The sequence below is a fragment of the Paenibacillus sp. 01T431 genome, from assembly GCF_056398625.1.
The window spans coordinates 230,685-287,137 of the sequence record NZ_JBFTPT010000013.1 but is presented as its reverse complement, the minus strand read 5'-3'; the positions used below and the strand labels follow the sequence as shown (position 1 = coordinate 287,137).

The 56,453-nt window shown below is 45.1% G+C and carries 54 protein-coding genes and 1 other annotated feature (1 of these 55 only partly in view); of the genes, 3 read left to right on the top strand and 51 right to left on the bottom strand.

Annotation, left to right across the window (positions count from 1 at the left end):
- Positions 1-379: 379 nt before the first annotated feature.
- The 21 genes from AC1DM9_RS23815 to AC1DM9_RS23715 form a co-directional block, all read right to left on the bottom strand.
- The gene (locus AC1DM9_RS23815; RefSeq protein ID WP_477511706.1) at positions 380-676 is read right to left on the bottom strand and encodes a hypothetical protein; all 297 of its coding nucleotides are present in this window, start codon (positions 674-676) and stop codon (positions 380-382) included.
- A gap of 90 nt (positions 677-766) precedes the next feature.
- Positions 767-1,204, bottom strand: a complete 438-nt coding sequence (locus AC1DM9_RS23810; protein WP_477582530.1) for a hypothetical protein — start codon at positions 1,202-1,204, stop codon at positions 767-769.
- A gap of 345 nt (positions 1,205-1,549) precedes the next feature.
- Complete coding sequence (locus tag AC1DM9_RS23805; protein ID WP_477511704.1) at positions 1,550-1,915, bottom strand: hypothetical protein; 366 nt, start codon at positions 1,913-1,915, stop codon at positions 1,550-1,552.
- A gap of 513 nt (positions 1,916-2,428) precedes the next feature.
- A complete protein-coding gene (locus AC1DM9_RS23800; RefSeq protein ID WP_477582528.1) occupies positions 2,429-4,054 on the bottom strand; it encodes a glycoside hydrolase family 32 protein in 1,626 nt (541 codons plus the stop codon).
- 83 nt (positions 4,055-4,137) lie between these two features.
- The gene (locus AC1DM9_RS23795) at positions 4,138-5,151 is read right to left on the bottom strand and encodes a S66 family peptidase (RefSeq protein ID WP_441875965.1); all 1,014 of its coding nucleotides are present in this window, start codon (positions 5,149-5,151) and stop codon (positions 4,138-4,140) included.
- Complete coding sequence (locus AC1DM9_RS23790; RefSeq protein ID WP_477582526.1) at positions 5,151-6,200, bottom strand: hypothetical protein; 1,050 nt, start codon at positions 6,198-6,200, stop codon at positions 5,151-5,153. Before AC1DM9_RS23790 ends, AC1DM9_RS23795 begins: the two co-directional genes overlap by 1 nt.
- Positions 6,201-6,241: 41 nt before the next feature.
- Complete coding sequence (locus AC1DM9_RS23785; RefSeq protein ID WP_477582524.1) at positions 6,242-7,156, bottom strand: NAD-dependent epimerase/dehydratase family protein; 915 nt, start codon at positions 7,154-7,156, stop codon at positions 6,242-6,244.
- 53 nt (positions 7,157-7,209) lie between these two features.
- Positions 7,210-8,073, bottom strand: a complete 864-nt coding sequence (locus AC1DM9_RS23780) for a MerR family transcriptional regulator (protein WP_441875957.1) — start codon at positions 8,071-8,073, stop codon at positions 7,210-7,212.
- A gap of 5 nt (positions 8,074-8,078) precedes the next feature.
- Positions 8,079-8,996, bottom strand: coding sequence for a phosphotransferase family protein (locus AC1DM9_RS23775; protein WP_477582521.1), 918 nt, complete (start codon positions 8,994-8,996; stop codon positions 8,079-8,081).
- Between the two features lie 215 nt (positions 8,997-9,211).
- Positions 9,212-9,598, bottom strand: a complete 387-nt coding sequence (locus AC1DM9_RS23770) for a VOC family protein (RefSeq protein WP_441875951.1) — start codon at positions 9,596-9,598, stop codon at positions 9,212-9,214.
- Between the two features lie 63 nt (positions 9,599-9,661).
- Positions 9,662-10,126 (bottom strand): NUDIX domain-containing protein, encoded by a 465-nt coding sequence (locus AC1DM9_RS23765; RefSeq protein ID WP_441911147.1) that lies wholly within the window; start codon positions 10,124-10,126, stop codon positions 9,662-9,664.
- A 4-nt stretch (positions 10,127-10,130) separates the two neighbouring features.
- Positions 10,131-11,777 carry a methionine--tRNA ligase gene (gene metG / locus AC1DM9_RS23760; RefSeq protein ID WP_477511707.1) on the bottom strand — a complete coding sequence of 549 codons (1,647 nt, stop codon included), beginning with the start codon at positions 11,775-11,777 and terminating at the stop codon, positions 10,131-10,133.
- Between the two features lie 42 nt (positions 11,778-11,819).
- Positions 11,820-12,081: a binding site (T-box leader), on the bottom strand.
- Positions 12,082-12,268: 187 nt separating this feature from the next.
- Positions 12,269-12,397, bottom strand: a complete 129-nt coding sequence (locus AC1DM9_RS23755; protein ID WP_477511696.1) for a hypothetical protein — start codon at positions 12,395-12,397, stop codon at positions 12,269-12,271.
- Positions 12,390-12,602 (bottom strand): sigma-70 family RNA polymerase sigma factor, encoded by a 213-nt coding sequence (locus AC1DM9_RS23750; RefSeq protein WP_441875939.1) that lies wholly within the window; start codon positions 12,600-12,602, stop codon positions 12,390-12,392. The genes AC1DM9_RS23755 and AC1DM9_RS23750 overlap by 8 nt, the downstream gene beginning before the upstream one ends.
- Before the next feature lie 27 nt (positions 12,603-12,629).
- A complete protein-coding gene (locus tag AC1DM9_RS23745) occupies positions 12,630-12,941 on the bottom strand; it encodes a sigma factor (RefSeq protein ID WP_477582518.1) in 312 nt (103 codons plus the stop codon).
- Positions 12,942-13,102: 161 nt separating this feature from the next.
- On the bottom strand, positions 13,103-14,566 hold the full coding sequence (locus tag AC1DM9_RS23740; protein ID WP_477582516.1) for a serine hydrolase domain-containing protein: 1,464 nt from the start codon (positions 14,564-14,566) through the stop codon (positions 13,103-13,105).
- Positions 14,567-14,604: 38 nt separating this feature from the next.
- Complete coding sequence (locus AC1DM9_RS23735; protein ID WP_477582514.1) at positions 14,605-15,078, bottom strand: GNAT family N-acetyltransferase; 474 nt, start codon at positions 15,076-15,078, stop codon at positions 14,605-14,607.
- Between the two features lie 13 nt (positions 15,079-15,091).
- Entirely contained in the window at positions 15,092-15,676 is a 585-nt protein-coding gene (locus AC1DM9_RS23730; RefSeq protein WP_477582512.1) for a GNAT family N-acetyltransferase, read from the bottom strand.
- Positions 15,677-15,809: 133 nt separating this feature from the next.
- Positions 15,810-17,648, bottom strand: coding sequence for an FtsX-like permease family protein (locus AC1DM9_RS23725; protein ID WP_477582510.1), 1,839 nt, complete (start codon positions 17,646-17,648; stop codon positions 15,810-15,812).
- A 9-nt stretch (positions 17,649-17,657) separates the two neighbouring features.
- Positions 17,658-18,464, bottom strand: a complete 807-nt coding sequence (locus tag AC1DM9_RS23720) for an ABC transporter ATP-binding protein (RefSeq protein WP_477582508.1) — start codon at positions 18,462-18,464, stop codon at positions 17,658-17,660.
- 234 nt (positions 18,465-18,698) lie between these two features.
- A complete protein-coding gene (locus AC1DM9_RS23715) occupies positions 18,699-19,955 on the bottom strand; it encodes an MFS transporter (protein ID WP_477582506.1) in 1,257 nt (418 codons plus the stop codon).
- Between the two features lie 596 nt (positions 19,956-20,551).
- Here AC1DM9_RS23715 and AC1DM9_RS23710 point away from each other — a divergent pair.
- Complete coding sequence (locus AC1DM9_RS23710; RefSeq protein ID WP_477582504.1) at positions 20,552-21,166, top strand: 3'-5' exonuclease; 615 nt, start codon at positions 20,552-20,554, stop codon at positions 21,164-21,166.
- Here the strand turns inward: AC1DM9_RS23710 and melA are convergent.
- From melA to AC1DM9_RS23620, 18 genes are all read right to left on the bottom strand, one after another.
- Positions 21,163-22,659: an alpha-galactosidase gene (melA, locus tag AC1DM9_RS23705; protein WP_477582502.1), complete on the bottom strand. Its 1,497-nt coding sequence runs from the start codon at positions 22,657-22,659 to the stop codon at positions 21,163-21,165. The two genes, AC1DM9_RS23710 and melA, sit on opposite strands and share 4 nt — an antisense overlap.
- A gap of 132 nt (positions 22,660-22,791) precedes the next feature.
- Complete coding sequence (locus AC1DM9_RS23700) at positions 22,792-23,706, bottom strand: AraC family transcriptional regulator (protein ID WP_477582500.1); 915 nt, start codon at positions 23,704-23,706, stop codon at positions 22,792-22,794.
- A gap of 32 nt (positions 23,707-23,738) precedes the next feature.
- On the bottom strand, positions 23,739-24,461 hold the full coding sequence (locus tag AC1DM9_RS23695; RefSeq protein ID WP_076270795.1) for a nucleoside phosphorylase: 723 nt from the start codon (positions 24,459-24,461) through the stop codon (positions 23,739-23,741).
- 4 nt (positions 24,462-24,465) lie between these two features.
- Complete coding sequence (locus AC1DM9_RS23690) at positions 24,466-25,140, bottom strand: sulfite oxidase-like oxidoreductase (RefSeq protein ID WP_477582498.1); 675 nt, start codon at positions 25,138-25,140, stop codon at positions 24,466-24,468.
- A 61-nt stretch (positions 25,141-25,201) separates the two neighbouring features.
- Entirely contained in the window at positions 25,202-26,125 is a 924-nt protein-coding gene (locus AC1DM9_RS23685) for an ABC transporter permease (protein ID WP_076270797.1), read from the bottom strand.
- Between the two features lie 2 nt (positions 26,126-26,127).
- Positions 26,128-27,177: an ABC transporter permease gene (locus AC1DM9_RS23680; protein WP_076270798.1), complete on the bottom strand. Its 1,050-nt coding sequence runs from the start codon at positions 27,175-27,177 to the stop codon at positions 26,128-26,130.
- Positions 27,170-28,669: an ABC transporter ATP-binding protein gene (locus AC1DM9_RS23675; RefSeq protein ID WP_475447458.1), complete on the bottom strand. Its 1,500-nt coding sequence runs from the start codon at positions 28,667-28,669 to the stop codon at positions 27,170-27,172. Before AC1DM9_RS23675 ends, AC1DM9_RS23680 begins: the two co-directional genes overlap by 8 nt.
- A gap of 116 nt (positions 28,670-28,785) precedes the next feature.
- Positions 28,786-29,823 carry a BMP family lipoprotein gene (locus AC1DM9_RS23670; protein WP_477582495.1) on the bottom strand — a complete coding sequence of 346 codons (1,038 nt, stop codon included), beginning with the start codon at positions 29,821-29,823 and terminating at the stop codon, positions 28,786-28,788.
- A 145-nt stretch (positions 29,824-29,968) separates the two neighbouring features.
- Entirely contained in the window at positions 29,969-30,412 is a 444-nt protein-coding gene (locus AC1DM9_RS23665; RefSeq protein WP_076270801.1) for a MarR family winged helix-turn-helix transcriptional regulator, read from the bottom strand.
- Positions 30,413-30,609: 197 nt separating this feature from the next.
- Positions 30,610-31,503: an urease accessory protein UreD gene (locus AC1DM9_RS23660; RefSeq protein WP_477582493.1), complete on the bottom strand. Its 894-nt coding sequence runs from the start codon at positions 31,501-31,503 to the stop codon at positions 30,610-30,612.
- Entirely contained in the window at positions 31,503-32,231 is a 729-nt protein-coding gene (ureG, locus tag AC1DM9_RS23655) for an urease accessory protein UreG (protein ID WP_477582491.1), read from the bottom strand. The genes AC1DM9_RS23660 and ureG overlap by 1 nt, the downstream gene beginning before the upstream one ends.
- Before the next feature lie 25 nt (positions 32,232-32,256).
- Positions 32,257-32,949 carry an urease accessory protein UreF gene (locus AC1DM9_RS23650; RefSeq protein WP_477582489.1) on the bottom strand — a complete coding sequence of 231 codons (693 nt, stop codon included), beginning with the start codon at positions 32,947-32,949 and terminating at the stop codon, positions 32,257-32,259.
- A 42-nt stretch (positions 32,950-32,991) separates the two neighbouring features.
- Positions 32,992-34,707 carry an urease subunit alpha gene (gene ureC, locus AC1DM9_RS23645; protein ID WP_430057796.1) on the bottom strand — a complete coding sequence of 572 codons (1,716 nt, stop codon included), beginning with the start codon at positions 34,705-34,707 and terminating at the stop codon, positions 32,992-32,994.
- The gene (locus AC1DM9_RS23640) at positions 34,704-35,072 is read right to left on the bottom strand and encodes an urease subunit beta (protein WP_477511681.1); all 369 of its coding nucleotides are present in this window, start codon (positions 35,070-35,072) and stop codon (positions 34,704-34,706) included. Before AC1DM9_RS23640 ends, ureC begins: the two co-directional genes overlap by 4 nt.
- 93 nt (positions 35,073-35,165) lie before the next feature.
- Complete coding sequence (locus AC1DM9_RS23635) at positions 35,166-35,468, bottom strand: urease subunit gamma (RefSeq protein WP_441875885.1); 303 nt, start codon at positions 35,466-35,468, stop codon at positions 35,166-35,168.
- 216 nt (positions 35,469-35,684) lie between these two features.
- Entirely contained in the window at positions 35,685-36,653 is a 969-nt protein-coding gene (locus AC1DM9_RS23630; RefSeq protein ID WP_477511680.1) for a D-alanyl-D-alanine carboxypeptidase family protein, read from the bottom strand.
- Between the two features lie 96 nt (positions 36,654-36,749).
- The gene (locus AC1DM9_RS23625) at positions 36,750-37,844 is read right to left on the bottom strand and encodes a sensor histidine kinase (RefSeq protein ID WP_441875879.1); all 1,095 of its coding nucleotides are present in this window, start codon (positions 37,842-37,844) and stop codon (positions 36,750-36,752) included.
- Positions 37,834-38,538: a response regulator transcription factor gene (locus AC1DM9_RS23620; protein ID WP_339207922.1), complete on the bottom strand. Its 705-nt coding sequence runs from the start codon at positions 38,536-38,538 to the stop codon at positions 37,834-37,836. Before AC1DM9_RS23620 ends, AC1DM9_RS23625 begins: the two co-directional genes overlap by 11 nt.
- A 241-nt stretch (positions 38,539-38,779) precedes the next feature.
- On the opposite strand from AC1DM9_RS23620, the gene ilvD reads away from it, so the two are divergent.
- Positions 38,780-40,465: a dihydroxy-acid dehydratase gene (gene ilvD / locus AC1DM9_RS23615; protein ID WP_076270807.1), complete on the top strand. Its 1,686-nt coding sequence runs from the start codon at positions 38,780-38,782 to the stop codon at positions 40,463-40,465.
- A 170-nt stretch (positions 40,466-40,635) separates the two neighbouring features.
- On the opposite strand, the gene AC1DM9_RS23610 is transcribed toward ilvD, so the two are convergent.
- A complete protein-coding gene (locus tag AC1DM9_RS23610; protein ID WP_477549783.1) occupies positions 40,636-42,027 on the bottom strand; it encodes a polysaccharide deacetylase family protein in 1,392 nt (463 codons plus the stop codon).
- A gap of 166 nt (positions 42,028-42,193) precedes the next feature.
- Here AC1DM9_RS23610 and ytvI point away from each other — a divergent pair, with 166 nt between their 5' ends.
- Positions 42,194-43,357 (top strand): sporulation integral membrane protein YtvI, encoded by a 1,164-nt coding sequence (gene ytvI, locus AC1DM9_RS23605; protein ID WP_441875872.1) that lies wholly within the window; start codon positions 42,194-42,196, stop codon positions 43,355-43,357.
- Between the two features lie 68 nt (positions 43,358-43,425).
- Here the strand turns inward: ytvI and AC1DM9_RS23600 are convergent, their stop codons facing one another.
- The 11 genes from AC1DM9_RS23600 to AC1DM9_RS23550 all read right to left on the bottom strand — a co-directional run.
- A complete protein-coding gene (locus tag AC1DM9_RS23600; protein WP_477582485.1) occupies positions 43,426-45,489 on the bottom strand; it encodes a peptidoglycan D,D-transpeptidase FtsI family protein in 2,064 nt (687 codons plus the stop codon).
- Between the two features lie 209 nt (positions 45,490-45,698).
- Entirely contained in the window at positions 45,699-47,915 is a 2,217-nt protein-coding gene (locus tag AC1DM9_RS23595; protein ID WP_477511677.1) for a methyl-accepting chemotaxis protein, read from the bottom strand.
- A 187-nt stretch (positions 47,916-48,102) separates the two neighbouring features.
- Complete coding sequence (locus AC1DM9_RS23590) at positions 48,103-49,365, bottom strand: peptidase U32 family protein (RefSeq protein WP_339207918.1); 1,263 nt, start codon at positions 49,363-49,365, stop codon at positions 48,103-48,105.
- A 95-nt stretch (positions 49,366-49,460) separates the two neighbouring features.
- Entirely contained in the window at positions 49,461-50,393 is a 933-nt protein-coding gene (locus tag AC1DM9_RS23585; protein WP_441875863.1) for a peptidase U32 family protein, read from the bottom strand.
- A 55-nt stretch (positions 50,394-50,448) separates the two neighbouring features.
- Positions 50,449-51,555: an endolytic transglycosylase MltG gene (mltG, locus tag AC1DM9_RS23580; protein ID WP_441875860.1), complete on the bottom strand. Its 1,107-nt coding sequence runs from the start codon at positions 51,553-51,555 to the stop codon at positions 50,449-50,451.
- 217 nt (positions 51,556-51,772) lie between these two features.
- Positions 51,773-52,084, bottom strand: coding sequence for a DUF1292 domain-containing protein (locus AC1DM9_RS23575; RefSeq protein ID WP_054027280.1), 312 nt, complete (start codon positions 52,082-52,084; stop codon positions 51,773-51,775).
- Positions 52,084-52,380 carry a DUF1292 domain-containing protein gene (locus AC1DM9_RS23570; RefSeq protein ID WP_076270813.1) on the bottom strand — a complete coding sequence of 99 codons (297 nt, stop codon included), beginning with the start codon at positions 52,378-52,380 and terminating at the stop codon, positions 52,084-52,086. Before AC1DM9_RS23570 ends, AC1DM9_RS23575 begins: the two co-directional genes overlap by 1 nt.
- An 8-nt stretch (positions 52,381-52,388) precedes the next feature.
- Entirely contained in the window at positions 52,389-52,805 is a 417-nt protein-coding gene (gene ruvX / locus AC1DM9_RS23565) for a Holliday junction resolvase RuvX (RefSeq protein ID WP_076270814.1), read from the bottom strand.
- 121 nt (positions 52,806-52,926) lie between these two features.
- Entirely contained in the window at positions 52,927-53,193 is a 267-nt protein-coding gene (locus AC1DM9_RS23560; RefSeq protein WP_076270873.1) for an IreB family regulatory phosphoprotein, read from the bottom strand.
- Positions 53,194-53,243: 50 nt separating this feature from the next.
- The gene (alaS, locus tag AC1DM9_RS23555; protein ID WP_477528158.1) at positions 53,244-55,877 is read right to left on the bottom strand and encodes an alanine--tRNA ligase; all 2,634 of its coding nucleotides are present in this window, start codon (positions 55,875-55,877) and stop codon (positions 53,244-53,246) included.
- A 355-nt stretch (positions 55,878-56,232) separates the two neighbouring features.
- On the bottom strand, positions 56,233-56,453 hold the 3' portion of the coding sequence (locus AC1DM9_RS23550; RefSeq protein ID WP_076270816.1) for an AI-2E family transporter. Its footprint extends 850 nt past the window's final position; only the last 221 of its 1,071 coding nucleotides appear in the window; its start codon lies beyond the right edge, outside the window; it ends in the stop codon at positions 56,233-56,235.

Sequence of the window (56,453 nt, the reverse complement as noted above, 5' to 3'; positions counted from 1 at the left end):
TCATTGGATAGGCATAACACGGTTGGTTTCTTAAAAAATGTTCTGTACAATGCGAGTAACAGTACAACTAAACATAGAAGAATCACCGTTAACGAAGCGTAGAATATACCTCTCTGATCCCATATTTTCAATACAAGAATAGATTGACTCGATATAATAGCAATCATGCCTATAATGGCTCCAATCCTTGATGGACTCTTAACTGGATGCTTTATTTCCCTCAACATTGCCCCCCTGTTCAAATCCCTTATCTTAGAATACCACTTAATGGAACTATTCTGCCCGTTACTTCAACGAACAAAGGCAACCGATCGTGTGGCCGGTTGCCGTCATGTCATGGTGCTATCGTTCTTACTATAACTTAACTTCATATTGCAAACTATAGAACTTTAACAGTAGCAATCTCTCTGCCAGCCCATAATTTAAACTCGTATCCGCTAACAAGTAAATGCCAAGGTGCTTCATCCACTAAAAATCGTACATCCGCATATGTATCATATGTGCCTTCAATATAACCTGTAATTCTTACAGGCACGGTCCATGCTTCACCGGTTAATCTTTTCCCCTCAATGCTTCCGTAATGCACGATTAAATCCGGCAACCTGATGTTACATGGATATTTGCTTGGGTCTTTGTCCCATTGAACAAGGGCATTGACTGAACGATTGGTTCCCATATATACCTCCCTTGCAGAAAAGTTGAACTATTGTCTCCCGTTAGCTTAACAAGAATCCGGTCGAGTTTGTGTTTAATGAATGAGTCACAACTAGACAAATTTACTGTCGTAATCACCAAGCAATGCCTCAAGTGGCTTTGAGGTATTTGCAGCCTTATCAATTGCTACTATTTCGGGAATTTCCTTTTTCCCTTTAAACTCATCGCTACCTAGAATACGTCGAGAGATAGTTTTCATGTTCTGTGCGTGATAAAGTTTGTATTCCTCCATGTCCGTTTCACTTAGTTTAAAAAGTTCCCTCAGCTCATTATCTTGTGCATTTGTGTCTGCTATAAGCTCGCTATGCAATTTTAATTTATAATATCCACTTAATTTCTCGCTTTCTTTTAACTCTTTAAGACGGGCTTTACATTTAATACTATTTTCATCCTCAAAATGTCCAATCTCGTGCATTAATACAAATGTTGCAACCTTACTTGGAGAAATAGTCTCTGAGTCGCTATAGTATTCCCCCCATAGTTTAAACACGCCTTTAGTAAAGATGATAACCTGACCGTTCCCATTCTGAAAAGGTATGTATTCGCCAGCTGCATCATTTTCAGTTCGTTCATCAATGTTTATTTTTAAAAGTTGTACTTTTTCTTTGCTTCCTCAATTGATTTTCTAAATTCATCCAAGTCCAAAAGAAATAGTTTATATTCTGTCATTTCGTCTAACACCCTCCTGTGACAATTAAATGTCGGCAATACGTTATAAATTAGTGAAATATTATGGAAACATCCTGCCCGTTTGCTCAACGAGGCTGACGTTCAATATCGGCAGGTTCGTCCTGTTGTTTGTTACGCTATAGTTTCCCGTTAGCGTAATCAACATCTATTCGGTAAAAAGAACTTTATACTCTTTAGGAATAATAGTTATGCTCTGGATAGCTTGTTCCTCATCTGGGGTTAAATTAACAAGTAACATCTCACCATTATCTAGTGTGATGACAGTATAGCTTTTGAAATTTGCGCCTGCTGAATCGATCTCCTTAAGTTTCTCAAATAATTCCTTCGTAGCAGTTGACCACTTTCCTTCACTGAATAAAGTCTGAAACTTATTGAAGTTATCCAAACTTAAGGATTGTTTCAAAGAGATAGCCGTAGCATTGGGTAAAGCTTGGGATGTAGAGCAGGAGACAAGCAGAGCAATCATCAAACTAAAAATAAAAACTTGAAATATCTTCTTAATTCTATCCACCTAACCTTCTTATATTATTAACTGTTAGTATAGGGACGTTATGAATATATTTAATGTTGCGGATAACTGCCAGTTAGCGTAATGAAGCACCCCAAGTCTAAAGCTTTATTTTCTCAATCTAATACTTTATTTTCTGTGGACAATTAACGCTAAAGCATGATTTTTAAGGTGTCTTTAGCTGCTTTTCTCGAAATAACGATTCTAGAGTTCGTTACAATGTTAATCCATTCGGATTGGTTTAGATAAGAGTTTCTAGGTTCGTAAGCCGTGTATTGGATAAGGGGAGCTCATCGTTTTGCCTAAATTCCATCAAAATAAAGTAGGGCTGTCCCAGGCGTAGATAAATCTACGCTTGGAACAGCCCTTTGGAGGATTGCAGACAAAATCACGAACCCACTGTCTGAAACGTGTCTACCAAATCTTTTAATCAAAGTGTGAAATCCATCAACAACTCGTCACGCGCAACAACGTAAAATCCTCAGACAATTACGGTATCAACATTATCAACATTCATTACCAAATCGAGCGCAGCTGCCAAGCATTTACGGTTTGAAGAAGCGCGTCTCCGCCGCGAGCAAAGAAAGAGATACCTATATCTTCTGGTCTCGGATAAACCCGATTGGTCATGGCGACTCTGCCCTCACCTGCAAACAATTCAATAGAGGAGCGATCAAGAAACAGTCTTAGCTGCAAACGCCAGTCTGAAGACAGCTGAAGCGGCGCCTCACTAATTCCGCCATCGCCTTCACCGCCGAGATTACGATCCATATAAATCTTTTGTTCGCTTATGGAATAGCTGATTTCTGTATAGGCAGTCCCATCCTCGGAGCTGCGTACACGAATACCTACTGTTGTTGCTTCCGTTCCAGCCAGATCAAATACAATATCCATTTCAAGAGAGTCTCCACGGACGCCGTCTATTTTGACAAATTCGTTGCTTGATAGAGCTAGATCAGACACCGAAACCTGTTGTCCACGCAGCACGGAAAGCTCCGGCACTGGATTGCTTCTTACCGTACCATCCGCTGCTAACGTCAGTTCGCGCGGCAGTGTCATTCCGCCAAGCCAGCCATGCGCTTGCTCTGGCATCTTAGCTCCCCATATGTTCATCCATGCGATCATAATTCTTCTGCCTTGATCATCAAGCAGCGTTTGCGGCGCATAAAAGTCAAAGCCATAATCGATTTGTCCCATCTGCTGCTTCTCAAAGCGGCAGCTTGCGTAATCGAACGTCCCTGACAAATACAGGTTTTTGATAGGTGCAATATTCATCGGGGAGATGAGCAGCGTATGCTGATTGCCTTCTCCAAGCGGGAATAGATCTGGACATTCCCACATATCACCCATCGTACCATCACTCTGCGTCGCAGCACCTTGATATTCCCAGCTGAGCAGATCGCTCGACGTATAAATTAACCCTTTGCCAAGTCCGTCTTTGCCGTAACCAACGACCATATGCCATTTATCTTCATGCTTCCACACCTTCGGGTCACGGAACCCGAACCGCTGCGCGTCAGGTGAATCACCGATCACCGGATTAGCAGCATACTTGTGGAACGTCACACCGTCGGTGCTTGTTGCTAAAGCTTGAACCTCTTCCGGTGTTTTGCCATCAACATGCCCCGTATAAATTAACGTTAAAACCCCATTGTTATCTACTGCGCTTCCTGACCAACAGCCCTGTCCGCCAAACTCTGCTTTGTCATAATCCTCGGAGGGTGCTATCGCAACCGGCAGATGCTCCCAGTGAACTAAATCCTTGCTCCTAGCGTGTCCCCAGTGCATCGGACCTTGCTTCGATTGATAGGGGTCATGCTGATAAAACAAATGATAATGTCCTTCAAAATAAATCATGCCGTTCGGGTCATTCATCCAGCCTGCTGGCGGCATCATATGATAATGAAGCCGATATGTTGTATCAATCGTTTTCACATTTTCTTGAAGCGCTTTATTCGCATTTGCAATATAACGTTGATGAAGGTCTTGTTTGCTTGTCGTATTTTCCAACCTGATCACCCATCCTTGCTTGTGAATTTTCATCACGCCAATTGAGCATGTGTAAACGCTTACTTTTTTATACCAATCCGTCCTCCCGATCGCAAATAGCTCCAGACCATTGCTTTCGAAAGACGGACTCACCTCTGCTGTAAATACTGCTGCTACGTTCTCTTAATTCTAGGATCAGCACTATATTGCAAATAGTATTCTTTTGACCTTTGCCACTATTTAAAATACTGCTTGACTATACCTTTACCCTCATCAACTTCCACTTCGGCATAAGCACCGTTTATGAGTGTAATTTGTGGAGGGACATGCCCGCAATCCAGATCATAAATGATCGGAATTTGAAGCTCTTCTGCGAGCTCTTGATATACATCTTCAACAGTATAACCATCTACAGGTTGATTTGCTGGACTCCGTCCGAACAAAATGCATGGGCTTTGCTCAAACCAGCCTGCCAGCTTCATTTGAACCAGTGATCTGCGTAAATCTACGGTCGATAACTCACAGTTTTCGAGGTACCACAAAATAGGCTCACCATCGATAAACTGCTCTCGAAAAGCGGATACATCACCATAAGGTGTGCCTACTAAATGTCTAATCACATCAATACAGCCTCCAAGTATACGCCCCTCGGTCTTCACTTGTTGGTTGGAGGTCGATTTCCAGAATGTAGGCTCGTTCAAATGAAATACATAAGGGGTTGGATTATCGTGCTGCCATTCTTTTTGATAGTTGTTAGACGAGTATTGAATGATAGCTTCTCCCGCCTTAGTTGATAAAACCGGTTGCCACATGGCTGTCGTCTCATCCGAATATTCGCCTCTTAGATCAAATAAATTAGCACCATGTGCAGTCGCTATGCCTGTCTTTAACGTAGTAGCAAACAGCAGCACGCTTATATCTGAATAGCCCATTATCCATTTATCATTTAAGCGGTTGAAATCAATATATTCAAGCATCTCAATCAACAGCTCACCTCCCCATGGAGGAATGACGATATCAATGTGATCGCTGCTCATCATTTCATTAAACTCATCGGCACGTTTTTTGGCAGGTGATGATTTGGCTTTATTTTGCGTCCAAACTGTCTCCCCGCAAATGACTGAATACCCTTTCGTCTCCATACGACTGCAAGCCAGCTTAAACGAGTCATGCATAGAAGCAGAAACCCCATGCGATGGTGCCGTTACGCCTATCGTTGCTCCTTCTTCAAACCTCGGATATTTGATCATCATTGTCCCCCAGCATAAATGTCTTTTAAAATAGAGAACGCGTCATTCTCTAATGCCATTAGCTCTTTAACGATGGTTATACATTGCTCTTTTTGTTTCACTTCGCGCTCTCGCGGCTCTTGATATGGATACATCTCTTTCAGCTTATTAGATCGAGAGACAACTTGTCTATACGTATGGATTAACTCGTTAAAGCTTTGTCCTCCCACGCCAGATAATTTTCCACTTAATTCCATTAGAAACAGCACGGCATGACTCCTAGCTTCGCACAAAATTTCGATAAATAAACTGAAATAATATTTATCTATCGTTTCCCTCTCGAGTGCGTCCAGCCACCATTCGTAAGCTTTTGCACCAACGAGATACGTTTTATCCTGCCACCGATAATCGCCATCCTCATTTAAACGAATAACATAATCAAGCGCTTCTATAAAAGCGGTTCGTTCGTCTACTGCTTGAATAGGAACAACTGAATGCAAAGAAATGAGGACGCATGCCTTGTTTTTTTGTTCAGATTTCTCTCCATTCTTTACACAGTTTATACAAGGACAGCGGCTTAGACCTAAGAAACTCCAAGGTATTGCATCTTCGCTGTGCTCATACCCTGTATGCCAATTATATGTATAATAACCGTGATCATCATGGGCGTACACGACAGATGTCTGGTTTTGAATATCAATATTTTTAGAAAAAACGGGATGATTGGCACGTAAGGCGCGCTTTGCTTTCTCCCACGCTTCCGCTTGTAGACGTTTAAAGTCTTCTCCTTCCGCATAAGCATGCAACCCACTAACCTCTAATCCAATATTGCGAACAAGCCGAAAAACCTCCGGCTCAGGCGGTCCCCCGTTAGGTTCAACTAGTCTTTCATCAATGACATGTAAGAAAGCAAGACCCGTCATGCCATAAATCCATGCTGCCGATAGAGGCATTTGATAAAAGTCAGCCGTAGATTTAATGGCACCGATTAAAGAACTGTCCAGTCCACTAAATTTGTAATGATCAATTTTCACCAGTGTGTTAGCACTCCATTGATTATTTTCATCCATAAGTGTACCTCCATCTCTTCATGGTCACACCTGCAAAACCTCTACACTACAGTCGATTCCAATGTTTTAGCTATAGCTTTCTCTAAGGGTGTAGCCGTGAAGCCAAACCTCTCTGAAAATAGACTGCTATCAATAATAAAATCATTTTCGAACTGGTACAGCATTTCGATGCTTTCTCGCGCTGCCGGTATAAACAATCCCCCTATTCGAAGCATCGCTTTCCCCATGGTTTGAAGGTTTGCAGGGAATCCAGCAAGTCGATAAGCTGTTTCAACAAATTCTCTTGTTGTAACCGCAGTATCGTTCGGAACATGCCAGGCACGGCCATATGAATCTTCATGTTGACTTAACACAACGAGCGCTTTCCCAAAATCATCGATAAACGTATACGTATGCTTCTTATCCGGGTTTCCCATAACCGTGCAAGCTTTGCCTTTCACTATCGGCTTGAACAACCGTGAACCAACAGAAGAATGGTGAACATTTGGTCCAAAAAAATCCGCTCCCCGCCCCATCGTCACCTGCAGCATTCCCTCTTGATAGAGCTGCAGCAGTCGACTAGACATGTCTGCGCGTACTTTTCCCTTCTTAGTCACAGCTGTGTACGGTAATCCTTCATGCATGCTCCCATTAACCTGCCCATACATATATACATTTTCGGCAACGACCAGCTTCGCTCCTGCAGCTATAGCTCCCGAAATGATATGCTCCTGAAAAGCCAAAAACAACTCATGCCACTTCTGATATGGCGGCTGCGCACACTGAAAGACAACCTTTGTATGTTTTATTATGGCCTTTGTCTCATCCTCATTCATTACGTTCGCTTGCTTTACACTCACCCCTGAAGGCACAGTCGCTTTCCCGCTCAAACTAACCATTTTGACAGTTTCTCCAAGAGCAACAAGCTCCCTCATGACAGCCATACCCAGCGGACCCGTTCCGAAAATCACATTCATATTGTTTTTTCCTCCCCATTTGGTGAATAAAAACAATATAAACCCTATAGTAACTATAGGGTCAACGCTTTTCGAACAGAAACTTGAAGCTCTACAATAAACTCCTCCGGCTTCATCATTTGAGCCATATCAACCAAATACAGCTCAATCGATGGGCCCGCTTCGATGTAGTTATGCTTCTCCATCCACTCCAGCAGCTTGCTGTAAATCCGTTTGCACGATTCGGCATTCGGAATTCCGCAATAAAGAGCTGTAATATACTCGCCTTCAGGAATAATTCGGCTATAATCATTTGGAGCTTGAGCTCCAGTAGAGTCGGTAGAAATACAAAACTCCAAATCGGAATCCTCTCGATCAAATGTCAAAATATTTTCATGGTAAATCGTCATCAATTGCTTCGGAATTAATCCGTTTGCTTCCGCCTGCTGAAATAATCGTGTAAACTTCACAACCGACGCTTCCATTCCACACGCTGATCTGCTGCGATCAGATAGGATAAGCCGCTCCGGCAAATGTTTTAATTCCACTAATACATCAAGGTTTTTAAGCTCATCGCCTAAATCCAGCAAATAATTGATTTGTTCCGACCTCTTTCCTATTAATTGTACAAGCTGCTCTAATTGTTCTATTTCAGTAATCGTGTTCCTTCGTTTTAATTCAAGCTTCTCTATTAAACTACTTAAGCTTCCCTCTTTTAAAGCTGCTTTTATTTCATCAAGCGAAAATTGCAATGTTTTCATGTCTTGGACGATTTTAATATAAAGAAGTTCATAATTGGAGTAATACCGATAACCAGTGGATTTATCCGTATGGCTGGGTATGACCAAGCCGATCTTGTCGTAAAAGCGCAGTGTTTGAACAGCGATATTACATATCTTTGCCGCTTGGCCTATAGAGTAGAATTGATCGTTGCTCATCGAATCTATTCCCCTTTGAGAGTCTCGCCTGTTAATAGATCTATCTGCTGCAGAATGGGTTCAGCTAATTCAAGTTGTTTCGTTGCAAACTCCAGATCACCATGCCCTGCGAGAGCAAAATCCAGATTGCCTAAGGTAGACATCAGTATGCGTGCAGAAACTGCAAAACCAAATGCCTTTTTGTCAGAAACAATATCAGAATGATTCAGCATACATGTGAAAGTTGGCTCTTGTGTTCCACCAAATAAAACAAGGTTGCCAACATAGGAGGCCAAATCCCAGTAGTAGGGCATTAATGATATGTCCTCAAAATCCATCCATAACCAGCCCTCCGGGCTCGGTATCAGGTTTCCTGCATGGGCATCACCATGACTGGGAAATAACAGGCCTAGCTCCTTCCGCATCTGCTCATCCCATTTATGAAACTTCTGCAATAATGCTTGTATTCGTTCATCGGGGTTTTGTCTTAATCTTTGTGCTGATTGACAAGTGCGCTCCCAAACACCAAGCATAGGGACCTCACCTTCGAAGTCTTTCATTGCCTTAGAAAGTTTATTAATAAGATCAACTGCTTCCTTCGGTGATGGAGGTTGCAAGGCTATAGGAGGGACATAAGCCCACAGCGTCAGCCATGTATCTGCCACGTTATGAGGACCCGCATCAACAAGGCTAGTTGGCAGCAGTACAGGGACATTCTTGGAATGAAGGTAACGCGCAACAAGCAGCTCTCGATCCAGTATCTTGTATGCATACTCTCCATCTGCTTCAGAGAGGACAATCGCTATTCTTGCCACAATGGGATAAGGAGCTAGATGAATAATTAAATTCCCACCCTCACTAAGCACATGAGGCGTAATATCCGTTAACCCCCATTCATTGGCCATAAATAATAATGATGAGATAAGCTCATTTTTATTAGGCATTGCAGCAGCTCCTTAACAAGGTTATACATTTATTTTAGCTTCACTGCTGGATCGCTCAAAGGTAAAAAACGTTTCATAGTCAACTCTAGGTAAAAACTGTCCAAACCATTTCTCAACGCTTCAACTTTATCTCATACTTCGATTAATGACATGCTTTATGCCATTATTCAAATCAAGACTTTTAAGTTCGGGCACATCGACTTAAAAAATAATGCTTATCCGCCAAAAGCAATACGATAACCGTTATTGTCGACAATGGTAAGCTCACTCCATCCATCTGACCAATGCGGTCCTTGCACAATCTTCACTTCTTTTGAGATAAACAACTTATGTAATTGTCTTAGTCCCTCTGGATTCGTATAGCAGAAAGCATCAAAATAAAGTCCGCCTTCTACTGACGAATTGGGCCGAATATCACTTTTCAATTTAGCTTCGTGCAAAATAAAGGTCACATCGCCGTAGCTCATATGAATATGTCCGCCAATATTTTCTGAAGTAAATCCGATATTTTCATAAAAATGGATGGAATCGTGTATATCGGCTACTAGAAAAACCAATGATGGTCCTTTCAATTGAACCAAGTTTGCACTATTATTTCCCACTCTTAACAGCTCCTAAAATTTATAATTTATCCTAACTAATGTATCAAAAAGAAAATTCAATCATCACCCTCGCAAAATATCCGTTTTATGATTCAATAGATCCCTAAACAGCTGCTTCTGCACGCTGCTAATGCATTCAATATCGATATCCTCCAATTTCGTAAAAACTAACTGCAGTGACTCATTATTGCTATCCGTATGCAGTACATTTTTACCATCCTCAGCTAATTTACCTGTTAAATCTACCGCCACGTTGAAGATAAACATAACGAATACAACTTCATTGCCATCAGGATATCGATACTGCATATTGGGACCAGTATAAATGGAATACAAATCATATTCTGTTACATGCAGCCCCGTTTCCTCCAACACCTCTCTTATCATCGTTTCTTCAATTTTCTCTCCCGCTTCCATTCCGCCGCCAGGCAGACCCCAATCTCCATAGTCTGATCTTCTCTGCAATAATATTCTTCCAGCTTCATCTTTAATAATGGCTCCGCCAGTGACGATAATTCTCTTATTCATAGGCTCACTCCCTTTTGGATTGAATCTTTAGCGCATTTGTTTCTTCCTCAATGCAACCAACGTCAATACGCTCAAACAACAGCTCTAAACCTTGAATTTTTTGGTTAGCAGCTACACTAATGAGCTCCCAGCTAGGCTCAGGAAGAGTCAGAAACCTTCTTATTTTCTCGCATGAGAAAGGAATAAACGGGCTCAACAATTGAGACAGATTCGCTATAATTTGCACGCAAGTGTTTATAGTAAAAGCACAAGCCTCTCGATTTTCTTTAATCTGAATCCATGGCTTTTGTTCATCAAAATATTTGTTTGCTCTGCGAATAGTAGCAAAAATTAACTCAATCGCTTCCTTTAGTCGTCCTTCTTCAATGCATGCACCTGACTCAACATATAAAGAAGCAATGGCTTTCATCCATTCCGCGTTCTGCTTGCTTTCAGGAACGTTTCCTTCAAAAGATTTATTTATAAACGCTAGCGTACGATTGACTAGATTGCCAAATGCACCAAGCAATTCTCCATTGTGACTATAAATAAATTCTCGCCAAGAGAAATCAGTATCCCGTTTCTCTGGACCGTTTGCGATCAGAAAATAACGAATAGAGTCTGGCTCATAGCGCTTCAAAATGTCCGGCACCCAAACCGCCCAATTATTGCTTGTCGAAAACTTTTTCCCTTCCAGCGTCATGTATTCACAAGAGATGATTCGATCAGGCAAATGATATTCCTCGGCACCAATCAGTACTGCCGGCCATATTAGTGTATGAAAAGGGATATTGTCTTTACCGTGTACATAATAAGCGGTTATTTCCTCATTTCCGTCCTTCCAGAAAGCCTCCCAGCTGCCGCCTGTTTCTGCAGCCCATTGCTTGCTTGCCGATAAATATCCGCTCACTGCTTCAATCCAGACGTAAATTTTTTTATCCTCGAACCCTGCAACCGGAACCTCCACGCCCCAATCTAAGTCCCTTGTCGCCGCTCGATCTTGAAGCCCCTCTGCAAGATATCTTTGCGTTAATTGTACTGCATTTTCTTTCCAACCTTTTGTTTTTTTTGCATACTTAGTCAATTCAGCTTGGAAGGAAGAGAGTGCAAGATAATAATGTTCCGTTGGCCGCTCAATTGGAGGATTCCCGCAAAGCTTGCATGTCTTGTCTGTCAGGTCGGCTGGGTCAAGCAAGGTTGAACAAAAATCACATTGATCGCCTCTCGCACGGTTACTGCAAACAGGGCAAATCCCTTCAACATATCGATCCGGCAAAAATCGTTGATCAGTTTCACAATACGTTTGTTGGATTGTTTTTTTATATAAATGTCCTTTTTCTAAAAGTGCCAAAAATAACTGTTGAACGACTTGGTGATGAAATGGCTGGTCTGTTCGAGTATACAAATCATACGTAAACCCAAGCTGTTTAAAACATTCGGCAAATTCCTGATGAAATCGATCTGCAATATCTCCCGGAGAAACACCCTCCTGAATCGCTTGCACCGCAACAGGCGTACCGTGGCAGTCACTTCCAGATACGTACAACACCTTATTTCCTTTTGCGCGGTAATAACGTGCCAACACATCCCCTGGCAATACACTCGCCAATCTTCCCAAATGCAATGAACCGTTCGCATAGGGCCAAGCACCGCCAATAAACACATTTGTCATCATAACTCCTCCTTTTTTTGACAAACAAAAAAGCCCTCATCCCAAAGGGACGAGAGCTGTGCTCACGCGGTACCACCCAATTTTATTAATGCCTCGCGACATTAACCTCTTCAGGTACGATGCTTATGCATGTATACCCTAGCACAGTAACGGGTGCGGGTTCCAGCGCAGCCTACAACCATATGAGGTTTCGATGCGCAGCTCAGAGACCATATTCCCAAAGTTATTCTTTACCCCTTTTCAGCAACCGGGGCTCTCTGTAAAAAGACATCGCCTTGGTACTCTTTCTCATCATAGCTTTTGTTAGAATATTCAATTTATTGGAATTATACTCAATATGATATTTCAAGTCAAGGTGATTATGTTACTGCCCACACCTCCTTATTCCTAACTCGCTTTATTGTATCTCCATCAAACTATCCGCGATTGCACATACACACATTTTCGAAACCTCGAATGCCCTTACCTCATATTGGATGTTAATTCCGTTATCATCCGTTACCTTTTTTTTTAACGAGCATGATTTCTTCAAGCACCTTTTGCTTCAATCCCGCTGGCGGATGAATATGATTTGCCTTTTCCATCAACATGCGTTTCAACTCATCTGCACTATTAAACATGGATATCTCTCCTTCTCTTATCCCTTAGTTGTTTTAATGCGTAGTGTAGTCTGGATTTCACCGTTCCGACTGGAATTCGAACGATTTCTGCAACCTCTTCCTGTGTTAAATCATTTAAATAGTGCAGCACTACCACTTGCTTCAGCTTATATGAAAGACAATCCATATCATCCAATATGCTGTGGCTGGACAGCTTTTCTATCACAGAGTCAGAAAAATCATTTTCGAGTGTTTATGAGTAGTTATTAAGCTCATGTGCATGATTGCGAAATTGCCTCCACTTTTTTCGTTTGTAGGCTTGATGTTGTCTAATCGTGATACCGTAAAGCCAAGGCTGAAAAGGTCTCGTACCGTCAAAATTCCGAAGACTCCTGAACAATTCGACGTAAACGTCCTGAACAAGATCATCCACATCATTTTTGTTTTCGGTTAGCAAGAATAGGGTACGGTAAACCATATCAATGATCGCGTTATAAATATTGGAAAACGCTTCTAGATTGCCTCCTAATACTTGCTCAATACGACGATTGATTTCTACAGGCAAAAGAACTCACCTCACATTGTGTAATATATGATATTGGTCGCTAAGTCCCGTTTCGTGCGGTAGATTAAAAAAAATTGGACTCCTGTATGTAAGAAAAAAAGGACGCCGCTTGGCATCCTCTCTGAATGTACGCTAAAGCGCATAACTATGCTGTCACAATACTAAACCTGCACACCAATTAATTCGTATGCATCAAATCCAAATGAAACGTTATGGGTACATTTAAGTTCTATTTTATGATCATAAAAGCGAACGAAATAGGTCACCACATAGGGGGTTTCTATGTAGATCAAAGTAAGAGATAGTTGGATGCTGTCTGTCCAACAAGCATTTGTAACCACTTCCTGATCATGTGTCTCCAAATCTTTCACAAAATGATCGATTGAATGGTTTATGGTGCTGAAGTTAAACGGATACGTCTTCACACTCTGTTCGCCAAAAAGTAACTTAAACTGAAATTCGTTCCCGCTTGCTGCAAAATGAAGCTCAGTGAGTCCTTGTTTATTATCCATGAATGAAAAACGAAGATCATCTAAGCGAATAGGACTAGGCTCACTTAATGCTGGTATGAACGGATAAGCCATTTTCAAGAGATGCTGATCTAAATCTGTTTTTTGTTCACCATCTTCAAAGTGGATATCCATGTCTATTTGCAGAAGGATATGTTCATACACTAAATCTAGCATGGTTTGAAGCTGTTTCATGGAAGAGAAGCTCGATGTTGCCGCAATAACAACCTGATGTTTGGGCGACACAAAACATAACTGCCCATACCCACCATTCCCCATGAAGCAGCCATCACGACATAGAAAAAATTGATACCCATAACCTTGGGAAAAATCGATGCGATCTTCGTCTCGCGATGTATCGCTTTGCACGCTGGTTGCGAGTAAAATGTATTTCTCTGAAACGATTCGCTGGCCATTAAATATGCCTTTGTTTAGCAGCATTTGCCCAAACTTAGCTATCCCTTCAGTAGGAATACTTAGTCCCATTCCTCCAGCAACGACGCCAAGCGGACAGGTCTCCCAAGAAGGGGATGAAATGCCTAGAGGCACAAACAAACGAGGCATTAAATATTCGGTTAGCTTTTGACCTGTTACTCTCTCAAGGATAGCAGACATCATATAGGTAGAATGTGTACTGTAACGGTAATAGGTTCCTGGCTTATGCTCTACTTCCATTGCTAAATAGGCTTTAACCCAGTCCGTTTGCTCCGCTACGCTTCCGTAAATATTGTCATGATGGCCGGCATTCATCGATAGCAGATCGTGAATGGTTATTTCAGCCAAATTGTCCGAAAGCGCAGGAGGCAGCTTATCAGGAAAAAAAGAGATAACCTTGTCTCTTAAATCCAACAGGCCCTCGTCACAAGCAATCCCTATTGCGATAGATGTGAAGCTTTTGCTAAGTGAGAATAACAGCTGCGGAGTGCCTGAACGATAAGGATCACGATAAAACTTGGAAGTAGCCTTGCCGTTTTGCATCAGGATAAAGCTGTTCAACTTCAAGTTTAATTGCTTGATTTGAGTAAAAAACGCAAGCAACGACTTTGATGATAAACCATGGTTTTCTGGTCGATCCATTTCCATAACACTTATCAAGCCTTCAACGTCGTTAGTCATGAATGCAATCACCCACTCTTTTATACTCAACGAATCTACTAGCTCAATTGTTTAATAAACGTCACTCTATCGTAACCACTGCTGAAATAGTCCTTTTCATATAGGCTGACCTCAAAACCGATCCGTTGATAAAACGTTATCGTGTCTTCATTCCCCGGATGCCCTAAAGCATAAAGAATAATTTCCTTCTCTTTCAGCTCGTTTACTTTATTGCAGATGGTAGAAAGCAAAGCTTTGCCAACGCCCGCTCGTTGAAAATCCTTTTTCACGACTACGCCTACGATTTCATAAAGTCCTACTTCATTATTAAATAGGTATCCTGCATGACCCATAATTTGATTGTCATCGCTATAAGCTACATAATATTGGCTTTTACCCGCTGGAGCTTTGGCGAAGTCCGCCCACCGAGGCGGATATCTTTCAATAACGAAATCTGGGAATTGCAGCGGATGCTCCGATAATATCTTTATTACATCCTGCCTGTCGTTTTGCTCGAACAATCGAATATTCATATTGTTAAACCTCCTAAACAGAACGATCTTTTTTCTGCTGTTTTACAAATTCATCCTTCGTTAGACCAAATAAAATGAGATCTTTATACTCACCGTTAGTGTAAATCACTTTCCGTCGCACACCCTCTTGCTGGCAGCCCAGCTTGATCATCATGTTTGTTGAGCCTACGTTGCCTTCCAGTACATAGTCATTAAACTTATTAAGCCGTCTTTCCATAAAAGCATACTTTAAGAGAATTCTCATCGCTCTAGTCCCGTATCCCTTGCCTCGGTGATCTCTATCGATCTGTATGCCAATGCTAAACGTGCCGTTTTTCTCATCGATACTATTTAGATTAACGCCTCCAACATTTTCAGCGTTTCTATTTTCAATCGCAAACATGATACGCCTATTATCCGTAGAGAAATCAGCATAAGTTTCAACGAAATTTTTGGCCTCGGCAATCGTAGGCGGCAGCTCAACCGTGCACTCTAGTAAGCGCCGAGCTGGCGTATCAAAGCGGTTGAAGTAATGCCCTTCCCAGTCAGCATCTTGAATTGCTCGTAATCTGATCTCCTCATCCTGCCAAAAATATTGACTATAATCTATTTCTCTCATGTGATCCTCCCATAATCAATAATCGTATTAAGCGCTATTATACATAAAATTAATATTAAAAAGGAAATTATTTGTAATGTCCTATCCGAATAAAGAGCCCTCAGGTCATTCATCCTGAGAGCTCTTTTTTTGGTTACCTTGAATGTACAGCCTTGTCCCGCTTTGACAGCACGATGTTCTGGTACAATCGAACGGTTAATAGATAGTAAGCAGCATAGATAACCACGAACAACACAATGGGAATCCATAAGCGATAATATGGCTCAGTTAACATAAACGAGAAGAGATTCATACCAACTAGAACATGCGTGAGCCCAACGATACCAGGAAATAAAAATACGAGGAACAGCTCGTGATAGATTGAACGCGATAACCTCTCTCTCCTTACCCCAAGCTTGCTGAGCATCTCATATCGCTGAACATCCTTCGCTGCACCCGATAATATTTTGAACATTAAGCAGCTCGCCATCATAGCAAGAAAGGCGATGCCAAGGAAAAAGCCCATAAAGACTGTACCGCTAGCGATACCTATTGCATTCTCATAGTTCTTGTACTTGCTCCATGATAGATACTCCCCATTGGATTTCGCTGTTTCCAGCTGGTCTAGTGCCTTCCATGACATCCGATAAGCGAGGAAATCACCCGTCCTTCCGATCACAACGAACTGTTCCTTTGCTTCAAGCTTTGCGAACTCTCCTGCATCAACAAGCCTGAACTCACTTATGGGTGGCGAAATCTCCCAGATGAAACCTCTCCACTTCTGACTGGACAGCTCTTCTGTATCCGTATTATCTGCATCACTCGCAGAGCCTGCTGGAAGAGGGCCTTTGATCTGTTCTATCTCATCCCAATACTCGCGGCCCTGCCCCGAATGAACAAATGGCCGCTGGTTCTCGAGGTCCTCTTTCGCATAATAAACCATTTCGTTCTCTATTTTGTAGCGATACTTGAACTGCTCCTTGAACGGAATGGAAGCGAGTATCTTTGCTTCTTCCGCATTCGGGTTATGCACGATCGCGTCATAAACGCGGTAGCTCTCTCCCCTAATTTTCGCATCGTTCACAAAAGCCATACCTCCGGCAATTGCACCAGCTCCAAGTGCAATCAGCATCGCTACTGTTGCCAGCAGCTTCGTTAAGCCGTTAATTCGGAAGCTCAGCTGGCCGAAAGTGAAGGCGCGGATTCCACGTGTTTGATTCCTCTTTTTCATTCTTACTACAAGTGGCGGGAGCAGCATCATAAACAGAAGGTACGTTCCGAGCGGTGTCATGAATGTGGCGGTATACAATCCAATCTCCCGCAGCTGCTCCATAAACGTAAGGGCGAAGTAACCGAGCCCGAGAGCAATTGCTCCGACGATGCTAAGTACAATTTTCCACGGGCTGCTTCCCCACAGCCGATCTGCTTGCATATTGCCATGAACAAGATGCAATACCTTCATGCGAGAAAGCTTCAGCTGATTCCATATCGCAGACAGTCCAAATAAACAAGTAAAAAAGATAATAGTAAATAAAATGGCTGGTCCAAATACAGCATGGTAACCGATAAGACTCGTCTGAAGCTGCTTAGCCATGAGATGCCCCACAAGTGTGGATAAGCCAAACCCAAGTGCAAGTCCAACTGCTAGTGAAATAATGCCGAGCGCAATCGTCTCAATAAACATTAAAGTACGTATTTTACTTTTGCGTGCCCCCAGAACGAGATAGAGCCCAAATTCCCGCTGGCGCAGCGACAGTAAAAAGCTGTTGGCATAAATAATGTAGAAAAAAGTGATCGCCGAGAGAAGCACCGAGCCTAATATATAGACAAGCCCAATCGAGTTGATAACTGCATTTGCCTCCGTAAATTCACGGTTCCAAGCCATCGTCTGGAACATATAAAAAATGGCTATCGACATGACAAGTCCAGCAAGCAGTACAATATAATCTTTAAATTTGCTTTTCATGCCGGATAAAGCTAGTTTTATAAGCATGTTCTCACCTCACTGCCTTTCCGATTCGTAAGGTTCATCGGAAGCAGCAGCGGCCGCCGCCGAGCCATAATCACCGAGCACGTCCAAAATTTGCTTATAAAAGGATTCACGGCTGCCCGTTCGGTACAGCTCTTTCACAAGCTGACCGTCCTGTATAAATAAAATTCTTCCGCAATAGCTTGCACTGAACGCGTCATGAGTCACCATGAGAATCGATATTCGCTGTTCCTCGTTTAGACGCTTCATCGTCTCGAGCAGACTAACCGCATTTTTCAAATCAAGCGAGCCTGTCGGCTCGTCACCCAGCAGCAATGCAGGCTCATGAACGATGGCGCGCGCCGCGGCTGTTCGCTGCCGCTGCCCTCCTGAGATCATCGCTGGATATTGTTCAGCTAGCGCTGTAATACCAAGATTGTCCATGACTTGACGCACTTTGATTCGGATCTCGCCAGCAGGGACGTCCTGCAAGGACAAGGGAAGTGCGATATTCTCATAGACTGTCAGATTGTCGAGCAGATTAAAATCTTGAAAAATAAACCCAAGCCGCTGCGCTCGGAAATCCGAAAGCTCACGGGCTTTCATTCGTGTAATATCTGTTCCAGCAATTGAAATCGTACCCTCTGTTGGATTATCCAGCGTCGAGATTACGTTGAGCAGTGTGGTTTTGCCCGAACCGGAAGCTCCCATAATGCCGATGAACTCTCCTTCTTGCATCGTGAACGAAATATTGTTCAGTGCATAAACCTGATTCGCCTTATTGCTTCCGTATATTTTGGATATTTGTCTTATATCAATAACGGGATTTTTTGTTGTCATAGCTTAGTGACATCTCCTTCTGCCTTGGTACCTGTACGATACCCTGCACTCTACTTAGTATAAGGAAGACGCCTAAAGCGAGCTTAATGTAACCGTTAAGATTTCATAAAGATTATCTTAATACTTTTTTAGCATTTAACAGACAGCTCCTGAACTTCACGGCAAAAAGCCCCAACCATGTCATCCCACGGTCGAGGCTCTTCTTTCAAGATAATTAATACTACCTTCTTCTCGTTAATTTTGCTCCGAGTTTTGCTTCTCCTTAATGAGCAATACCGATATGTATTGCAATACCGCCATGGCAAACAGCACAATCGGCATCCATATAGATTGCAGATCTTTAGCAAGTATAATGAGCAAGCAAATAGAAAGCACCCTGCCCGCATTTAGAAAAAGCTCCCGCATAACAACGGATTCTACTCGCAGCTGGCCTTTAAGAGGCAATGTCCCGATTAAGCGATAATAATAGGAAGTAAGCGTATTGACAGCAAGCGGATTGCATATCGAGAACAAAATCATAAATAAGGCAACCGACCAAAATTCCACTTGAATGAGCAGCAGCGATGAACCGATAGCTACCCCAGTTGTAGACAGGAGCACATATTTGCGTACTTGCTCCTTCTGTGCTTTTCTTGAAATCACATAGCCCGTCGCTACCGTAAGCGAAGAGAAGAAAACACCCAAGTAACCAACCCAATCCTCACGCCCAACCGTCTGATACAGCATAATATTTGGCAGGAAGAGCATAATTCCCTGAAATAGACCTAATACAAAAAAGCTGTACAATGCCTTCAGCCAGCGACGGTTCTTATGCATCACCAGCCCCATGAATTTTAAATAATAGGCTTTGTGATGTGATTTGATCATCGGAATGCGGAAGCTGACGATCGCTGCGATAAGGAACATAATGAAGGCAAGCGTGAAAATAATGATGTAACCCTGCAGCCCCTCGCTTCGCTGAATAATGAACCCCGCAAGCGCCGGCCCTGCGAGCCCGGATGCATTAAAGAAAATCATATTGATTGCAAGAAAACGTATGCGATTCGCTTCCGTTGAGACATCATATTGAATAACTAAATAACCAGTCCAGTAAAGCCCCGCGGCGATCCCATTAAAAATAGCAAACCATATGTAATACTGAGCCACATGCTCTTGTGCAATGACGACCATCAAATAAAAGATGGCAATCATGACGATACCCAGTCGATAAGTGACCATACGATCATGCCGCTTCGCAATCCAGCCACCTAATGCAAAGGCCGGAGGCGTAACGATGAAAACGATGATGTTATAAATACCGTTTACTGTCAAATCCTGCGTTAACCGCCACAAATATAAATTGAGAAACAAACCCGACATCGATGCGCCAAACTGAAAGCAGCAATGAATGATTAAAGCCGTTATCGCTTCCTTGCTAAGTCTGCTCTCTGGCGGAAGCGGCGTACCTTTCACTACATTCCATTTACTCCAAAATCTCGACCCCGTCCGCATTTGCAGCATCCCCCGTTGCTTCTCAACTGAAAAGCGCTTTCTTTTCTATTTAGTTTATCACATGGCTATCATATACCCTCGACTCAATAAAGCGCTCACTCCTTCAAAATAGCCGTTATTCTTCCATATGGAGCAATCAAGTAACCGTATTCATTGTTTATATCCTTTGTTCGCATGATTAGACTTGCCGATCCGACTTGAAAATAGTAGACATAGCGATTAAACAGATCTAATTTGGTTAATTTTTACATGTGCTTCAAAAGCATGCTAATCGTACCTAATCGAGAATAGCCTCACCCCTCAAATCACAAAATACAACCATTACATTGAAAAGGGGGTGAACCGATCATGGCGAAGCAGCAAGGTCATGCAACCAAAAATACAACGACAAAAACTTCCGACAAAAAAGGCAATGCATCCGGCAATAACCACTAGTCCGCAAAACGAATTTATCAAAGCAAAAACGACCCATTACCGGCTTACTAAGCTCTGGTAATGGGTCGTTTTATGTTTACAATAGAAGGTTATTTATCTTTTTTGTCGAATTATTTCATGTACGATTGCAACTTATAACTAGAAAAAGTGGTGAACCAACTATGACTAATCATTCTTATACTGTCATCGATTTTGAAACGAGCGGCCTTGATCCGAAGAAAGATCGTGTGATTGAGATGGCTGCGATCCGCTGCGTGAATGGTGAAATAGCGAGTGAATTCAGTACTCTCGTACGTTACGATGGCAAGCTGTCTGCCAAAATAACAGAGCTCACCGGCATCACGGATGAGATGACCTCCTACGGCATGTACGAGGACACCGCATTTCGTATTTTGAACCGAATGATAGGCGATAACGTTTTGATTGCTCATAATGCTGCCTTCGACCTTGGTTTCCTGCACCATTCCTTGCTTCGCATTGCGGGCAGATCATTTTCGAACAGCTTCATCGATACGCTCACGATTAGCCGCGCGCGGCATGTTTATCCGCATACACTGAAAGACATGTCCGATCGTTATGGCATTCCGCTCATTGGCGGTCATCGTGCACTGAATGATGTTATCGCTTGTTGGGAAATTTTCCGCAAGATGGATGAAGAGCAATCGGTAGAGAGCTACCTCAATACATTAGGCTACCTCAAGAAATTTGGACCGCCTGCTTGGACGCCGCCAGGGACTAGGCTTGAAGCAATGGAGCTGAAATACGCTCCGCGTTAAACCCGCTCCTTGCCCTTATCCGATTCGCCTGCATTTTTATTTGCGGCATCTCGGTCCTGCTGCATTTCCTCAACCGTCTTCACCTTCAGACGCGCTGCGCCTTTATAATCACGCGTAGGAAGCAAAGGCCCTTCCTCTAGGCGTTTCTTGGCTGCTGCGATAGAATCTGTATACTGCGGCAGCCACTGCTCCTGCGCCACAAGCATCTCATCGACCATCTGCCAAATTTCCTTCGGATTGCAAACTGCGCCAACTAGCGGATCCATCATAAAAGCTTGTCTGAGCAGGTTAATGTTGCCATTTATGGCTGCCTCTACAGCAAGACGCTGCACAGAGATGCTTACATTACACACAGCTGCGGCGCCAAGCGGCAGATCGCCCACGATTGGCATTGAGATGCCGTTGCGATCAACATAACCTGGCGCTTCAATGATGGCATCGTTAGGCAGGTTAGCTATAACCCCTTTGTTTTCCACATTAAAGTGACCTCGGTAGATCCGTCCAGTTTCTAGTCCTTCAATGATGTATGAACCATGCTCATGACTGCGCAGCTCCGACTTGAATTCATTTGCAGGGTCCTTCATCCAGTTTGGAAAATCAGTCTCGAACCAATTGCGTCCCTCCGTGCATACACGAAGATACCCGCCCGTTTCTCCGTTAATCCATGAGCTCAAATCGATCCAATCGTTAATTTCTTCAGACCGCTTCCGATACCAAGGGACATACTCGCTCAAATGGCCGTTAGACTCTGTACTGTAATACCCGAAGCGGCGCAGCATATCAATGCGTACCTTTTCCGTACGGCTGAAATCTGGATGTTTCTCAAATGCTTCGAGCAGCTTGCCGGTTAGATCCTCACCGTTATGCTTAATTTGGATGTACCAGGTCTGATGGTTGATACCCGCGCAAATAATATCGACTTCCTCTTGCTTTAGTCCAAAAGCTTCGGCTATTTGCCAGTGTCCGCCTTGCACGCCATGGCATAAACCAATCGTCCGGACACCGCCATACTTGTTGCATGCCCAAGTCATCATCGCCATCGGGTTCGCGTAGTTGAGCAGAAGCACATCCTTTGCAGCAACCTCGCGGATATCACGGCATATGTTCATCATCTCAGCGATGCCCCGCTGCCCATACATAATGCCGCCAGCACAGAGCGTATCGCCAACGCATTGGTCAACGCCGTATTTGAGCGGAATATCAACATCCGTTGCGAAAGCCTCAAGACCACCGACACGAATAGTGCAAATGACGTACTTCGCATCCTTCAAGGCTTCGCGCCGATCGGTTGTCGATTGAATAGAAATCGACAGGCCGTTCTCATGAATATCACGCTGACAAAGCGCAGTCACCATCTCCAGGTTATGTGCATTAATATCTGTAAATGCGATTTCAATGTTTTGAAACTCCTGTACAGCGAGCAAATCCCGCAGCAGTCCACGCGTGAATCCAATCGAGCCTGCGCCTATAAATGCAATTTTAAAAGTAGACATGCCAATCAGCCTCCGATTATTGTCTAAATAGAGTTTGTTTAATCTCCTCTACATTTTAGCAACGATAAAACGGAAGCGTTATCAATATTGTGACTAACTGCCATTCATAGTGTCAGAAATCGTCACTTTGTATTATTCATTGCGCTGCCAGCGGAAGTCCAATGTTTGCGTATTGACCGAGTGACGGTAAGCAATTGGTGTCTGCTTCATATATTTTTTGAACATTGCATGAAAGTATTGCCTGCTCCCCACTCCAACATAATCACAAATATCCGCTATTGCAATATCCGTCTCACGGAGCAGCATTTTTGCTTTCTCCATTCGCAGCTCCGTTAAATAGCCTGTTAGCGTTTGGCCTATCTGCGCGCGAAATACACGATGCAAATAACCTGGATGCAAGCTTACAGCTGCAGCAATATCCTTTACTTGAATATCTCTATCATAGTTATGATGCATATATTCAATCGATTGCTTCACATAAGCTTCAATCGGATTAGCCCCTTTTACGCCAGCTTCCTTATGAAGTCGCGCTATTGCCAAGATCAGTTGAGCAAACAACAGCTCTGCCTTCATATTGACGCTCCTGCCTCGGCTGTCCAGCTCAAGCACTAGGCTCTTTAGTACCTGATACACTTCATTTGGATCACGCAAAAACAAATAAGAGGACGGCTCTGTGATCAATCTGTCCACAAATTCGTCCTCCATCGCAAGCTGCCGTATAGAGGGAAACGCCGAGGGGCGTTCCCTAAAATCAAATTCAACATTAAGCATCCGGCAGGGCCCACGCTCGTCAACGGTCAGTCGGTGCGGCACATTCGCATCAAGAATAATGAAATCACCCTTCTTGAGCGTCATTTCACATGCACGGCTGGTTGCCTCTGCTTCCAGCTCTATCCCGCAAGCTCCGGAAATGACATACATTATTTCGATTGCATCATGCGTGTGGAAGGCCATCTCGTAATCAGACCATTGCTTAAAATAATAAGCAAACACATGCGGATAAAAATCTCCATTCAGCCATTCTCGCTTGAACAACGTCCCACTCACGTGAAGCCCCCCTTACTTATAGACAAGTATGGTTACGCGGATGCAAGCTTAACTACGGCAAGAAGCGCCGTTTCAATCTCACGCTCGATCGCTTTCGCTACAACATCTGTATGCGGATCATATTCGCCCGCCAAATCAGAATCTGCGTAACCGTCCAGTGCGAGAATCGCTCCCGCGCGTGCACCGCGCATCGTAGCGATAACGAACAAAGCTGCAATTTCCATTTCAACAGCTAGTGCGCCTGCTTGTTTGTACTGGCGATGCGGAATGTCTACAACTCCTGAGAAAAAGACATCAAGCGTTACCGTTATGCCTTTTTTAACAATGCCTTCGCTCTCAAGCGCAGATGCATATAACGCTTCAGTAACCGCGCTGTCTGCAACAGCTGGGAATCCTGCCGGCACCAGCTGATGCGTGAGCCCTTCCGCTCTAACTGCCGCTGTGCTGACGATTAGGCTTCCTGCAGGGTGATCTGCTGAATAAGATCCCGCTGTACCGACACGAATAAGTGTCTTAACGCCTCCGCGGATAAGCTCCTCAAAGCATACCGCGGCACCTGGCGAACCTACGCCGTGGCTTACCACGGCTAGTCTTACTCCTTGATATTCACCAACAAATGTCCGATATTCGCGAGCGAATGCAAGCTCTTTTACATTGTCCAGCTTCTGTGAAATCGTCTCCGCACGGCGCGGATCACCACATACGATAGCGTAAGCCGGCAAATCTTCTGGGTTAACTTGTAGTATAGGCAGCATCTGATTAATCAAACTCCTTCGTTATCCATTCGTCTTCCGGCATCGAATTCTCTTCGCTCGTGAAGCGTTGTTCTTGAAATGGATCGGCATAGTTGTGGAAGCCGTTGCGCTCCCAGAAGCCTTCGCGATCCTCTTTCATAAACTCAATACCTCTAATCCACTTTGCGCTTTTCCAAAAATACAAATGAGGAACGAGCATCCGCATCGGCCAGCCATGCTTGTCAGTCAGCGGCTCACCGTCAAATCGATGCGCAAGCAGTACATTATCGTGCAATAAATCCTCAAGCGGCACATTCGTGTCATAGTCCTCATCTGCATGAAACATAACATATTTGGCATCTGGCTTAACGCCCAGCAAAGGCAGCAAGTCCTTGAACTTAATGCCTTCCCATTCTGTGTCCAGCTTCGACCAGCGCGTTACACAATGAATGTCGCACTTCGTTTGGGTTTGAGGCATAGCAAGCAGCTCTTTGAAGCTGAACGTACGCTCTTCCTCTACCTCGCCGAATACTCGCAGCGACCAGGTGTTGATGTCATAGGAAGGAACCTCTCCCTCATGCAAAATCGGAAAACGCTCGGTCATCGTTTGACCAGGCGGAATCCGATGAGCGATCTCGGGAGCAAGCACCGTCTGTTTAATGCTAGTCACTTTTTTGAGACGTTCTGCTTTTTTATGCATCTCGTATACCTCCAAATTCCATTCCTTGCTGATTCATTTCAAGCTATTAAGCATCTCAGCTCTACCTGGAGCTCTCATTCGACTTGCGAGCTTCCTGCATATAACCTTTATCTTTAAAGAACAACATAGCGAGAATCGTAACGATATAAGGCAGCATCATCGTAAAATGAGTTGGCAGCGCGAAGCCCTGCAGCCTGATGCTGAGTGCATCCATAAATCCGAACAGCAAGCTCGATGCCGCAACACCGATTGGATTGGATTGGCCTAACATCGTTGCAACGAGCGCAATGAAACCTCTACCGGAAGTCATTCCCTCTGTAAACATAGTGACATTGCCGAGCGACAGCTGCGCGCCTGCTAACCCGCACAGAGCGCCGCAGAGCAGCACTGCTCCATATTGAATGCGGGTTACCTTGATGCCTAAGCTTTTGGCTGCTGTTGGATTCTCTCCAGCTGCCAGCAAGCGAAAGCCCGTAACCGTTTTGAACAAAAACAGCTGCAGCACTATAACGAGAATGATGGACAAGTAGACCAGCGGGGAATGCCCGGATAAAACTTCTCCGAACCATGGAATATCCTTTAACAATGGAATATCCCATTTAGGCAGCCCAATCATATCCTTATTGTAGTATGCGCCTTTCACATCAAAGATCGCACGCAGTGAGAATGTCGTCAGTCCAAGCGCCAGAAAGTTAAGCGCAATACCAACAACGATAACATTCGCTTTCAGATGAATACTCATAAAACCGAACAACACTGAAAACAGGAGTGAGCATAATACCGCAAACAATACGGCTGCGAACACATTTCCGGTGAAGTGGTTGCCTACAATCCCAGAAAATGCACCGATCAATACTAAGCCTTCAAGGCCTACATTAAACAAACCAACACGCGCGCATATTGCGCCGCCGAGTGCCGCAAGCAGAATTGGTGTAACCATACGAAGCGTCGAGGCATACAGCGAGACATCTAATAAAAAATCCATACTTATGACCTCGCCTTCCTGCGTTTAATGAACGAATATGTGAACTTAGCAGAAACGAACAAAATGAGCACCGCTTGAATAATGCTGGATACCTCCAGCGGAACATCTGTATTCCGCTCCATGCCCATACCGCCGGTCTGCAGTGCAGCAAGCAAAATCGCTGCTACAGCCGTACCGAGCGGATGCGATCCGGCAAGCAATGTGGCCATAATACCCGACCAGGCGTAACCTGGCGAAGTCAAAGCGCCATCCAAATAGCGGTACTGCGTGCCGAGCACTTCAACGGAGCCAGCTAGTCCAGCAAAACCTCCGCTGACGAACATGCTGATAAGCATCATTTTTCCACGCTGCACGCCGCCATAGCTCGCAAACAACGGATTGCCGCCAAGCATTCTAATTTCATAACCCTTAACGGTATAGCGCATGAACAAGAACAGCAATATTGCTCCGACTACAGCGATAATAAATCCGCCATGAAGGCTCATTCCTTTAAACAGCTTCGGCAGCCATACGCTTTGATCAAGCATAACCGTCTGCGCCATTGCAGCAGAGCCTGTACGATCCTTGAGCGGATACGATACAATATACCCTGCAAACAACGTTGCAATATAATTGAGCAATAATGTGGTAATGAGCAGATTCATTCGAAATCTAGCATCGAGCCATCCTGCGAATGCCGACCATATTCCCCCGGAAATAATTCCAGCTATAATAGCAGCTACGAGCTTAAACCAACCTGGCCCCGGCAAATAGATTGCCGTTACCGCTGCGCTTAGAGCGCCTAATACCATTTGGCCTTCTGAGCCCATATTAAAAAATCCAGCACGGAATGCCAGCGCCACCCCTAGGCCAATAAGGATAATAGGCGTAGCTCTACTGAGCGTATTCGTAAAAAAATAAAAGCTGCCGAAGGCGCCCTTCCACATTTCCGCGTATGTCTCCATTACGGAGCCTCCGACGATAACAATGGCAATCGCACCCGCTGCTAAACCGATGATAACAGCCAAAAGCGGCTGTAACAGCGAACGTCCGAATTGTACCAGCTTATCCAACCGCTTTTCCTCCCGCCATTAACAAACTAATTTGCTCTTCTGTAGCTTTGTCAGCATCCAGTTCCCCTACGATCTTACCTTCATACATGACCAACACCCGATCAGATAGCTTCAAAATTTCAGTCAGCTCTGATGAAACAAGCAATATAGCTCCGCCTTCATCCCGCTTCTTTAGTAGCTCGCCATGTATAATTTCCATTGCGCCGACGTCAACGCCTCGCGTTGGCTCCGCTGCGATAAGAAACGGCGTCTTCTGCGCAAGTTCCCGTGCAACGATAAGCTTCTGTAGGTTTCCGCCGGATAAATACTGAGCTTTTGTAGATAAAGAGCCTGTTTTTATCCCAAAGCGTGTCACCCACTCGCCTACCATCTGACGAATGCTCGTCCCATTCAATACACCAAGCTTTTGATGCTTGTCAGCATGGCCCATCAAGCCATTCTCCGTAACGGTCGCATCCTTCGCAACGCCCCACTGGTAACGGTCCTCAGGAATATGAGCAAGCCCGCTTTCACGAATATCGCCAACTGGCGCACCGGTCACATCTTTACCCAGCAGCTTGATTGTGCCGGCTCCGGGTTTCATTAAACCAGATATCGTCTGCAATAACTCGGATTGACCATTGCCTGAAATACCCGCGATCCCCACAATTTCGCCTCCATTGACATGAAGGCTAATATCGCTAAGAAGCGGCTTCGCTTTGACACCAGGAATAGAAACATTCGATACCTCAAGAACAGGCTTGCCTCTGCTCACCTTATTTCGTGATATATGTACTAAATCCCGGCCTACCATAAGCCGTGACAAATGTTCCGCATTCGTGTCTTTCGCTTCGACTGTTCCCGTCACCTTGCCATCTCGAAGGACGGTAACGCGGTCAGCAACTTCCATAATTTCTTGCAACTTATGACTAATAAGAATAAAGCTTTTGCCCTGCGCGGCTAATCCTTTAATCGCAATGAGCAGCTCTTTCACTTCGAGCGGCGTCAAGACGCCAGTCGGCTCATCCAAAATAATAACTTCAGCGCCCTGATAGAGCACTTTCAATATTTCAACGCGCTGCTGCATGCCAAGCGAGCAATCTGCAACTTTCTTCCAAGGGTCTACCGGCATGCCATAAAGCTTGCCGATTCTTTCCACCTCTGTGGCAGCTGCCTTACGGTCAAAACCTACTCCTTTGGAGGGCTCGCGCCCAATAACGATATTTTCGGCAATCGTAAACGTCGGGAATAACATGAAATGCTGATGAACCATTCCAATCTTATGCTTAATCGCATCAGCTGGGTTCCCGAACGAAACCGGCTTGCCGTCAATGCGAATTTCACCGCTAGTTGGACTTTCCATCCCGTACAGAATACGCATTAACGTCGTTTTTCCTGCACCGTTTTCACCTACTAAGGCATGAATTTCTCCTTTTTGCAGCGAAAACTGAACATTGCTATTTGCGGTTACGCTCCCATATGACTTCGTAATGCTGTCCATTTGCAGCAACATACAAAAGCTCTCCCCTTTCAATCCCGATATAAACAAAAAAACCGCTCCCTCGATTACAGAGGAAGCTTCTAGGCAACAAGCAAACCGGCTGCATGGGTAGCAGCCGGCCTGTTGTACTATTGAGCTAGCGGATTAACTACTACGATTTTACCAGATTTAATGTCTTCTGCGATAGCTTTTACTTTATCGACATTTTCTTGGCCAATAAACGGGCTAAGCGTTGATTTGCTGTCTCTTGTTACGAAAGTTAAGCCTACGCCGTCTTCTTTCAAACCGTAGTCTGCAACGCCGAATGCAAAGCTGCCATCAACGAAGCTTTTCACTGTTTCGTAAGCAACTGCATCCGTACCTTTCAATTGTGAAAGCACGATATGCTCTGGATCTTCATCCGTACGGTCTGTATCTTGACCTGAAGTGAAGAAGCCTTTTTCTTTCGCTGCGTCAAACACTCCATTGTCGCCAACTGCTGCCATACCTGCGATAAAGTCAGCGCCTTTGGACTGTTGAAGAAGCGCAAGCTCTTTACCTTTAACTGGATCCGTGAAGCTGCCTACGTAGTTGATAAGGAATTGCGCATCTGGATTTGTGCTTTTCAGACCTTGTTCAAATCCTGATGTATATTTGCTAAGAAGTGGAGCGTCCATTGCAACGACTGCACCCACAATATTTGTTTTAGTTGCAAGACCTGCAAGTGCTCCCATCAAGTAGGAAGCTTCATGCTCGCGGAAGTTAACGCTGCGAACGTTTGGAAGATCAACTACAGTATCGATAACTGCAAAAGACTTGTCCGGATTTTCAGCAGCCACTTTCTTAAGTGCATCTTCTGCTTGGAATGTTGCTGTAATAATCAAGTCATAATCTTCAGCTACAGTTGCACGAAGATTTTGTTCAAAACCCGCTGGGTCCGTGGACTCAATTGTTTTCACTTCAGCGCCAAATTCGGAGCCTGCTTTTTTGAAGCCTTCATCCATCAATACAAAAAACTTGTTAACGCCAATTTTTTCGGGCAATACAAGAGCGATTTTTTTCTTGTCCGCTTTGTTGCCTGCACCGTTATTCGCTGCGTTTCCTGGTTCATTTTTGTTGGATCCGCAAGCTGCAACAATCGCAACCATTAGAAACAACGATACCGCCAAAGCAAAAACCTTTTTCATCGTAATCTCCCCTAAACAATTGAATGTATTAATTCCTTTTAATCCTAGTTGTTTTATCGGATTTTGTCAATCTTTTTCGATTCGACAAATTTCTAGTTTATTCTACACTAAATTCATCCACAATAATAATAAAATATGAAATTAGTCACGAATTTGTAACATCCGATTCCATATTACGACTCATTTGCTCAAACAACTGAACACCTTGCTCCATATCTGCTATCGACATGCCATCGAACAGCTTAAGCATCAGCTTCGAGCGTATCGTCTCTATTAAATGGATGATTTCCAATCCCTCTTCCGTAATTTCGAGCATCACGACACGCCGATCCTTCTCGCCGCGTTCGCGCTTCACATACCCGAGCTCTATCAAACGATCAGCAATTCCAGTAACTCCACCACTAGTGATGAGCAGCTGTTCAGCCAAAGCTGATGCTTTCTGTGGTCCTGATTTCCCTAAAATAATTAGCATTTTCCCATGGGTCATGCCTAAGCCATGCACATTATAGGTGTGCCATTCGGTGTTTATTTGTCTTCTCACTTGACGAAATGATTCGTCCAGCCGCCTCATTAACTCTTGTCTTTCCATATTTGAAGCTTCCAATTGATCACCAACCTATCTACTTTCTTTAATCCATACTGTTGTTCATATTATACCTTCCCTTTCTTTGTTTAACTAACGTTCAGCACGAAATAAATATGAAACCTTTTTGATTTAGCACAAAAAGACCAACCCAAGGTTGCAGGTTGACCTTTTTTTTTCGAAAAAGTATAAAACCGCTTGATCTATCCTTGCAAAAATCGCAGCGGCGGCTTGCCAAGCAGTCCCATTCGCGCAGTCTGCCACAGCTCTTGCATTAGTTGCTGCAGTGGCCATGCTGCCGTTGATGCTGCGGACACCGCAACACCATAACGATAGGTCATAGACGCACCGCCAATTACTTTATGAGCCTCGGGAGCTTCGAAGCTGTCCAGTTTCTCCTGAAGCTGCTCCAGATGGCTGCTGTTGACTCGATCACTGAACATATAAAAGGTAGCCCAGTGCGTCATCTCATCCCAGCTGCCAGGCGCAGTTATAACTTGACTGCCTGGCACTACTCGCTGACGCTGCGAGAAGATAAGCTCTTCACCATAATGAACGGTTAATGAATTGCTGTATGAGCGATAGTCGAAGCGTTCGCCGCGAAGCGTGCGACCTGGACAAAGGACGTCGGCTTGCAGCCAAGCGGACCCTTTTTGCAGTCGAACCTGTGTATCGTTTCGAAAAGCTGCTTCCTTATATAGCATAATGGGCTCCGGCATATGCTCGACGACTGCATCTGCCTCTAATTCGAACAATTGCTGCATCGAAGCGTCACTGTTAGGTAAACTAGGATGCACCTTCGTATACGATTGGTTCGTAATCATGACATGAGAGTGCTGCTCGGCTGTCCATTCCAGCTCATACCGGTCACCGCTGAGCAGGCCAGGTGAAACATCCATTACGATTACGCCCAGCTGACCATCCAGTGGAAAAGCTTTGGCAATCTTTATCGGAGCGGTATGATATTTATTGCCGATTAACGTTTGACCGAGGCGGCTGGCAAACGTTGTACGCAGTACGGATGTCCTGACCTCTCCCACTGCATTATCCTCGTGCCGAATGGCTGCAGGCTCTGCACTGCTTTGCTCACGCCTCATTAGGAAATTGTGTGCCGCTTGTCATCAGGTATGCTCGTAAGCTGGATCACATGCGAGTGTTCCGTTCCGCGCGCATGAGCTACCTCATGTGTAAGCCAATTCACAATCTCATCCACGCCATCGCCCCCAAACAAATTAGAGAACACGAAAGGTCGCTCCCCGCGCATCTTAATTGTGTCAGCTTCCATAACTGCGAGGCTCGCTCCTACATACGGCGCTAGATCGATTTTGTTAATGACAAGCAGGTCCGAGCGCATAATGCCAGGTCCGCCTTTGCGTGGAATCTTCTCGCCTTGGGCAACATCGATAATATAAATAAAACGATCGACAAGCTCAGGACTGAACGCCGCAGCAAGATTATCTCCGCCGCTCTCAATGAAAATCAGATCCAGATGGTCAAAACGACGCTCCAGCTCCTCGATAGCTTCAAAATTCATCGATGCATCCTCTCGAATGGCTGTATGCGGGCACCCGCCAGTTTCAACACCGATAATACGTTCTTCCGGCAGCACACCCGTATTAAACAAAATACGAGCATCCTCCTTCGTGTAAATATCGTTCGTAATGACAGCGAGGCTGTATTTGGTATGAAGCTCACGCGTTAATCGTTCTACAAGCGCTGTTTTTCCTGAGCCCACTGGTCCCCCGATACCGATACGGATCGGCCTTGAGCTGTCTATTGCCGGGCTTTCCCATTCCTGATGCGTATGTCCTTGTCCTTGGCACATTTTTCATTCCTCCATTAATTTATAATTAAGACATAAATAATCGCGAATATAACCGTTCGTGGCGCATCATCGCCATCTCCGCCATCGGCATATTAGAATAGGCTTGTTCCGGATCCGTCGCACGCACGATTTCCAAGGCGTCTGCTGTTAGCGGTATCAGCCTTGCGACCAACGATTGACCCTCCGTCTGTCCCATCGACATCAGCCGCAAAGCGCTGTTGACGCAAGTTACGATGCAAGTATACAAATAGCCTTGGATCGCTTTCTCCTCCGATATGCCAAGCACCCAGCAGGCATAGCCGTGCGAGAGAGGATGGGAAGCAAAACAATTCCCTGCCTTCATTGCTTCCAGTAAAGGCGACCAATCCAGCTGCGGATGTATAGCTGCTGCAAGCTGAAGCAGCCGACGCCCCATTTTCTCTACGCCGCTGCGTGTTTCTGATGCGACCCTTTGCAAATGAACAATCCGCTCAATCGCCCACACCTTCTCCCAATTCCCTTTTGGCGCATTTCTATATACGGCCTTGATCACCATCGCATCCGAGCTTGCCCAGCTTTGCAAAAGCATGGCTGAGGCATAATCATAGAGCTGAGCAGAACGATTCATACGGCCATCTTGAACCATGGTCTCAAGACCGAACGAATGCGAGAAGCCGCCGATCGGCAACGCTGAATCGAGCAGCTGCTGCATAGCCAGCCATTTCATATCATCATTCAATTTTTCGCTCGCCCTCCTGTCGTCCATGGCCGCAGCGCGCAGCTAAAATAAGAAATAACGCTGCGCCATCGGCAGCACCTCAGCTGGCTCGCAGGTCACATGCTCGCCATCTACCAGAACATGATAGGTTTCCGCGTCAACCTCAAGCTTAGGCGTTGCATCATTGTGGATCATATCCTTCTTCGTTACGCTGCGGCAGCCTTTTACTGGTTCAATACGTTTCTGCAGTCCGAGCTCCTTCGCAACCCCGAGGTCATAGGCTGCCTGAGATACAAACGTAATCGAGCTGCTAAACACCAGCTTCCCAAAAGAGGCGAACATCGGCCGACCGAACACAGGCTGCGGTGTTGGGATGGAAGCGTTTGGATCACCCATCTGCGCAAATGCGATGCTCCCGCCCTTCAGCACGAGATCCGGCTTGACGCCAAAAAACATCGGATTCCAAATGACAAGATCGGCGAATTTGCCCGCTTCCAGCGAACCTACCAGATGAGAGACACCATGCGTGATCGCAGGATTAATCGTATATTTGGCAATGTAGCGCTTAATACGGAAGTTATCATGCTGTTCATTGTCGGGAAGGAGCGGTCCTCGCTGCTTTTTCATCTTGTCTGCCGTTTGCCATGTGCGGATAATAACTTCTCCTACGCGCCCCATCGCCTGTGAATCGGAGCTAATCATGCTGAATACGCCCATATCATGCAAAATATCTTCCGCTGCAATCGTCTCCGGCCTAATCCGAGAATCAGCGAATGCAACGTCCTCAGGAATGCTGCTGTCCAAATGGTGGCAAACCATCAGCATATCCAAATGTTCTTCTATCGTATTAATTGTAAAAGGACGAGTAGGGTTCGTGGATGACGGCAAAACATTCATCTCACCCGCCGCGATGATGATGTCTGGGGCATGACCGCCGCCCGCGCCCTCGGTATGATAAGTATGAATCGTTCTTCCGCCTATGGCCGCAAGCGTATCCTCAACAAAACCTGCCTCATTCAGCGTATCGCTGTGGATAGCAACTTGAATGTCATACTGATCTGCGGCTTGCAGGCAAGCGTCAATTGCTGCTGGTGTTGTTCCCCAGTCCTCATGCAGCTTAAGCCCAATGGCTCCCGCTTCAATTTGCTCAATGAGCGGAGCGGTGAATGAAGCATTGCCTTTACCCGTAAAGCCGATATTCATCGGAAAATGTTCGGCTGCCTCCAGCATGCGCCGCATATGCCACGCGCCAGGTGTAACCGTCGTTGCATTGGTTCCTGTTGCCGGACCTGTTCCGCCGCCGATCATCGTCGTGACGCCTGAGGAGAGCGCCGTTTCAATTTGCTGCGGACAAATAAAATGAATATGCGAATCAATGGCTCCTGCTGTTACAATCTTTCCTTCACCGGCAATAACCTCGGTACTTGCGCCAACAATCATATTCGGGTGCACGCCGTCCATTATGTCTGGATTTCCGGCTTTGCCGATGCCAACGATAAATCCATCCTTTAGGCCGATATCCGCTTTCACAATGCCGGAATGATCGATAATAACGGCATTCGTAATCAATGTATCCAGCACACCCTCATCACGCTGCGCGCCGCTCGACTGCCCCATGCCATCGCGTATAACTTTGCCGCCGCCGAACTTGCATTCGTCGCCATACACCGTGTAATCATGTTCAATCTGTGCCCATAGCTCCGTATCTGCCAGCCGAATGGCATCACCCGTTGTAGGGCCAAACATGGCCGCATAGCTGCGTCGATCCATCTTAGTCATTTACCTTCGCCCTCCCAAGCCGCAAGTCGTTCGCGAACAACATCTGGCAGCCTGCCGTTCTCCGCTTTCCCTTGGCTGAGACCATTAAGTCCATAAGATTGCTTTTTACCACCCAGCTCAACGACGGTTATAGGCTTCTCCTCACCGGGCTCGAAACGAACCGCTGTCCCTGCTGCGATGTGAAGACGCATCCCGAAAGCTGCCTCGCGATCAAACCTCAATGCACGATTCACTTCAAAAAAATGAAAATGAGAGCCTACCTGAACCGGTCTATCTCCAGTATTTACTACAATTAACTGCTTCGTCATTCGTCCGGCATTTAATTCAATTTCACCGTCAGCCGTTCGATATTGTCCAGGTATCACAGGCCATTCTCTCCTCCTCTATAAAGCTGATCGTTCACATACCACTTTCTATATCAAATGAAATGATGCCCATAGCCGTTTTACTTATCGTTATCAAGTTATCGGGTCGTGAATGGTAACAAGCTTCGTTCCGTCTGGGAAAGTCGCTTCCACCTGAACCTCGTGAATCATTTGCGGTATGCCAGTCATGACTTGATCTGCATTCAAAATTTTTGTTCCAAATGCCATTAGCTGTGCAACGGTCATTCCATCACGAGCGCCTTCCATAATTTCAGAGGTGATTAACGCTATGCTTTCAGGATAATTAAGCTTCAAGCCGCGATTCATTCGTCGTCTTGCCAAATCTGCAGCGATCGTAATGAGCAGCTTTTCTTTTTCACGTTCGGTCAATTGCATATACTCACCTCTTTATCTGTATTAGTTTTATTATAAACAGCAAATACGGGTTCGTAAATCATTTAATGTTAGTTTTTGTGACATAAAAAMAAAAAGTCCAGAAAAAGCGACTCGCGCTCGTCCTAGACTTAACATGACAATAACACAATTATTGCGATGAGAATAATCGACTATTTTCTGCATCATTCGAGAAAAATAGATTTAACTCTACCTTATTTATCCTACTTTAAAGCCTAGTTTGCTTTGGACATGCCCCATCACGCTCTCCAAGCCGCTTAATTGAAAACCGTATTCAAACAGCTTCCCTGTTTCCGTGAATCGCTGCTCTGGCGTCTTCGCCCCCATAATGACGGATACAAGCCGTTTGCCATCCTGCTTCGCAGTACCTGTAAAGCAATAGCCAGCCTGCACGGTATAACCTGTTTTCAATCCGTCATTGCCCGGAAATGCATACGGCATGCCGCTTAGCATCATGTTTGTCGTCTTCAATCTTTGCGAGGTGCTCGCAAGCTTCACGCTATTGCGGCTGGAAACATCGACTACCTCAGGATACTTCTTCAGTAAATAGGCAGCTAGTGCTGCTGTATCCTTAGCTGACATCATGGTATCCCTGTCTGAGGAAGCAGCTTCGAACGGAAGCAGATCCTCATGGCTTAGGCCCGTTGCATTCGCAAAGACGGTTTGATTGGACAAGTCCAGCTTAGCAGCCCGATTGTTCATTAATTGAACAAATGCAGCCTCACTGCCGCTAACATGCTCTGCAAGCGCTACTGCCGCATCGTTCGCGGAATGAATCGCCATCGCTTCAAAAAGCTCTCTAACCGTATAGGTCTCCCCCGCCGCAAAGCCTATTTGGGAACCTGGCACCTCTGCAGCATAAGCGCTGGTTTTCACTTGTTCTTTCCAATCAAGCGTACCTTCACTTGTGAGATCTAATATGATAAGCTCTGTCATCAGCTTCGACATGCTTGCAGGCGGCAGCGCTTCATTTGCATTTTTTTCGTAGAGCACTTCCCCTGTATTGAGATCTATTAAAATAGCCGAGCTAGAATCCAATTGCAAATCAGCTTTAGATGGGCTGCCTTTTAATGAAATGACGTAAAAGACACTGACGATCACTCCAATTGCGGTTAGAAGCCACAAGATTGTACCTCCACGTTTTCTTCCATACGTTTCTTGCTGCATAAAAAACGATCCCCTTTCACTGTCTCTTCTATACAACCAAGTATAGGAGAGTCAGTTTAAGGAGACCGTAAACAAACCATAAGAAACCCTTAATTATTAATTAATAATCGGCAATGTTATACGGAATGCCGTTTGCTCCGAATCACTCGTAACCGAAATCGTACCTTCATGCTTTTCAACGATGCCTTTGACAATGGCAAGCCCTAAGCCGGAACCGCCAGACCACTGTGTTCTTGATTTGTCTACGCGATAAAATCGTTCAAAAATATGAGGAATGTCCATCATTGGAATCGGTTCACCAAAATTAATAACCTCGATAACGGCTGCGCTGCCCTCCAACTGAACAGTCACAACGACCTGTTTGCCGTCTCTGCCGTAATTCATGGCATTCACTATCAAGTTTTCGAATACACGCACAAGCTTGGCTGCATCTCCCTTGATCATGACTGACGTTTTATCTGTCACCAGCTTGCTCTGCATTCCAGCTTCCTCCAGCGGCAAACGAAACTGCACAAGCAGCTGTCCGAGCATTTCGATTAAATTAAAATTCGTTACTTTAAGCGCAGTCGTATCATGCCTCATTCTCGTATATTCAAAAAGATCATTAATGAGGACATTCAGCCGCATCGATTTTTCATAAGCGATTTGAACATAGTGGCGCAGCTCTACCTCGTCTCGATAACGATCCTGCTCAATAAGTCCCAAATACCCAAGCACTGACGTTAAAGGTGTTCGCAAATCATGGGAAACGTTCGTGATCAATTCGTTTTTGGTTTGCTCTGCCTTCCGCTCTTCCACGAGCGCATGATGGAGCCTTCCTGCCAAGCTGTTCATATTGGCTGCCATAGGACCAAATATATTTCTTTTCCGCACTTCGATTTTGTAATCCATATCATAGGTACCGTCAGCAATGCCGCGAACCGTCTTATTCATTTGACCGAGATAATGAAATAAGCTCCACTGGAGAATGATGTAGTAAAAAAGAGACATTACAATGCCCGCAGCACCATACACAAGCCGTCGATCAAACCTATCAATGAATTGATAAAAAACTCTCATTGGCCTTACATTATCGATAAGCCACATTCCGAACCCTAATAGGATATACAGTGAAAAGGCCGCTAGCACGGCGCTTATCGCGATATTCAGCAACGAACGGAAGACAAGCTTTAATGCAATGTTATCCTTCAATTTTATAGCCAACCCCCCAGACCGTGATGATCATCTTATCTCCAAGCTCCTTCTCCAGCTTATCTCTGAGCTTGCTAATATGGACCATTACCGTATTGTTGGAATCAAAATATTTTTCTTTCCACACCTGCTGGAAAATATCCTCCGCACTAAACACGCGGCCAGGCTGGCCAGCGAGCAAATGCAAAATGCCGAACTCAGTAGAAGTTAGATGCAGCGGATTGCCGTCTATTTCAGCCGTATGGCTCAGCTTATCGATCCGCAGCGGTCCAAGGCGAAGTTCCTTATCTAGTCGCGCCCCGTTATTCGCACTTGCTTGGCCGCTGTACTGATAGGATCTTCTCAGTAAAGAGCGTACCCTAGCCACAAGTTCAAGCGGATTAAACGGCTTGATCATATAATCGTCTGCACCGGTCATCAGCCCCATAATTTTATCCATATCCTCTGCTTTTGCACTGAGCATTAGAATAGGGACCGATTGATCGCGTCTGAGCCGCCTCGTAGCTTCCAGCCCATCCATATTCGGCATCATGATGTCTAAGATGACTAAGTCAAACGGATCTCGCGCATAAGCAAGCAGCGCCTGCTCCCCGTCATACGCCTTTTCGGTAATAAACCCTTCATTTTTCAAATAGATCTCTATAAGATCGGCAATTTCCCGCTCATCATCAACAATTAATACTCTTCTTTCCAATTTCAAGCGCCTCCTTATTCATCTTCAAATTATTCTCATCGTTACCAATGAGCATACTATACATGAATAACCTGCATCATGTCCTATTGTTTCACGGAATATCACAATGTTTAAGCCATTTTTAATGTTTTTTTAACATTTATTTGCGAAACGCCTTTCGGCTGACGTTATAGCCAACGCCTGTCCGTTGTGATAAAATCGAGAGTATTGATATTTTAATAAGCATATAGGGGGAACTTACATGGCGGCCAAAAGAATGCGTTCAGACATGATCAAAAAAGGATTCGACCGCGCACCGCATCGCAGCTTGCTTCGCGCCGCAGGCGTAAAAGAGGAAGATTTCGACAAGCCGTTTATCGCGGTTTGCAACTCGTATATTGATATTATTCCTGGTCACGTTCATCTACAGGAGTTCGGCAAGCTCGTTAAAGAAGCGATCCGTGAAGCTGGCGGCGTTCCTTTCGAATTTAACACAATTGGCGTTGATGATGGTATTGCAATGGGTCACATCGGTATGCGTTATTCACTTGCCAGCCGTGAAATTATTGCCGATTCCATTGAAACAGTCGTAAATGCTCACTGGTTCGACGGTATGGTTTGTATTCCAAACTGTGACAAAATTACACCGGGCATGATCATGGGCGCACTTCGCGTCAATATCCCGACTATGCTTGTAAGCGGCGGACCTATGAAAGCCGGTAAAACATCCGATGGTCGTTCAATTTCACTCTCCAGCGTATTTGAAGGCGTAGGCGCTCACCAAGCTGGTAAAATCAATGACGATCAACTGATGGAGCTTGAACAATTCGGTTGTCCGACTTGCGGCTCTTGCTCCGGTATGTTTACGGCAAACTCCATGAACTGCTTGGCAGAAGGCATGGGACTTGCAATGCCTGGTAACGGCACGATTCTTGCTGTTTCTCCAGAACGCAAAGAGTTCGTTAAAGACGCTGCTCGCCAATTGATGAAAATCATCGAGCTAGGCATCAAACCTCGCGACATCGTTACAAAAGATACAATCGACAATGCATTTGCTCTAGATATGGCAATGGGCGGCTCAACAAACACAGTTCTTCACACGCTAGCAATCGCGCATGAAGCTGGAATCGAGTACCCAATTGAGCGTATTAACGAAGTAGCTGAACGCGTACCGCATTTGGCAAAAATCGCTCCTGCATCCGATTATCACATTGAAGATGTGCATAATGCAGGCGGCGTAAGTGCTGTCCTTAATGAGCTGTTCAAGAAAGAAGGCGCATTGCATGGTGACTGCATCACCGTTACTGGCAAAACGCTTCGTGAAAATGTTATTGGCTGTGAAATTCAAGACACCGATGTTATTCATACCATCGACAACCCGCATACAGAACGCGGCGGTTTGGCTGTACTATTTGGTAATCTGGCTCCACACGGCGCTATTATCAAAACAGGTGCAGTTGACAAGTCCGTTGGCGGCTACCACAAAGGTCCTGCTATCTGTTTCGATTCCCAAGACGAAGCGCTTCACGGCATCGCTAACGGAAAAATCAAAGAAGGTCATGTCGTAGTCATTCGTTACGAAGGACCACGCGGCGGCCCAGGTATGCCAGAAATGCTTGCACCAACTTCGCAAATCGTAGGTATGGGACTCGGCGCTAAGGTTGCCCTCATTACAGACGGACGTTTCTCCGGCGCATCTCGCGGCATCAGCATCGGCCACGCTTCTCCTGAAGCAGCTGAAGGCGGCCCTATCGCTTTCGTACAAGACGGCGATATCATCGAGATCGACATGAACAACCGTACGATGGATCTTCTTATTAGCGACGAAGAGTTCGAGAAACGCCGTTCCGAATGGAAAGGCTTCGAGCTAAAAATCAAGCGCGGCTACTTGGCTCGCTACGCTCACCTTGTTACATCTGCCAGCACGGGCGGCGTAATGAAAATGTAGTTATCGCCTTCAGCATCCTCTGGATGCTGAAGCAGCTTTGACCGAAAAGATAAGTTGGAGCAATAGATAACTTTTCTTATATTTAAACAAAAGGAGTGCAGGCTGGAAACAGCCTGCACTCCTTTATTTATTTAACATTCATTTGGATAAATGTCATTTATATCTCAACATTAAATCGCTGTTGTTTTTGTACCTAACTGCGCAGCTTCGTCGGCTGCTGCGTTTAAAGTTCTCTCTACTGTCTGGCTTATATCTTGAATCATGTTCAGCTGTGCCGTTGCATAGGACCTAATCGTTGCGACGGGCATTAACAGCATACGCGGCGAGATCAGTTCTCTTTTCTTCTTGCTCTGAGAAGTCTGCTTCGTGTTCGTTAATACTTTAATCAATACACGCAAGTACACACGCGATGATCTGGCAAACCAGCCCTCAGGCAGCTGAAATATTTCAAATCCTAATCGATCAGCCCCGCGATGGATCATTGTAACCCCATATACCGCTTTGATGTCATTCGCATCTGTATCTTCAGCAAGCTGATTTGCGAGCAGTGGAAGAGCTTGCTCCACTTCACGCAGCATGCGAATACCTGTAGCTACAGGGGATTTTGAGGTTGCTGCAATCATCGACAATTTCTTGTTGTCAAAATGCAGTTCTGCAATACGGTCTCCCTTTGAGACGCGTCCTCCCTCTGCTAATTCAATGTCCTGGCCAGTGTATGTGGTCACCCGGTAATGAAATGCTGCATCCTTCACATCACCAACGGTCTTCAAACGGAAAACGACGTGAAAAAGACGCTCCCATGTCAGCCAAAGCGATATCATCGCTTTCTTTAAGAGTGATGTATGAGCAGCACGCGCTGCTTCAGATCGCTTCATCATTTCTTCAATGCCAACAAAGCGGAAACCTTGCTTCGTACCTTCTTCTAAGTAAGCCTCAAGTGCCGTAAGCATATTTCTCGGTGCATCCTTGTCCGCCCCAAAGGTCATGCCGCAATCATGCAATAGAATGACTTCACCTGGCCGAAGCTTTTTCATCATCCGGTTTTTCAATCGTTCTGACCCTAAACGTATCCGCCAATCACCGAACATTGCCGACCACAAAATAATTTGCAAATGGCCTAGGTTCGCATAATCGAATACATTTACGATTCCCCATGGCGGGCGATAATAAGTCGATCGCACTCCCGTAGCATGCTCAATAATGTCAAGCGTACGCTCGATTTGGCGCTTAACCGTCCTCGGACGCATTAACCAGTTCGATTTGTGAACGTAATTATGGACACCAATATTGTGACCCTCATCCTTCATCCGCTTCAGCAGCTCTTCTTGCCCCTCGGCATGTGAGCCGACAACAAAAAAGGTTGCCTTCGCATTGTAGCGGGCAAGAAGATCGAGCAATTGCGGCGTATAGATCTCATCTGGCCCATCATCGAACGTTAAAGATATTTCGTTTCCCACACGGCCCTTCTTAAAAACACGAAAGCCAAAAGTACGGCTAATGAGGCCAGGAAGAAACGCATAGAAGGATGCTACGTATAATCCCCATAACAGCAAATTTTCCATTTTGTTTTCCCCACCGTTATATGATTTAGTCGACGAATAAATAGCGGTACAAAACAACAACAGTAGTATTAATTGTAGCATAACGCAATTAAAAATAGGCATCTTTTTAAAAACTATAGTACAATCTTTATGGAAATATGAATATGGAAAAAGAAGGAGAAACATTATGCTGCCCTTTTACAAAAAGTATTGGCGAACCGCCTTTGACATCGCACTCATTGCACTAACTGTCTATTTAATTATGTTTTCATTCAGCTATTTGTACCGAATCGCAACGCCTATATTTTTATCCTTTCTCATTTTCTTATGTATCGAGCCGCTGGCAAGGCGTCTAAATAAGCTTGGCATGAAAAAATCGATCGCTTCCGGCATTTCGATTCTGCTATTCACTTTAATTTTACTTACCGCCTTCTCAGGCGCTGCTTATCTAATTACGAAGCAAGGAACTGAGCTCGTTAACAACTTCCCGAAATATCAAGAAATGCTCGCTGTTCAAATCGCTAATCTGACAGAAGAGGTGCAAACCAGATTTGGGAATCTGCCCGCAGATTTGGATTTGGTTCAGCGCTCCAAAGACCTCATTGAAGGTGCTTCTTCAACCTTGGCATTGTTTGGAAAGACTGTACTGCTTAGCATCATCGGGTACGTCACATCCTTCTCAACTTTCATCTTTAATTTTGTAGTCGGGATTATATTAGCTTATTTCTTAAGCATCGAAATTACGACTTGGAAAAAGACGGCCGAGGACAAAACGCCAAACACCTTCAAAACGGCATTTTTCTTCCTTAGAAACAATGTATTTAAAGGAATCGCGTTATATATTAAAGCGCAAGCCAAGATGATTAGTATCACCTTTGTCGTTATTTTGATCGCGCTCCTTCTGCTGCGCGTAGAAAATGCTTTTGTCATAGCAGTCGTATCCGCTATCTTCGACATTTTGCCGCTGCTAGGCGTAGGCACTATTTTTATCCCATGGATTATTTACTTAATTATTGTCGGCAAAGTCTCGCTTGCCATTTGGCTGTCCGTCCTCTTTCTCGCAGTTGTGCTTACACGCCAAATTCTTGAACCAAAAATTACAGGCGACTCCTTAGGCGTATCCGCCTTTACAATGCTCGCTTTCATGATTGTATCCTTATCGCTTTTTGGCGTCGCAGGTGTCATATTATCACCTATTCTTATGATCTTAATCAAAGCGCTGTATGATCAAGGGTATCTCCACCGCTGGATTCATGCTCCGCAGGGGGAATACGACAACCCTCCGGACAAGCCGGACGACGCTGATAGTATATCGGTGAAAATAAATAACAAGGACATCAAGGAACAATAATACGCAAATAAAACAGAGCCACCCCATTGCAAACGAACGTTGATTCGTCTGCAATGGGGTGGCTCATTTTATTTGGAATGGCGTGCGGCGATATCCATGACGCCGCGAAAGAGCTTAGTCGCCTGGTGCGAGCTTCCAGGCGGCTTGTTCTCCACGAGGACGGCTACCGCGTATCGTGGAGCTTTGACCGGGCCGTAGCCCGCAAACCACTGGTGGTTGCGGGCGATTCCGGCATGAGTCGTTTCGGCGGTGCCGGATTTGCCGGCAATCGCCCACAGCCCTTGGCGGATCGATCGACCGGTTCCATGGTCGACGACCGCCTGCATGCCGCGCAGCAGCGCATGCGCCGTGGCCGGTTTAATCCGGCCACGGATCGCTTGCGCGCGCTGCGCGGGCAGCTTCACCATCCGCTGGCCGTTGGCATAGCGGATTTCACTCACTAGGCGCGGCTCCATTACGCGCCCCTCATTCAGCAGCGTTACAATCAGATTTGCCGCTTGCAGCGGCGACATCCTTACATCACGCTGCCCAAGCGCGCTTTGCGCGAGCACGCCGCCATCGACGCCATCCAGCATGGCTGCTTCTTCCCGCGCTTGCTGCGCCGCGTCAAACTTCCCGCTCCGCTTCTCATTACGCTTGCCATTACCACTGCCATTACCCTTGCCACTGCCATTAATACTGCCATTACCGTTGCCATTTCCATTCTCATTGTCACTGCCACTGCCATTCTCATTCTCATTCACATGCCCATTCCCAATCTCATGTTCACTCTCGTGCTCATTCTCACCCATCTCAACGCCGTTATTCCAAGCGAGCTTACTCTTAACGGCTGCAAACAGCTGTCCGCGATCTTCCTCCTCAAGCAGTCTCAGAGGCGATGTAAAGGGGCCAAAAGCTTCATCGCGATGCCAGCCCGCTTGCTGCCCTATCCCGAGCAAACCCGCGGTCCGCTTCAACTGCCTAGCTTCAAGCCGCTCAGCCAGCGTTGCAAACACAATATTGCATGATTGCGCCAAGCCCTCTTGGAGTGTCAAGCGGCCGTGTCCACCTTCCTTCCAGCAGGATAAGCCATATTTGCCGTATTCACCATTGCAAAAAAACGTTTCATGCTGATTCACTACACCCGCTTCCAGCGCAGCTGCTTCCGCAACAAGCTTGAACACAGAGCCGGGAGCGACTGCCTTGATTGCATGATTAGCCCACTCGCTGCCGTCGGAGCTTTGGAACTGTCCTGGCTTCAATTGCGGCCGTGATACCATCGCTACAATATCCGCATTGCTCGCATCCAGCACAACGATTGCTCCCTCTTGCAAGCCTTGTGCATCCACATACGCTTCGATTTCGTTTTGCAGCTGCAAATCAATCGTCGTCATCGCTTTAAGAGGATAATATCGATTGCCAGGCTGCGTAATCCGCATATCAAGGCCGTGCATAGGAGCATTACGTCCATCCAGGAAGTAGGAAACAGAAGTAGCCCCTACTCCATGCAGCAGCTTGTCCAGCGATTTCTCAAGACCCGACCCGCCAACCTGATCTACTAGCTTTCTTTTGCCACTTACGAGATCTTCCGCATGGTTAGTCTGCAGCCACTCAGGATGCTGGCTTGTAAAGCCAATCAGATGCTTCGCATCAAAATCCGGCAAATAGCGATTGCGATAAGGAAGCACACGTATACCGTTTAGCTCAAGTTTTTTTAGGCGGGTAATTTGATCATTTGTCAGTCGCAAAGGCGCTTGCATCCCATCAGCCTTCCAAAACACAGGCTCTCGCACAGCATCCCATTTCTGCTGCAGCTGCTCCGTGGTTACGCCTAGTAAGCGGCTAAGCTCAGCTAAACTCTTTTCTTGACCACGTAGCTCTGCCCGTACGGGAAATAAGGCAACGGCCGAGTAAGTTTCACCTGTTATCGGTTTTCCATAGCGATCATAAAAGTCACCTCTGCCTGTGTCCAGCACCAAGTTTCGTTGACGCTGCTGAACTGACAGCCGTTGCCATCCTCCCCGGTTTGCCAGTGGAGAAAGGACCGCTGAAGAAGAGCTTCCAGGGATCAATTGAATCCAAGCTAAGCGGCCAATATAAAACATCATTATTAAACTAATGAAACAAGCAGCCATAGTTATTCGTTTAATCATGTCCTGTTCTCATCCTGCGAAAGCTCCTTTTTAATGCTGCCTAATGTTTAATGAGCGCTGGAATCGTTGTTATACGTTCATTATCTMCTTCCGCGGCTCTCCTTCAAACATCCATTCTATTTTCTACAACAAAAAAAAGAGCTGTTCAGCATTAACTGCCTGAATAGCTCTTCCTTCAAAATTATCAATTTAATAGGATACCGTGATTGCTAATTAATTTTAAATTTAGAAAGTGAATCCTTGAGCTCACGAGACACCGTATCCAGCTTCTCCGACAAGCGCACCATACCGTCGCTAATGCTTAACTGTTCTGTGCTAAGTGATGCGACTTCTTCTGATGTAGCGGAAGATTCTTCAGCTACTGCACTCACGTTAGTCATCGCTTCGCCTAATACGACTTGCGATTCATCCAATTGCCCGATTGAATCCGTAACAAGATCCAGCTTCTTAACTAGTTCTCCCATTTGGCCAGAAACGGTTAAGAAAATTTGATTCGCTTCTTTTACAGAACCGATTTGCTCTTGGAATAACGGATAAGCATCGGACAAAACATGAACGGTCTCGTCAATCTCGCCTCTAATTTTCTCCGTGATTTGACCAACAACGTCAATGGATTGGCGGCTTTGATCCGCCAGCTTGCGAATTTCATCGGCAACGACCATAAAGCCTTTTCCTGCTGCGCCAGCGCGAGCAGCTTCAATCGTCGCATTCAATGACAAGATGTTCGTTTGCTTCGTTAAGCTGTTGAGCACGTCTAGGATTTTTACGATTGAGCCCGTGCTTTCCTTCAAAGCATCAACCTTCTCTACCATAGAACGGGTCATTTCTTCTGTCATGCTCGTTTTTTGAATAAGTACGCCCATATAGTTTGTTCCTTGCTCACTTGCCTTCTCAACGGCTTGCGCAGAGTTCACCATTTGTTCGTTGGCTGCAATAACTTTTTTCATTTGAACATCGATGTTTCCTGTAAGGTCAGAACCTCGCTCCGCTTCAACAGCCAAGCTTGTTGCTCCTCCCGCGATCTCCTCTGTTGCGACTGCAATCTCCTTAGCAGAAATAGCTGTTTTCCGAGAAGCATCTCCGAGCTCAGTAGCTGTAACCAGTACATCCTCAGCTGATCTTGTCGTCTGTACTGCAAGAGCAGTTATTTGTGTCATCATAAGATTAAAGCTGTCGCTTAGCTCACCAATTTCATCTTGGCGTTTTTTCATGACAGATCGTACGGTCAGGTTGCCGCTTGCTCCTTCAGTCATTAGGTTGCGAAGCTTAACCAGTGGCTGTGCAATCGTCATAATTACGAGAATACCGATTGCAATTGCAATAAGTGCTGCGATAACTACCGTAATCCATGTCAAATTTTGAATCGCTTTAGCATCTTTTACTAGTTCTTTTACCGGTACCGTGCCTAGCAGCTTCCAGTTCATCGTTTCGAATGTTTTGTATGTAGCCAAAACCTCAGCACCGTTTGTCGTTTTCATTTTCGACGAATCCTCAAGCGCTTTATCGCCTTCGGTTGGGAATGTAATACTCGCTGGCTTGCCTACCAATTCTGGATCATTATTTGTAATATATTCACCGTTTGCATTCACGATTGAAAGCTGGCTTCCTTCACCAAGGTTAACTTCTTCGAAGCGTTTCGCAAGCGTCGAGGCTTGCACCTCCAGCAGCAGTACATAAGATGCTTCACTTGAAGTTATATCTTTAATGAGTCGACTCAAGCCTATAGTTGGCGCACCCGCTGGATCTGACATGCCTTCAGGCTGTGGCGGAATCCAGTTTGTTTTCCCCGCATTTTCGACAGTTTCCATAAACCATGCTGTTTTCATTAATTTCTCCGCAGTGCCGGTGGTTGCCCGGCCGGATGTTACAACCGTCAATTTCGGATTTACAGGCAGCAGCATCATGGAAACGATCGTATTATTACCCATAACGTAAGATTGCATTTTGTCGCTTAAATTACGCGATGCCTCAAACTTGCTGAAATCGTCATCGCCGTCAAGCATTTTCCTTACAATTTCATGGAAGCTTTTATCAATTAATATTTGCAGCGATAAATCTTCATACGTCTTGAAAATAACGTCCATATTGTTTGCAACCTGATTGATCGTTTGAAAGCTCGCTTCTGAAACTTTATTTTCAATAATCGACTTCGACTTTGAATAAGCCATTAGACCTACTGTCAATACACACGCGATAATGCTGCAAAAGATAATCGTAAACAGCTTCGTTCCTACTGATTTAATCGGGCTTGACAGCTTTGTGCTTTTTACAGATAACGTCGCTGCCTTTGCTGCTTGTGATAAAGATTGCATTTTTGATGACGCTTTCATACTTGTACCTGACTTAATTTCGTTTGTGCTATTTTGCTCTTTTTCCTGTTTCTGTTTCTTTGTTTTCTTCTTTTTTTGTTCTTCTTGGTTTTCCATGAGGGAAGACACCGCCTTTAATATTGTAAGTCCAAAATAGTACGTTTGCTGCTAGCGCATCTTGCCGAAATATGTATTTACAGTATATTATTTTATATCGACACATTCTTGTCATTTCATAATAATAAATACAAAAAAAAGAGTCTTATTTTCTAAAAAAATAAGACTCTAGTCATGTTTTGCCTATTTACTTCTTCCCGATCTTCTTTCTCATCATATCCATCGGTTTAACCGGCTTTAACGTACGAATGCGAATATGCTGCAAAGGATGGCGAGCCGCTTCAAGCGCATTGCCATCTGTATCCGTAATTTCGGTTACTGTTTGCTTGAAAAAAGTACCCTTCGGACCAACAAATTCGATTTCTTGTCCTAGTTTAAAGTGATTGCGCTGCTGCACGATCGCAAAACCCGTTTTATCATTATAATCTACGACTACTCCAGCAAAATCATATGGCGCTGCTTTTTCCTCTGGCTCATAAATATGATCCTCCGCACCCGGTGTATCAAGGAAAAATCCAGTGTTTAGCGGACGGTTGGCAGCCTTATTTATCTCATCCACCCATTCCTGCTTCAGCTCGAAATGCTCAGGATCAGCGAAATACGCATCAATCGCTTGACGATAAACATTAACGACTGTCGCCACATAGTGAATGCTTTTCATTCGTCCTTCGATTTTGAAGCTGTCAACGCCAACTTCGATAAGCTCCGGCAAATATTCAATCATGCATAGATCTTTAGAGCCCATTGTGAACTTATCTTCTTCTTCCGGGTACATTGGCATATCGTCAACAAACAAATCGTATTTCCAGCGACATGACTGACAGCAGCCTCCACGATTGGAGTCACGATCCGTAAAATGATTAGACAATACGCAGCGACCAGAGAAAGATGAGCACATCGCACCATGAATAAACGCTTCGATCTCAATATCAACATTTTTTTTTATTTCTGCAATGTCTTTAAAGCTCGTTTCACGGGCCAGCACAACGCGCGGCAAGCCTTCTTCCTTCCAGAACTGCACAGCCTGCCAATTCAGCGTGGATTGCTGCGTGCTCAAATGAACCTCAAGCTTCGGAGCTACTCGCTGCGCCGTTTCAATAATGGCAGGATCTGCGGCAATGATAGCTGAGATTCCTGCTGCTTCAAGATTGCGCAAGTAGTCTTCAAGTCCCTCTACATCCTCATTGTGCGCATATATATTTGTCGCGACAAACACCTTTGCACCATAGCGGTTGGCGAACTCAACGCCTTCCTTCATTTCTTCAAAGCTGAAATTGTCTGCATTGGAGCGCAAGCCGTACTTTTGACCGCCGATATAAACCGCGTCAGCTCCGTAATGAATCGCGAATTTCAGCTTCTCTAAATTTCCGGCTGGTGCGAGTAGCTCCGGCTTGTCAAGCCGATGGCGTTTGCCTTGATAGCGAGGTGTCGTCTTCTCAATTGTTGTCACTATGTGTACCTCCTAAGTTTTGCGAAGCAAAACTCACTTCGTAAGCATTAACTTTGGTTTTGCGAAGCAAAACTCACTTCGTAAGCATTAACATATTAATAGACTTGCTCTTTGAAGAAGAAGCCAAAACTCAGCTCTCGCTGCGGATTCTGGACTTTCTTAATCGCGTCAAGCCATTCCTCTTGGAAAATGTAGCCCTCTGGATCAGCCAAATAGGCATTGATTGCTTGCCGATATGAGCGCACAACAATTTCGTTGTACTCGGTAGATTTCATTAATCCCTCAATCTTCAAGCTGGTTACTTTAGCATCCAGCAGCTCATGAAGGTTCTCTACCATACAAACATCATCCGAGCTCATAATATGAGTGCCGTTCGCATCTTCGTAGATTGGATAACGCTCGTCCTGCCGCTCCGCTTCCATCACATAAAGCCCGCGATCCTTGTCTTTCTCCGGAAGCCGATCCGTCTCCGACTGATGCTCCATATAGCTCTCTACAAGCGAACGCTTTGAATGATAAATATTCGTCATCCCATGCACATGTACTTGAACCTCAAGTTCTGTACTAGCCGTTGTCTCGCAAACCTGATCCATATTGAGTTCGCGTGCGAGCACATATCTAGTCGCACCTCTGCGGCCCCAATAATTAGCTGTAACATAATTAGTTGAGGTCATTTCGGCATTCCAGTGCAGCGCCATGCCTGGGGCATGCAACCTAGCAGCCATTAAGACCGCAGGGTCGCCGAATACTAGTGCATCAACGCCAGCTTCAGCAAGCGAGGATACATAATCATTTAATGAATCCGCTGCTTCATTATCCATAAGATTGTTAAGGGCAGCATAGATTTTCACACCCTTAGGCTTAGCGAGCTTTACGGCCTGCGCTATCATTTCTTTGTTAAACTCTCCTGCTAATCGCATACCGTAGCGTGCTTCGCCAATGACAAAAGCATCCGCGCCTGCTGCCATGAGCCTCTCCAGCTCTTCTATAGATGCAGCGGTAGCTAACAATTCCGGCTTGTACGCCATACTTGATCCTCCTTAAAAACACCGTGAAGCTTCGTTTCCTATCTAATCGTTATGACTACCCAGCCGTCTGATTACTTTTCTCGATGTTTTTCAAATGCTCTTTATATGTTTTTGCGAACAAATGAGTCTGACTTCCATCCTTCTTGGTTACATAGAAAAAATATTCCGTATCTTCCGGATATATAGCCGCTTCAATCGACTTAAGACTTGGACTTGCGATAGGTCCAGGCGGCAAACCTTCTACCTTATACGTGTTATAAGGACTGTCTACGAGCAAATCCTTCTCGTAAAGACGTTCCTTTGGCTTATCTAATGAATATTGAACGGTAGCATCAATTTGCAGCTTCATGCCATCGGCAATCCGGTTGTAAATAATGCCCGATACGAGAGCTCTTTCCTCGTCCACAACGACTTCACGCTCTACAAGCGACGCGATTGTCAGCATATCATGAAAGGACATTTTTTTCTCTTCAAGCACTTCCATCCAGCCCTCTGGAAGCTCAGCAAGCTTCCGGTCGAGTTCAAGCGCCATCCGTTTAATAATATCTTCTTCTGTGCTTTCTTTTTTCATCTCATACGTTTCAGGGAACAGATAACCTTCAAGACGCTGATGCAGCTTATCGTTATTGGGAATGGAGCGAACAGCCTCCGCATCACCCCAATTGTTTTCCGATGCAATTAATCCAATAAACTTTTCTTTGTTGATCAATTTCTCTTGAGCAAGCTTGTCAGCAATTTGCAATACGGTAAAGCCCTCAGGAATCGTGAATCGAATCGTTTCTGCTTCTACGGTGTCGCCAGCATTTAGCTTGGCTATAATGGCTTCATTATTCATGCCGGGGTTCAGCTCATAAAGTCCCGCCTGAAAGCGGCCGCCTTGATCCTTAAGCTTCAAGTAATATTTAAATATAAATGCATTTTTAATAATCCCTTGCTCTTCCAGTAATTCTGCAACCTCATTCGCTGATGTTCCTCTTGGAATATCAATCTTCTGAACCGCACCAGCAGCTGTTGGCTTCAAGCTGCTCCACACATATAAAGCAACGCTTCCAGCACCTATAATCATAATTCCTAACAAGCTTAAAATAACCCATAATGTAATGCGGCTTTTCCTCGGTCCCGATGATGATTGTTGCTCAAGGTGCTGTGATGACTTGTCCAAAATTAGACCCCCTTTTTTATAATGCATCATTTTCGGTATATCGATTTGCGCAGGCGAAATGGCTGAGACCATCCTATGGTGGCTCAGCTGAAAATGCTGTTAAACAGGTCAATGAAGAGAATTACAACCGCATGTTTGAGTAATTAACGCTAAACATGGAACAAAAGAGCGGTTATTGGCCGCTCTCTCGTTAGATGCATATACATTAGACGACGTTTTATGGACGCTCGTCAGTAGCAAACAATAAATCATCGTACGCTTCTGATGCAGCTTCCCACTCTTCATCGTTTTCGATGTTTTCCAGCTGCGGTTCACCATCGACTTGAATGACGCGGAATAGCTCAACATCATCCTCGCCACGCATCGGATCCGATTGCAGGGCTGCATAAATGCGATCCCCTAGCTGAAACTCAGCTTTAATATCGTATACCTCTACGCTGCCGTCATCTGCTTCAAGCTCAATTTCATTGCCGAATGCCGCTCGTAGCGTATTCAGCTTCTTAGGTGCTTCATGCTCTGTGCCGGACATTAATTTTCTTCCTCCATCTCACCAAGGAGAGTGTTGAACGTTTCCTCAACCATATTCCATTCTTCTTCATCTTCAATGGTATACAGCTTCAGGTCATCGCCTTCTTCTTCATAACGGAAAGCATATACTTCATCTTCCTCGTCATTTTCTCCATGAAGCGGAACTACCATCATATATTTCTGATCGGAACCATCAACTTCAAATTTCATGATGACTTCGAATTCCTCTTCGTTTCCTTCTTCATCCGGGATATAAATAATTTCCGGCTCTTCGAATTCCAACTCTTCATTTGTCATGTTTACCCTCACCTTTTCGCTTTAGAATCGAGATAATTTTGCAAAATAAGCGTTGCCGCCATTTTGTCTATTACAAGCTTTCGCTTCTTCCGGCTGACGTCCGCTTCAATAAGCGTTCGTTCGGCAGCTACCGTTGTCAGCCTTTCGTCCCAAAGGTGAACAGGTATGTTTAGTTTCTGCTTAATCTGTTCTGCGAATTCTATACAAATTTCTCCACGTGGACCGATGGTGCCATTCATGTTTTTTGGAAGACCAACAACAATTTCACTAACCTCATGCTCCTTAACCAGATCGGCAATGCGGTCAAACTCACTATGGTCTCGCCTTCGTTCAATAACACCAGTTCCTTGCGCGGTCCAACGAAAAGCGTCGCTGACAGCAACTCCTATGTTGCGGTCACCGTAATCAAGTCCCATCAATCTCATGTCTTGTCCGGCTCCTGCCTCATTAGTTAAAATATAAGAATTTATAAGTTTATCTGCTTATAAACTGCTTATATTTCTCTGCGAAACGATAGCTAAGCCTCCTAAGGGGGGCTTTAGCCGTTTACGCTTGTTGTTTCTTATGGTTTAGATAAAACCGGACAAGCTCTTCGATTAATTCGTCTCGTTCCTTCTTGCGAATTAAACTCCTGGCGTTGTTATGCCGCGGAATATACGCGGGATCTCCGGACAGCAAATACCCAACGATCTGGTTAATCGGATTATACTCTTTCTCTAGAAGCGCTTCATGCACGGATAGCAGAATGTCTTGAGAAGATTCAACCCCCTCCGCCTTCACGTTAAATTTCATTGTTTTGTCCATGGAACTCATCGCCAGCACCTCGCTTTCCAAACCGCATTTCAATGAGATATACACTCATATCATATCACATTTGTTTGATTAAGAACTAGTTCTTCTGTAAGTTTCAATGCTTCATCCAACTTCGTTGTGTCTTTTCCGCCTGCTTGCGCCATATCTGGGCGTCCGCCGCCGCTGCCGCCGCAATGAATTGCAGCTTCTTTTACAATTTTGCCCGCATGGAAACCTTTTTTAATTAAATCTGCAGAAACGGCAGCTGCAAGGTTCACTTTGTCATCCGAAATCGCACCAAGCACGATAACACTTGACTCCAGCTTCAGCTTCAATTCATCAACTATGCCGCGAAGCGCGTCCATTGAAGGAGCATTCACTTTTGCGCAAAGGACAGTAATGCCATTCACTATTTTCGCGTTTTGCTCAAGTGATCCTGCTTCGATCCGGCTCAGCTTCGCTTGAAGTGATTCATTCTCGCGAGAGAATTCCTTCACTTGACCGAACAATGCTTCAATCCGTTTTGGCACATCATTTGCATTTGATTTCAGAAGTGCAGCCGATTGCTTAAGCAGGTCAAGCTGACCATCTAAATAGTTATACGCATGTTTACCCGTAACGGCTTCAATTCTTCGAACACCCGACCCAATACCGCTCTCGCTTAACAGCTTGAACAATCCGATTTGCGATGTATTGCTTACATGACAGCCTCCGCATAGCTCCAAGCTATAGCTGCCAACTTGAACCACACGAACCTCATCGCCGTATTTCTCGCCGAACAACGCCATCGCGCCCATCGCTTTAGCTTCATTCAATGATTTCGTTTCGATGGATACTGGAGTTCCGAGCCAAATTTGCTCATTGACGCGGCGTTCAATCGTCACTAGTTCTTCAGCAGTTATACTGCCAAAGTGCGAGAAGTCGAAGCGCAGGCGTTCAGCCTCTACCGAAGAGCCCGCTTGATTGACATGATCGCCAAGCACTTCTTTGAGCGCTTTATGAAGCAAATGCGTTGCCGTATGGTTTTTGATAATGTCATCGCGTACAGCTCTAGCAACGCTCGCCTCTACTGCTTCACCTGTACGAGCAGTACCTGAGGTAACAACAGCATGATGGACGCTTTGACCGTGCGGTGCTTTGGTTACTTCTTCAACCTGCAGCGTAAAGCCGTTGCCCGTAATCGTTCCTGTATCTCCGATTTGTCCGCCGCTTTCTGCATAGAAAGGTGTCCGATCCAATATTACAACGACTTTGCTGCCTTCTGGAGCCGATTCAACCAACAGATCCTCATGAACAATGGCAATGATTTTGGACTCAGTTACCAGTTCATTATAGCCAACAAACTCACTTTTAACCGTGAAATCGCCGAGCGGTCCGCCTTGAACCTTCATGCTTCCAGTATCTTGGCGAGCTGCGCGGGCACGGTCGCGCTGTGCTTCCATGGCTGCGTCGAATCCAGCACGATCAACCGTCATTCCATTTTCTGAAGCAAAGTCCTCCGTCAAATCGAAAGGAAAGCCGTAAGTATCATACAAGCGGAATGCATCATCGCCATTAATCTCTTTTTGGCCAGCTTTCGTACCAGCAGCTACCAGATCAGACAGCATAGATAGTCCATCGGACAATGTCTCATGGAAACGCTCTTCTTCCGTACGGATAACCCGCTCGATAAATTCACGCTTTTCTACAACCTCTGGATAATAAACGCCCATAACCTCGCCAACAATTGAAGTCAGCTCATGCAAAAACGGACGGTCGATTCCGATTGTTTTTCCGTAACGAACAGCTCTGCGAAGCAAACGGCGAATGATGTAGCCACGGCCTTCGTTAGAAGGCATTACGCCATCACCTACTGCGAACGCTACTGTACGAATATGATCGGCAATAACTTTAAGCGCAACATCATGCTCTTCATTCACTTTGTAGCTTACTTTCGCAATTTCACAAGTGCGGTCGATAATTGGACGGAATAAATCCGTATCAAAGTTCGAATCCACATCCTGCAATATAGAAGCAAAACGCTCAAGTCCTGCACCTGTATCGATGTTTTTGATTGGAAGCGGCGTGTAGCTGCCGTCTTTATTATGATTGAATTGTGAGAATACAACGTTCCAAACTTCTAGGAAACGCTCGTTCTCACCGCCTGGCCAGCATTCCGGGTCCGAAAGATCGCCATATTTGTCGCCGCGGTCATAGAAAATTTCTGTACAAGGTCCGCAAGGGCCCTCGCCAATATCCCAAAAATTTTCTTCCAGCTTATAAATCCGTTCAGCAGGAAGGCCAATTTTCGTATTCCAGAACTCGAATGCTTCTACATCTTCTGGATATACCGTTACCGACAAGCGATTAGGATCAAAACCAATCCATTTTGGCTCAGTCAGAAACTCCCATGCCCAAGTAATAGCTTCTTCCTTGAAGTAATCACCGATCGAGAAATTGCCCAGCATCTCGAAAAACGTATGATGACGGCGGGTTTTGCCTACGTTTTCGATATCATTCGTACGAATGCACTTCTGTGAATTCGTAATACGCGGGTTTTCTGGAACGATGCGTCCGTCAAAATAAGCCTTTAGCGGCGCCATACCTGCATTAATCCATAGCAAGGACGGGTCATTATGCGGTACAAGCGATGCACTTGGTTCAATTTTGTGGCCTTTGCTTTCAAAAAATGCAAGCCATTTTGCACGAATTTCACTAGCTTTCATTAGGATGAGCCCCCTTCAAATGATAAAACACAAAAAAAGCCCCTGTCATTGACAGGGACGAATAGAATCGCGGTACCACCCTGGTTATTGCCTCGCTGCAAACAGCTAGAGCAATCGCCTTCATTAGACATTAACGGGTCCAACCGGTGAAGTTCATTCACACTCCGAAAATAGCTTTCAGCCACTCTTCGTTATAAAAGCTCTCTCAACCGACGCGGCTGCTTATCGAAAAGCAAATGCGAAGAAGCTTTCTCTCTGGCTAACGGGCATTGGCTTACTTCATTTCATCAACGATTTATTCCCTTATAATTGACACTTGATTATTTTAAAATTATAGCCACAGCCTATCCGCCTGTCAAATAATCTTTCTTCGCACGTAGTAGGCGAACATATGCTGAATGATCACTTTGCAGGCTGCAAAAATAGGAACCGCCAAAATCATGCCAACAATGCCGGCAATCTCCCCTCCGACCAGCAATGCAAAAATGATCGACAAGGGATGCATATGGAGCGTACGGCCTACCACCTGTGGAGAGATTACGTTGCCTTCGAGTATTTGGCACAGGGTGTTGATAA

Excerpts from the sequence above, each read along its gene's own strand:
- AC1DM9_RS23815 (WP_477511706.1), bottom strand. The coding sequence starts at position 676 with ATGGGAACCAATCGTTCAGTCAATGCCCTTGTTCAATGGGACAAAGAC.
- AC1DM9_RS23795 (WP_441875965.1), bottom strand. The coding sequence starts at position 5,151 with ATGATCAAATATCCGAGGTTTGAAGAAGGAGCAACGATAGGCGTAACG.
- AC1DM9_RS23790 (WP_477582526.1), bottom strand. The coding sequence starts at position 6,200 with ATGGATGAAAATAATCAATGGAGTGCTAACACACTGGTGAAAATTGAT.
- AC1DM9_RS23785 (WP_477582524.1), bottom strand. The coding sequence starts at position 7,156 with ATGAATGTGATTTTCGGAACGGGTCCGCTGGGTATGGCTGTCATGAGG.
- AC1DM9_RS23780 (WP_441875957.1), bottom strand. The coding sequence starts at position 8,073 with ATGAGCAACGATCAATTCTACTCTATAGGCCAAGCGGCAAAGATATGT.
- AC1DM9_RS23775 (WP_477582521.1), bottom strand. The coding sequence starts at position 8,996 with ATGCCTAATAAAAATGAGCTTATCTCATCATTATTATTTATGGCCAAT.
- AC1DM9_RS23765 (WP_441911147.1), bottom strand. The coding sequence starts at position 10,126 with ATGAATAAGAGAATTATCGTCACTGGCGGAGCCATTATTAAAGATGAA.
- metG (WP_477511707.1), bottom strand. The coding sequence starts at position 11,777 with ATGACAAATGTGTTTATTGGCGGTGCTTGGCCCTATGCGAACGGTTCA.
- AC1DM9_RS23755 (WP_477511696.1), bottom strand. The coding sequence starts at position 12,397 with ATGTTTAATAGTGCAGATGAGTTGAAACGCATGTTGATGGAAAAGGCA.
- AC1DM9_RS23740 (WP_477582516.1), bottom strand. The coding sequence starts at position 14,566 with ATGACTAACGACGTTGAAGGCTTGATAAGTGTTATGGAAATGGATCGA.
- AC1DM9_RS23735 (WP_477582514.1), bottom strand. The coding sequence starts at position 15,078 with ATGAATATTCGATTGTTCGAGCAAAACGACAGGCAGGATGTAATAAAG.
- AC1DM9_RS23730 (WP_477582512.1), bottom strand. The coding sequence starts at position 15,676 with ATGAGAGAAATAGATTATAGTCAATATTTTTGGCAGGATGAGGAGATC.
- AC1DM9_RS23725 (WP_477582510.1), bottom strand. The coding sequence starts at position 17,648 with ATGCTTATAAAACTAGCTTTATCCGGCATGAAAAGCAAATTTAAAGAT.
- AC1DM9_RS23720 (WP_477582508.1), bottom strand. The coding sequence starts at position 18,464 with ATGACAACAAAAAATCCCGTTATTGATATAAGACAAATATCCAAAATA.
- AC1DM9_RS23715 (WP_477582506.1), bottom strand. The coding sequence starts at position 19,955 with ATGCGGACGGGGTCGAGATTTTGGAGTAAATGGAATGTAGTGAAAGGT.
- AC1DM9_RS23710 (WP_477582504.1), top strand. The coding sequence starts at position 20,552 with ATGACTAATCATTCTTATACTGTCATCGATTTTGAAACGAGCGGCCTT.
- melA (WP_477582502.1), bottom strand. The coding sequence starts at position 22,659 with ATGTCTACTTTTAAAATTGCATTTATAGGCGCAGGCTCGATTGGATTC.
- AC1DM9_RS23695 (WP_076270795.1), bottom strand. The coding sequence starts at position 24,461 with ATGCTGCCTATACTACAAGTTAACCCAGAAGATTTGCCGGCTTACGCT.
- AC1DM9_RS23690 (WP_477582498.1), bottom strand. The coding sequence starts at position 25,140 with ATGCATAAAAAAGCAGAACGTCTCAAAAAAGTGACTAGCATTAAACAG.
- AC1DM9_RS23685 (WP_076270797.1), bottom strand. The coding sequence starts at position 26,125 with ATGGATTTTTTATTAGATGTCTCGCTGTATGCCTCGACGCTTCGTATG.
- AC1DM9_RS23675 (WP_475447458.1), bottom strand. The coding sequence starts at position 28,669 with ATGTTGCTGCAAATGGACAGCATTACGAAGTCATATGGGAGCGTAACC.
- AC1DM9_RS23670 (WP_477582495.1), bottom strand. The coding sequence starts at position 29,823 with ATGAAAAAGGTTTTTGCTTTGGCGGTATCGTTGTTTCTAATGGTTGCG.
- AC1DM9_RS23665 (WP_076270801.1), bottom strand. The coding sequence starts at position 30,412 with ATGGAAAGACAAGAGTTAATGAGGCGGCTGGACGAATCATTTCGTCAA.
- AC1DM9_RS23660 (WP_477582493.1), bottom strand. The coding sequence starts at position 31,503 with ATGAGGCGTGAGCAAAGCAGTGCAGAGCCTGCAGCCATTCGGCACGAG.
- ureG (WP_477582491.1), bottom strand. The coding sequence starts at position 32,231 with ATGTGCCAAGGACAAGGACATACGCATCAGGAATGGGAAAGCCCGGCA.
- ureC (WP_430057796.1), bottom strand. The coding sequence starts at position 34,707 with ATGACTAAGATGGATCGACGCAGCTATGCGGCCATGTTTGGCCCTACA.
- AC1DM9_RS23635 (WP_441875885.1), bottom strand. The coding sequence starts at position 35,468 with ATGCAATTGACCGAACGTGAAAAAGAAAAGCTGCTCATTACGATCGCT.
- AC1DM9_RS23630 (WP_477511680.1), bottom strand. The coding sequence starts at position 36,653 with ATGCAGCAAGAAACGTATGGAAGAAAACGTGGAGGTACAATCTTGTGG.
- ilvD (WP_076270807.1), top strand. The coding sequence starts at position 38,780 with ATGGCGGCCAAAAGAATGCGTTCAGACATGATCAAAAAAGGATTCGAC.
- AC1DM9_RS23610 (WP_477549783.1), bottom strand. The coding sequence starts at position 42,027 with ATGGAAAATTTGCTGTTATGGGGATTATACGTAGCATCCTTCTATGCG.
- ytvI (WP_441875872.1), top strand. The coding sequence starts at position 42,194 with ATGCTGCCCTTTTACAAAAAGTATTGGCGAACCGCCTTTGACATCGCA.
- AC1DM9_RS23600 (WP_477582485.1), bottom strand. The coding sequence starts at position 45,489 with ATGATTAAACGAATAACTATGGCTGCTTGTTTCATTAGTTTAATAATG.
- AC1DM9_RS23595 (WP_477511677.1), bottom strand. The coding sequence starts at position 47,915 with ATGGAAAACCAAGAAGAACAAAAAAAGAAGAAAACAAAGAAACAGAAA.
- AC1DM9_RS23585 (WP_441875863.1), bottom strand. The coding sequence starts at position 50,393 with ATGGCGTACAAGCCGGAATTGTTAGCTACCGCTGCATCTATAGAAGAG.
- AC1DM9_RS23575 (WP_054027280.1), bottom strand. The coding sequence starts at position 52,084 with ATGTCCGGCACAGAGCATGAAGCACCTAAGAAGCTGAATACGCTACGA.
- AC1DM9_RS23570 (WP_076270813.1), bottom strand. The coding sequence starts at position 52,380 with ATGACAAATGAAGAGTTGGAATTCGAAGAGCCGGAAATTATTTATATC.
- ruvX (WP_076270814.1), bottom strand. The coding sequence starts at position 52,805 with ATGAGATTGATGGGACTTGATTACGGTGACCGCAACATAGGAGTTGCT.
- AC1DM9_RS23560 (WP_076270873.1), bottom strand. The coding sequence starts at position 53,193 with ATGAGTTCCATGGACAAAACAATGAAATTTAACGTGAAGGCGGAGGGG.
- alaS (WP_477528158.1), bottom strand. The coding sequence starts at position 55,877 with ATGAAAGCTAGTGAAATTCGTGCAAAATGGCTTGCATTTTTTGAAAGC.